Raw genomic sequence first — 56,531 nt, forward strand, 5'->3', positions numbered from 1 at the left:
GGCGGGCGGCGGCGGCAGCTCGGGCGCGGGCGGCGGCGGGGGCACGGGCGCGGCCAGCGGATCGAAGGCCGGCGGCACCTGGCCGTTGAGATCGGGGTTGTCGAGCGCCTGGGGAGCTTCCTCGGCGGGCACGTTGCGCGGCGTCGCGGACGACAGGCCCCGGCCGCACACCGGCCAGGCACCCTTGCCCTGCGTGGCGAGGACGCGCTCGGCGACGGCGATCTGCTCGTCCTTGGTGGCGAGGTGTGCAGCGGGGGCGTACTCACCGCCGCCGTGGCCCGACCAGGTACCCGGCGAGAACTGCAGGCCGCCCTGATAGCCGTTGCCGGTATTGATGGCCCAGTTGCCACCGGATTCGCACGAGGCGACCCGGTCCCATTCGCCATCGGTCGCGGCGCCGGCGTGGCCTGCCAGTGCGAGGCTGCCACCGCCGATGACAGCGCCCGTGAAGGCGACCTTGGCCACGGTTACTGCTGACGTCGACGTAGTCGCCTTGCGGTGCCGTCCACTCATGCGTGCAGAAAATCCTCTCGTCTGCGCCTGCGAGGTCAGCTGTCGGGTTCGGGCGGGAGAGGTTGCCCGGCCGGCACGGATGCCGGCTTCACCCCAAGGAACCGGTGTTCTCGGCTCCTGGTCCTTCGTGCGGTGGACCGGTGGGTCCCCCACTTCCATCCTGTTGGTCGTTCGTCGCCATCCCCGACGGATGGAACTCGGCGCTGCCGGGAATGACCGGTCACTCGATAGGGGCCGAGCGACTCGAGATCCGACCGTAACGGGTGGCGGCGATCCCGTCACCTTTGGCTGATCTCGGCGTTTTCACAGCCAGCAAATATTGAGAGGACTTTAAAGGTCCAGGAATTTGCGCCGTTTTCGCAGGAGTGGTCCCGCCGTTCAACCCCCTGGGGCCAGTTCGTGACCGTTTCGTTATGTGATGCAAATCACGATTACCCGCCGGCGAAAGGCGGTAAGACATCGACCGTCTGCAGCGTTCTCAGGCCGCTCGACCGGTCCCGCACCGCCACGCCGTCCTGCAGGTAGGAACACCGCGCCAGCACGCGCGCCAACTCCGCGTCCCGCGTCTCCAGGAGTGCCACCAGGTCGGCGATCGTGGCGCCGGGCGGCAGTTCCACCATCTCGTCGTCGACGCCCGCCGCGGCGCGCGCGGCGGCGAAGTAGCGGACGGTGACGCGCACGCCCTCAGCCACCGATGGCGCTCATCGGTCGCGATGGCTGGACGAAGCCGGGCTCGTTGATGCCGTGCCCCGCCGCCTTGCCCCACATGGCCGCCCGCCACGCCGCCTCGACCGCGTCGTCGCCGGCGCCGCCCCGGAGCAGGCCCCGCAGGTCCGTCTCCGTCTGCGCGAACAGGCAGTTCCGTACCTGGCCGTCGGCGGTCAGGCGCGTACGGTCGCACGCCGCGCAGAACGCGTCGGACACCGAGGCGATGATGCCGACCGTGGCCGTGCCGCCGTCGACGCGCCACAGGGCGGCCGGCGCCGAGCCGCGGGGCTCGGGGTCGGGCTCCAGGTCGAAGTCGCGGCGTAGTGCGGCGAGGATCGCGTCCGCCGTCAGGCTGCGGTCACGTTGCCACTGATGGTCGGCGTCGAGTGGCATCTGCTCGATGATGCGCAGCTGATAGCCGTTGGCGAGGCAGAACCTCAGCAGCGCGGGTGCGTCGTCGAGTCCGGTGGTGGGGTCCAGCACGGCGTTGACCTTGATCGGTCCGAGCCCGGCGGCGGCGGCGGCCGCCAGCCCGTCGACGACGTCGGTGAGCCGGTCGCGACGCGTGATGCGCGCGAACCGCTCCGGGTCGACGGTGTCCAGTGAGACGTTCACGCGGTCGAGGCCCGCGGCACGCAGCCGCTGCGCTCGGCGGGCGAGCCCGATGCCGTTGGTGGTCAACGCGATCCGTGGCCGCGGGTGTAGCGCAGCCGCGGCGGCCACCGCAGCCTCGAGCGTGCGCGCCACCAACGGTTCGCCCCCGGTGAACCGCACGTTGGTGACGCCGAGGCGGGTGACGGCGATCCGCAGCAGCCGCGCCAGCTCGTCGGCCGTCAGCAGCTCGTCGCCGGGCATCCACTCGAGCCCCTCGGCAGGCATGCAGTAGGTGCACCGCAGGTTGCACCGATCGGTGAGCGAGACGCGCAGATCCTTGGCGACGCGACCGAACGTGTCGACCAGCGGCCCGCTGGCCGGCGCCGCCGATCCGGCTCCCGGAGACGTCGCGGGACGGGGCATCGGTACGCCGAGGTCGACGACGCTCAACGTGGGATCCCGTAGCGGTTCTGGGCCGCGTCACCGGTGCCGATGGGCACGATCTCCTTGCCCAGCGGCAGCAGCGACACCGGGATGAGCTTGAGGTTGGCGATGGCGAGCGGGATGCCGAAGATGGTGATCGCCATGGCGATGGCGGACAGTACGTGGCCGATCGCGAGCCAGATGCCCGCCACCAGCAGCCAGATGACGTTGCCGACGAGGGCCCCGGGCCGCGCGCCCGGCTTGTCCACGACGGTGTTGCCGAACGGCCACAGCGCGTAGACGCCGATGCGGAACGCGGCGAACCCGAACGGGATCGTGATGATCAGGACGAAGCACACGATGCCGGCCAGGAAGTAGCCCAGCGCCAGCCACAGGCCGCCGAAGACCAACCAAATGACGTTCAGTATCAGGCGCATCTTCCCTCCAGCGGTGTCTCCAGGCTACCGACCGAAGGGGTCGCTGGTGGCGCGGCCACCCGAGTACCATTGGCTCGTTCGCGTCCTGCCCAGGCGGGACGCTTTAATCATGTGTCCATTACTTCAGCGAGCAGACGAGCGGGTGAACGACAGTGCCGACCGGCAGGGTTAAGTGGTACAGCGCCGAGAAGGGTTACGGCTTCCTGTCGCAGGAGGACGGCGAAGACGTCTACGTCGGCTCGTCCGCGCTCCCCAGCGGCGTCGAGGACTTGAAGGCGGGCCAGAAGGTCGAGTTCGGCATCGCCGCCGGTCGCCGCGGCCCGCAGGCGCTGCAGGTCCGGCTGATCGATCCGCCGCCGAGCCTGGCCAAGGCCCGCCGTGAGGCCGAGCGCCCCGAGCACAAGCACACCCCCGACGAGCTGCACGGCATGGTCGAGGACATGATCACGCTGCTGGAGGGCGCCGTTCAACCCGAGCTGCGCAAGGGCCGCTACCCCGACCGCAAGACCGCCCGCCGGGTGTCCGAGGTGGTCAAGGCGGTCGCGCGCGAACTCGACGCGTAGCGCGTCGATCGGGTCGCGACGGGGAACACTGACGGCGTGGCTTACGTGAACCCCAAGGGCGACTTCGACCGCGACACCACCTACATCACCACCCGCATCACGGCCGACGGCCGCGACGGCTTCCCCGTCGAGCCCGGCCGCTACCGGTTGGTGGTGGCCAGGGCCTGCCCGTGGGCCAATCGCGCGATCATCGTGCGTCGCCTGCTGGGACTGGAGGACGTGCTCTCGATCGGCTTCTGTGGGCCGACCCACGACGAGCGCAGTTGGACCTTCGACCTGGATCCCGGCGGGGTGGACCCGGTGTTGCAGATCCCGCGCCTGCGCGACGCGTACCTGCGTCGGGATCCGGAGTACCCGAAGGGCATCACGGTGCCCGCGATCGTCGACGTGCCGTCGGGTGCCGTGGTCACCAACGACTTCCCGCAGATGACCCTCGATCTGTCGACGGAGTGGTCCGCCTACCACCGGGAGGGCGCACCGCAGCTCTACCCCGAGCCGCTGCGGGACGAGATCGACGAGGTGGCCCAGCGCGTCTACACCGAGGTCAACAACGGCGTCTATCGCTGCGGGTTCGCCGGCTCACAGGAGGCCTACGACAAGGCTTACGACCGACTGTTCGCCGCGCTGGACTGGCTCACCGATCGACTGGGCGGGCAGCGTTACCTGGTGGGTGACACGATCACCGAGGCCGACGTGCGCCTGTTCACGACGCTGGCCCGCTTCGACGCCGTCTATCACGGTCACTTCAAGTGCAACCGGACCAAGCTGTCGGAGATGCCGGTGCTCTGGGCCTACGCGCGGGACCTGTTCCAGACCCCGGGCTTCGGCGACACCGTCGACTTCGTGCAGATCAAGCGGCACTACTACGTGGTGCACACCGACATCAACCCGACGCAGGTGGTGCCCAAGGGGCCAGACCTGTCCAACTGGCTGAGCGCGCACGGTCGAGAAGCCTTGGGCGGCAGACCGTTCGGCGACGGCACGCCGCCGGGCCCGCCGCGTGATGCGGAACGGGTGCCGGCAGGTCACGGCGCGGGATAGCGCAGACCTCGGCTAGGACCACACCGTGCTGATCGACCACTCGGCGTGCGGGAACGGGAACTCGTTGCCCTGCTCGTCGCGGACCAGCGTCGGGAGCATGACCACGAAACCGGTGAGCTTGCCGCGCTTGGCGTCGACCGGCGGAATGGTGACGGCCAGGCGGGTATTGGGTGCGAACTCCTCGACGGACGCCGGGCCCTGATCCTCGTAGGTGCGCAGCAGCAGCCACGGGGCGCGGGCGATCGCGGGTGGCACCGACAGCTGGATCTGGTCACGTGCCGTCAGCCGTAGTTCGCCACCGGCGGCCGACACCTCGCAGGCGTTCAGGTCGTAGACGTCGCAGTAGCGGTACGGGCCGACGCGTACCAGCTGGCCGCGGGTGTACGCGCTGATCTCGGGGCGGTCCGGGCCGGTGTGCCCGGCGCTGAGCCGCCACACCATCACACCGGTCAGTGCCACGGCCACCACGGTGACGGCGGCCAGCATTGCCACGACCTTCTTCACGAGCCTCTTTCTACTTCCGTGTCATCGCCGCGGGGTCGGCAAAACCGCCCTCCTGGCGCGCCAGTACCGGACGGTTGCCACCGAAGCCGGGTATCAACGAGTCGCCGCGATGGCTCACCACCGTCTGCGCGAGGGCGGGGATGAGCACGGCGCTGATGGCGGTGAAGCCCACCCACAGTTCGGTGTACACCAGCACGCCGATGGCGCCGCCGGCCACCCACCCCAACTGCAGCAGCGACTCCGACCGGCCGAACGCCGACGCGCGTGACTCCTCGGGCAGATCGTCTTGCAGCGACGCGTCCAGCGATGCCTTGGCCACCGCGCTGGCCGCCGACGTGATGAGCGTGGCCACCGCCGCGACGTACAGGTTGCCGGTGACCGCCGTCACCACCGCGGCCGCGGTGACCGCGATCGTGGCGCGCACGACGAGGCGGGCCGGGTGCCCGAGCTTGAGCCGGGCCGCGGTGAAGTTGCCGAAGAAGTTCCCGATGCCTGCGGCCGCACCGATCAGACCGAGGATGCGCAGCTGTTCCCATCCGCTGGCGTCGTGCGACTTCGCGACGAACGCGGGGTAGAGGAAGAGGAATCCCACCATCATCTTGATGGTGACGTTGCCCCACAGCGACGTGATGATGTTGCGGCCCAGCGGCTGGCGCACCGACCTCGGGGGTTTGGCCGGCTGGTCGGCCGGCCGGGTCGGTCCGTGATAGCTCAGCGTGGTGGGGACCTCGCCCTCGGTGACCTCGACCCACTTGGGGATGCGCATGGCGGCCACGGCGCCGCAGGCCGTGACGGCGACCATGACGTACAGGGCGCCGGGCAGGTGCACCATCATGAACAGGTATTCGGCTCCCGCGGCGACGGCCCCGCCGGCCATGGTCCCGCCGAGCAGCCCGAACATGGTGAGCCGGGAGTTGACCCGCACCAGGTCGATGGTGGGTGGCAGCACGCGGGGTGTCATGGCGCTGCGGAGCACGCTGAACGACTTGGACAGCACCATGGCCCCCAGCGCGCAGGGATAGAGCACCCACGACGGGAAGCTGCCGTTGCCGTCGTAGTTGGCGATCAAGACCACCGCGAGCGCGGTGCGCAGACCGAACGACAGCGCCAGCGCGACGCGCCTGCCGGTCTGGATCCGGTCCAGTGCCGGGCCGATGAGCGGTGCGATGACCGCGAACGGGGCGATGGTGATGAGCAGGTAGAGCGCGACCTTACCCTTGCTCTCGCCGGAGGCCGCCGCGAAGAACAGCGTGTTCGCCAGGGCCACGGCCATCGCGGAGTCCGCCGCGAAGTTGGCCATCACGGGGTAGGTGAGTGCGGTCAGCCCGGACTTGTCGGCCCCGTCGGCGGTGGCGGCGCGGTGGAACAGCCCGTACATCCGCGACCCCATCTCGCGGCTGCGCTGTGCGGCCGCGCGGGTGACGGTGACGCGCTCGCCGGTGCGGGCACCGTCGTCCCCGCGGGGTGTCGATGCGTAGTGGCGGGACGAGGCCGCGTCGTCGTCGAGCGGCGGCAGCCAGCGGTTGGCGCTGGGAGTGGCCGAGGCGCGGCGGGGCCGCCTGCGCAACCCCTCGTCGCTGGGGTAGTTGGCCATGCCGGGGTGCTCGTCGCCGGCGGGCGGGCGGGGCGGGTGGTAGCGCTCGTCGCGCGGGTCCCCACCGGGGCCGGGGTCGCGACGTGGTCGGCTCACGGACTCGATTGTTCCCCATCGGTCCGACGGGGGCCGGTAGGGCGGTCGGTGTGGCCCTGCCCTCCTCGGATCAGGCAGAATCGACGACGATGGACAGCATGACGGAACCTGCCGATGACCAGGCCGCCGCGGCGTCGCCGGAACCCAGCGCGCCGGACGCCGCGAGCGCCCCGGACGAGCCGGTGACCGCGCCCGAGCAGGACGAGGTGGTCGAGACTGCCGATCCCGTCGGGATTCGCGAGGGATCCGAGACCGTCGAGGTGCCCGGGACCCCCGAGGTGTCCGAGACCGCCGAGGTGTCCGAGACCGTCGAGGTGCCCGAGACCCCGGAGGTGCCCGAGACCGCCGAGGTGTCCGAGACTCCCGAGGTGTCCGAGACCGTCGAGGTGCCCGAGACCCCGGACACGCCCGAGGCCCCCGAGGTGCGTGAGCCGGATGCAGCGGAGCTGGCTCAGCTGGCGGCCGTGCTCGCCGACGCCGTCGACCTGGCCCGTGCCGCGATCGTCGAGGGCGGCGACGAGCGGGACGTGCAGGTGGGTGAGTACCTGGGCGCCACCTTCGACGATCCGACGGCAGCCACCCACCGCTTCCTGGCCGTCATGCCCGGTTACCAGGGCTGGCAGTGGGCCGTCGTGGTGGCCGCCTATCCGGGTGCGTCGCACGCCACCGTGAGCGAGGTCGTGCTGGTGCCGGGCCCGACGGCCTTGTTGGCCCCGGCGTGGGTGCCATGGCAGGAGCGCGTGCAGCCGGGCGACCTGAGCCCGGGCGACCTGCTGGCTCCCGCCGTCGACGATCCGCGGCTGGTGCCGGGCTTCATGTCCTCCGGCGACGACGAACTCGACGAGCTGGCGGCCGAGGTCGGTCTGGGCCGCAAGCAGGTGCTCAGTCAGACCGGCCGCATGGAGGCCGCGCAGCGCTGGTACGACGGCGACTTCGGGCCCGCGTCGGCCATGGCCCGCTCGACCCGGCGGGTGTGTCGCGACTGCGGCTTCTACGTCCCGTTGACGGGCAGCCTCGGCACGGTGTTCGGCGTCTGCACCAACGAGATGTCGGCCGACGCGCACGTCGTGGCCATGGACTACGGCTGCGGCGCCCACTCCGAGACGCCCCAGCCGGCCCGCATCGGCTCGCCGATGTTCGACCCGTTCGACGACGGCGTCCTGGACCTCACCGAATCCTGACACGGCATCCTGACACCGAATCCCGACGCGGCATCCCGACGCCGGCGCGCCGACGCCGGCGCGCCGACGCCGCGACGCCGCCGTGTCAGGCCTCGGCGGCCATCTTGATGCGCGACAGCGAGTCGTTCATGCCGGCCAGCAGTTCCTGCTCGAAGCTCGGCACACCGCCCATCAGGGTGTTGACCAGGAGGTTCGACACCGGCTTGACGCCGTTCTCGGCGTGCCTGGACTCCACCACTCGCGTGCCGTTCTCGGTGGGATGCAGCTCGTAGCTCCACACGGTGTTGTTCTCCGAGACCCGGAACGCGACCTTGCGTTCGGGCACGTACTCGGTGACCCGGCTGGTGGTGGGCCAGAACAGCGGGCCGCGGCGGTTCAGGTTCACCGTGCGCGCGCCCTGGCGGACGGGCCCCAGCACCTTCATCTTGCGGCACTGCGGGCTCCAGCGCGGCATCTGGCTCAGGTCACCGACCAGCGCCCAGACCTTGGCCGGCGGCGCGGCGATGTCGATCTCGGCTTGCAACAACGGAGCGGCCACTGTTCCTCCATGGATGGTTCTGTCGGGTGTCTCGGCGTCGCGGGTGGTCAGTCCAACCCGACCTGTGCGCCGCGCGCACCGCGCCTCGCCGAGGCACGTTGCCACAGAAAGATCGACGTGCCAAGCACTCCCACCGCCAGACCGGCGATGGTCGTCGGTCGCCAGCCGTGCAGGGCGGGCACGGCGAACGCCGCCACCAGGGCCACCAGCCAGCCCGCGGCGATCGTGATGATCACGGGCCACTGGGCCACCAGCGCACGGGGCAGCGGCGGCGGTTGCGGCTCACCGGCGGTGGTGGCGTCGGACGGGGGAGTGGTCATCGCGACCCAACCTAGCCGATCCGCCGGGCGTCGCTTCCCGGGCTGTGAAACCGCTGTCGGTAGTCTGGTTCGTCGTGAAGGAAGGTGACGCCAGGTTGGCCAGCGATCTGTCCCTGGCCACCCTGCGGCTCGCCCGCCAGCTCCGGTTCCGACGGCCCGATTCGCCGGTGTCGCTGTCGCAGCTCTCGGCGCTGGCCACGCTCACCAAGGAGGGCCCCATGACGCCCGGTGCCCTCGCGGTGCGAGAACGGGTGCGGCCGCCGTCGATGACCCGCGTCATCGCCACCCTCGTCGACGCCGGCCTGGTGGATCGGATGGCGCACCCCGACGACGGGCGCCAAGTGCTGGTGTCGGCGTCGCGCGCGGGCCTCGACCTCGTCGACGCCGAGCGCCAGGCCAGCAAGGAGTGGCTGCAGCAACGGCTGGCCGAGCTGTCGCCCGGACAGCGCGCCGTCCTCGCGGAGGCGGCCACGCTGATGGTCGCCATCGTCGACGAAGGCGCGTGAGCGCCCCGCACGTCGTGGACGTCGACGATCCGGCCGATCCCCGGCTGGACGACTTCCGCGACCTCAACAGCATCGACCGCCGACCGGATCTGCCCAGCGGCAAGGGTCTGGTGATCGCCGAGGGCGTGTTGGTGGTGCAGCGCATGCTGGCGTCGCGGTTCACGCCGCGCGCCTTCTTGGGCACCGACCGCCGGCTCGCCGAGCTGGCCCCCGACCTGACCGCGACGGATGCGCCCTACTACCGGGCCAGTGCCGAGGTGATGGCGGAGGTCGTCGGGTTCCACCTCAACCGTGGCGTGCTGGGGGCGGCGCCGCGACCGCGCGAGCTGACGGTGGCCGAGGTGCTCTCGGGGGCGCGCACGGTGGCCGTGCTCGAGGGCGTCAACGATCACGAGAACCTGGGGTCGATCTTCCGCAACGTCGCGGGCCTCGCCGTCGACGCGGTGCTGTTCGGCACCGGGTGCGCCGATCCGCTGTACCGACGTGCGGTGCGGGTGTCGATGGGACATGCACTGCTGGTGCCCTACGCCTGGGCGCCGTCGTGGCCCGATGAGTTGGACACGATGCGCGACAACGGGTTCCGGCTGCTGGCCATGACGCCGTCTGCCACGGCCACGTTGGCCGAGGCCATGGTGGAGTTGGCCGACGATCGCGTCGGCGTGCTGGTGGGTGCGGAGGGTCCGGGCCTGAGCGAGCGGGCGATGCGCGCCAGCGACGTGCGGGTGCGCATCCCCATGTCGCGCGGCACCGACTCGCTCAACGTCGCGACGGCCGCGGCCCTGGCCTTCTACGAGCGGGCTAGGGTGAACGCGTGAACCACGACGCGACGCCCTGGGGTACCGGTCTCACGGTGGCCGCGTTCGTCGCGGCGCTGACCGCGGCGGCGATCGTCGTGCTCAGCCTCGGGCTGATCCGGGTGCATCCGCTGTTGGCGGTCGGCCTCAACGTGGTGGCAGTGGGCGGGTTGGCTCCCACGGTGTGGGGGTGGCGTACGCGGCCGGTGTGGCGGTGGTTCGTCCTCGGCGGCGGTGTCGGCGTGGCCGCGGGATGGCTTGCGCTGCTGGCGATCACGCTGGGCAGCTGACGCCAGCTCTGACGGTTCGCTCAGGGCTGGGTGCCGGAGCGCACGCCCAGCAGCACGTCCTCCCACGCGGGCACCTCGGGCTTGCGGCGGCGCGCCTTGGTGGTCTTCGCGGGCTGCGGCTCGGGCTCGTGGGTCTCCAGCGGCAGCGTCGGCTCGTCGGAGAGGTCCTCGGCGGGCGCCTGGACGGTCGCCGGAGCGGGTGTCTGCACGGGCGCGGCCGGCGCTGCCGGTGCCACCGGCCGCACCGAGCGCAGGGCCGGACGCTCGAATTCGGGGTCGACGAGTTCGCGGGCCGCGTCGTCGAACGGGGTCACGGTGCCGCCGTGCGACCCGGGGCTGAACCGGAAGTGCGCGACGTTCTCGGAGCGGCCGGCCTTCCACGCCAGCTGCACGGTCCAGCGTCCGTCCTCGTTGCGCCAGGCGTCCCAGGCGGTGGCGTCGGGGTCGAGGCCCCGGCCGACGAGCGTGGTGGTGACGGTCTCCAGCAGCGTCATGACCGTGGGGCCGTCGGCCAGCACCGGGTGTGCGGCGGTGGCCAACTCGGCCGCGCGGGAGCGTTCCAGCAGGACCGGGTGGGCGAACCGCTCCACCCGGGCGAGGTCGACGCCGGCCGCCTCGGCGACCTGCTCCACGGAGGCGCCGGCGCGGATGCGGGCTTGGATGTCCTTGGGACGCAACACGGTTGGCACCTCGGCCTTGGGCTTGCTGGAACCGACCCGATCGCCGCGGAGGGCGGCGTGCAGGCGGTCGTCGGGACAGAGGACGAACTTCTCGCCCGTCTGGGATTCGCAGATGATGCTCTGCCCGTCGACGTCGAGTCCCACGACCGACAGTTCGGGGAGTGCTCGCATCTTCGACCTCCTAGGGGCTAAGGCGTCACCTTACGGCGTTACCCGGGCGTGATCTCGCAGACACACCGAGGGGCGTGGATTGTTGATCGAGTGACGCACGAGGTCTAGAGTCGCTCGACGACCCAGTCGACGCACGCGGTCAGCGCGCTCACGTCCGCGGGGTCCACGGCGGGGAACATCGCGATGCGCAGCTGGTTGCGGCCCAGCTTGCGGTAGGGCTCGGTGTCGACGATCCCGTTGGCGCGCAACACCTTGGCCACGGCGGCGGCATCCACGGCGTCGTCGAAGTCGATGGTGCCCACGACCTGGGAGCGCAGCGCCGGGTCGGCCACGAACGGGGTGGCGAAGGCGGCCTTCTCGGCCCAGGAGTACAGCCGCTGCGACGAGTCCGCCGTGCGCTCGACGGCCCAGTTCAGCCCGCCGTTGCCGTTGAGCCAGTCGAGCTGCTCGGCCATGAGCACCAGCGTGCCGATGGCCGGGGTGTTGTAGGTCTGGTTCTTGACGCTGTTCTCGATCGCGATGGGCAGCGACAGGAACTCGGGTACCCAGCGGCCGCCTGCCGCGATCTTCTCGACGCGCGCCAGTGCCGCGGGGCTGAGGATGGCCAGCCAGAGGCCGCCGTCGGAGGCGAAGTTCTTCTGGGGTGCGAAGTAGTAGGCGTCGGCGTCGGTGATGTCGACGGGCAGCCCGCCTGCGGCCGACGTGGCGTCGATGACCACCAGCGCGTCACCGTCGGGCCGGGTCACCGGCACCGCGACACCCGTCGAGGTCTCGTTGTGCGCCCAGGCCACCACGTCGACCGAGGGATCCGACTGGGGTGCGGGCGCGCTGCCGGGGTCGGCCTTCACCACGATCGGGTCGCCGACGAAGGGGTTGGCGGCGACGGCCTTGGCGAACTTCGCGCTGAACTCGCCGTAGGTGAGGTGCAGAGACCGCTCGTCGACCAGACCGAAGGCCGCGGCGTCCCAGAACGCCGTCGATCCACCGTTGCCGAGCACCACCTCGTAGTCGTCGGGCACCGAGAACAGCTGGCGCACCCCGTCGCGCACACGGCCCACCAGGTTCTTCACCGGGGCCTGGCGGTGCGACGTGCCGAACAGGTCACCCGCGGCGGCGAGCGCGGCGAGCTGCTCGGGGCGCACCTTCGACGGGCCGCAGCCGAAGCGGCCGTCGGCGGGCTTGAGGTCGGCGGGAATCACGAGCGTTTCGGCCATGTGGCCAGCCTAGTTCTCGGGCGTCGGCGCTTGGGAATCCGGTCGCGTGGGTACTCCGGCAGCGCCGCGTAAGTGACCCGTGTCACATGTGACGTGGATTACCCGGCTGGCGCACATCTGCGCGAAGTCCCTGGTGAAAACCCGGGACCGTGGGTACTGTTGTTGGACAGAGCGCACCTGAATGTAAAACCCGCATCCTCGGCATTGGAGGCAACGCATGGCTGTCGACACCGCGCCCAAGAAGGCCCGTACCCGCCTCATCCGGCGCTGGCGCAAGAACATGGACGTGTTCGACGACACCGAATACGTGCAGACCTTGCGCACCCTGTCCGAGGGGTCGGTGCGGCGCAACTTCAACCCGTTCACCGACATCGACTGGGACTCGCCCGAGTTCGCCGTGTTCCCGAACGACGAGCGCTGGATCCTGCCCGCCACCGATCCCATCGGCCAGCACCCCTGGTACCGGTCGCAGTCCAAGGAACGCCAGATCGAGATCGGCATGTGGCGGCAGGCCAACGTGGCCAAGGTCGGGCTGCACTTCGAGTCGATCCTCATCCGCGGCCTGATGAACTACGCCTTCTGGGTGCCCAACGGCTCGCCCGAATACCGGTACTGCCTCCACGAGTCGGTCGAGGAGTGCAACCACACCCTGATGTTCCAGGAGATGGTGAACCGCATCGGCGCCGACGTCCCCGGTATGCCGCGCGTGCTGAAGTGGCTGTCGCAGTTCATCCCGCTGGCCGCCGGACCGCTGCCGATCGTGTTCTTCTTCGGCGTGCTCGCCGGCGAGGAGCCCATCGACCACACGCAGAAGAACGTGCTGCGCGAGGGCAAGGCATTGCATCCGATCATGGAGCGGGTCATGGCGATCCACGTCGCCGAGGAGGCCCGCCACATCTCGTTCGCCCACGAGTACCTGCACAAGCGCGTACCCCACATGCGACCGATGCAGCGCTTCTGGCTGTCGCTGCACGTGCCGATCATCATGCGCGTGCTGTGTCAGGCGATCGTGGTGCCGCCGAAGGCGTTCTGGGACGAGTTCGACATCCCGCGGTCGGTGAAGAAGGAGATCTTCTTCGGCACGCCCGAGGCGCGTCGGTTCCTGCGCGACATGTTCGGCGACGTGCGCATGCTGTGCCACGACACCGGGCTGATGAACCCGGTGGCGAAGCTGATCTGGCGCATCTGCAAGATCAACGGCGCGCCCAGCCGCTACCGCAGCGAGCCGCAGCGCGAACACGTCGTCTCGGCCGCCTAGGGGTTCGGCATGCCCCACGTGATCACCCAGTCGTGCTGCAGCGACGGGTCCTGCGTCTACGCGTGCCCGGTGAACTGCATCCACCCGTCGCCCGACGAACCCGGTTTCGCGACGGCGGAGATGCTGCACATCGACCCGCAGGCGTGCGTCGACTGCGGCGCGTGCGTCAGCGCGTGCCCGGTCGGCGCCATCGCGCCCGACACCAGGCTGGAGCCCGAGCAGCTGCCGTTCGTGGAGTTGAACGCCGCGTTCTACCCGAAACGCGAGGGCAAGCTGCCGCCGACGTCGAAGCTGGCGCCGGTGCTCGAGGCGCCGCACGTGAACCGGCGCGCGGGCGGGCCGCTACGGGTGGCCATCGTGGGCTCCGGGCCCGCGGCGATGTACGCGGCCGACGAGCTGCTGACCCAGCCGGGTGTCGAGGTCAACGTCTTCGAGAAGCTGCCGACGCCCTACGGCCTGGTACGCGCCGGCGTCGCGCCGGACCACCAGACCACCAAGCGCGTCACCGGGTTGTTCGACGAGATCACGGCCAAGCGCGGCTTCGGGTTCTACCTAAACGTCGAGGTCGGCACCCACGTCAGCCACGCCGAACTCCTCGAGCACCACCACGCGGTGCTCTATGCCGTCGGCGCCCCCAACGACCGCCGACTCGACATCGACGGCATGGGACTGCCCGGTACCGGGACCGCCACCGAGATGGTGGCGTGGATCAACGGCCACCCCGACTTCGCGGGCCTGGACGTCGATCTCGGCCACGAGCGCGCCGTGGTCGTTGGCAACGGAAACGTGGCACTCGACGTCGCCCGCGTCCTCACCACCGATCCCGACGCGCTCGCGCGCACGGACATCTCCGAGCACGCGCTGGACACGCTGCGCAACTCGAAGGTGCGCGAGGTGGTGATCGTCGCGCGGCGTGGGCCCGCCGACTCCGCGTTCACCCTGCCCGAACTCATCGGGCTGGTCGCCACGCACGACGTGGTGCTCGACGCCGCCGATCACGAACTGGTGCAACGCGACCTGGCCTCGGCGACCGATCCGCTGGTCCGCAACAAGCTGGAGATCCTCGCCAAGCTGGGGACCGCGGAAGCGCCGACCTCACGGCCCCGGATCCGGTTCGCCTACCAACTGACGCCGCGCCGCGTGCTCGGGGACGAGCGCGCCGCGGGCGTCGAGTTCACGGTGACGGGCACGCAGGAGACCCGCCGCCTCGACGCCGGGCTGGTGCTCACGTCGATCGGCTACCGCGGCAAGCCGATTCGCGATCTGCCGTTCGACGACGCCGCGGGCGTGGTACCCAACGAGGCAGGCCGCGTCGTCGGCGCCCCGGCCACCTACGTGGCCGGCTGGATCAAGCGCGGCCCCACCGGCTTCATCGGCACCAACAAGTCGTGCGCGGCGCAGACCGTGCACGAACTGGTCGCCGACTACAACGCGGGCAGGCTGGCCACCCCGGCGGCGCGGCCGGCGGCGCTGGGTCGGCTGATCCGTTCCCGGCAGCCGCAACTGGTCGACGTGGCCGGGTGGCGGGCCATCGACGCCGCGGAGATCGCCCGCGGCGGCGACGACCGGCCCCGCGACAAGTTCGTCGCGGTCTCCGACATGCTGGCGGCCGCGGCCACCGCGCCCAAGCCGTCCCTGCGGGACCGGGTGTTGGCGGGTATCGGCTTCTGAGGCGGTGATCGGGCCGGTCGCCCGGATCAGCCCTGGGCCATGTCCTTCTCCATGGCGTCTTCGAGGTCGGCCATGTCCACCTGGCGGACGTGCTGGGCCATCGACCACTGGTGGCCGAACGGGTCGCGGACCACGCCGTAGCGGTCGCCCCAGAATTGCTCCGCCACGGGCATGACGACGGTCGCCCCGGCGTCGATCGCCCGCTGGAACCTGGCGTCGACGTCGTCGGTGAACTGCAGGTGGACCGTCACCGGGGTGCCGCCGAGCGCGGTCGGTGTCGTCGAGGCGCCGTCGCACATCTCGGGGAAGTCGTCGTTGAGCATGATCATGGCGCCGTTGACGTCGATCGCGGCGTGGACGAGTTTGCCGCCGGGCCCGGCCAGGCGCATGTACTCCGTGGCGCCGAAGGCCTGGACGTAGAAGTCGATGGCGGCGGCCGCACCGTCGACCACGAGGTGTGGTGCCACGAAGGCGCCGCTGGGCGGGGTGGGCTGGGTGGCATCTGCGGTCATGTCTGGCTCCTGTCGAGAAGGGGTCGTTCCCCAGCTCTGACTCGGTTGGCCGGCGAAAGTCATCGCGCGCCGCGGCCGGCGGGCACGCCCTCACACCACGGAGAAGCGCGGCGCCAGCGGCTCCCGGCCGGTGAGCGCCAGCAGAACGGCTGCACCACTGCCGGTGGCGACGGCGATCTCGACGGCCAGCGCGTTGGCCGCGAGCAGCACGTCGCCGGGAAGCTCGTGGGACAGTCTGGTGGCCCGGGCGACGTCGAGGCCGTGTACCGCCAGCTCGAACGTGCGGGTGGGTAGGTAGTTGCCCAGCCTGATGCCGATGCCGCCGATCACCTGGATCAAAGGGTCCCCGGCGGCGGCGACGTCGGCGAGGGCCGTGTCCACCAGCGTGCCGAAGGTCGTCACGGGGTCGTCGCCGAGGTCGCGGCCTGCCTGGCGGCCGCGCTCGACGATCGCGGCGGGGCCCGCGGCTGCGGCGAACGACGCCACCTGGGCGTAGTAGTCCGCGGCGCTGCGCGCATCCTCGTCGGCGGCGGGCGACCTCAGGTAGGTGCTCACCGTGACCAGGGAGCGTGACGCGTGGCCGACGAGTGCGCGCAGGTCCCACGCGCCGAGCCCGGGCCCCTCCCACGCGGTGTCGGGGACGCGGCCCAGCAGTTCGCCGAACCAGCGGGCCGCAGCGGCGAAGACCGCTGTCCGCGAGGCGAACTCGGATCCCGCCGTCGAGGTCACGACCGTGTGAGCGTATCGAACCCGGCGACCGACTCGACGCTGCGCGGACCCTCGCCGACGTAGATCGCGGCGGGCCGGACCAGCTTGCCCAGGCGCTTCTGCTCCAGGACGTGCGCGCACCAACCGGCGGTGCGGCCGCACGTGAACATGGCGGGCATCATCGAGGCGGGCACGCCGGCGAAGTCCAGGATGACGGCGGCCCAGAACTCGACGTTGGTTTCGATGGGACGGTCGGGACGGCGCTCGCGCAGTTCGGCCAACGCGGCCTGTTCGAGCGCGGCGGCCACCTCGTAGCGGGGCGCCCCGAGCCGTTGCGCCGTGGCCCGCAGCACGCGGGCCCGGGGATCCTCGGCACGGTAGACCCGGTGCCCGAACCCCATCAGCTTGTCCTTGCGATCCAGGACCGCCCGGACCACCGCCCGCGCATCGCCGGTGCGCTCGGCCTCTTCGATCATCGGGAGCACGCGGGCGGGAGCGCCCCCGTGCAGCGGTCCGCTCATCGCGCCCACGGCGCCGGACAGGGCGGCCGCGACGTCGGCGCCCGTCGAGGCGATGACCCGCGCGGTGAAGGTCGACGCGTTCATGCCGTGCTCGGCGGCCGTCACCCAGTAGGCGTCGATGGCCTCGACGTGCTTGGGGTCGGGATCGCCCTTCCACCGCGTCATGAAACGTGCCGTGACGGTGGGGCATTCGTCGATGTTGCGTTGCGGGACGGCGGGATGGTGGATGCCGCGCGCGGACTGTGCGACGTAGGACAGCGCCATCACCGAGGCGCGGGCGAGCTGCTCGCGCGCCGTGGCGTCGTCGATGTCCAGCAGCGGCCGGTAGCCCCAGATGGGGGCGAGCATCGCCAGGCCCGCCTGCACGTCGACGCGGACGTCGCCGCTGTGGATGGGCAGGGGGAAGGGCTCGGCGGGGGTCAGGCCGTTGCCGAACTCGCCGTCCACCAGCAGTGCCCACACGTCGCCGAACGTGACGTGCCGGTCGACCAGATCGGTGATGTCCACGCCGCGGTAGCGCAGCGCACCGCCGTCCTTATCGGGTTCGGCGATCTCGGTGGTGAAGGCGACGGTGCCTTCCAGCCCGGCCACGAAGTCGGCGGGCACAGCTGCCATGCCAGTCATGACGTCAGTGTGACACCCGGCTGCGCGACGTCGGCTACCGGCGGGTAAGTGTGGGGCGAATCACGGGCGTAGCCTGCTCGACATGCCCGAATCTCGGCCCGGTTCCCCCGACGACGACCTCCGCGAACACCTCGTCGGCATGCGGGTGGAGTACGGCTCGCGGGAGAAGGACGGCAGCGCCGACCTGGACGTCGACTGGCTGGGGCCGACCGGGGCAGCGGGGTGGATCACGTTGTTGCGCAAGTGGTTGGTGGAGGCGGAGGCCGCCGGTGTGGCCGAACCCAACGCCATGGTGGTGGGCACCGTCGACGCCGGGGGAAGGCCCATGACGCGCACGGTGTTGTGCAAGTCCGTGGATCCCGAAGGCGTCACGTTCTACACGAACTACGACTCGGCCAAGGGCGCGGACCTGGCCGCGCACCCGTATGCGTCGGTCACGTTTCCCTGGTATGCGATGGGCCGGCAGGTGCACGTCCGCGGCCCGGTGACGAAGGTGTCGCCCGAGGCGACCGCACGCTACTGGGCGCACCGTCCGCGCGGCTCGCAGCTGGGGGCGTGGGCGTCGGCGCAGTCGAGCCCGATCGCCTCGCGCGAGGCGCTGATGGGCAAACTCGCCGAGGTCACCGAGAGGTTCGCCGACGTGGACACCGTCCCGGTGCCACCGCACTGGGGCGGGTACCTGGTCGCGCCCGCAGAGGTCGAGTTCTGGCAGGGCCGAGAGAACCGCGTGCACAACCGGATTCGCGTCGTGCTCGACGGCGGCCGCGTCGAGCGGCTGCAGCCGTGACCGCCCGACACGGCGGCGTTGGCTAGCCTCCTCGCCGACACCACGCCGCTTCGCACCAAGGACTTCGCGCGGCTGTGGTGGGCAGGCATCCCCACCGTCATCGGGGCGGGTCTGACGTTGTTCGCGGTCCCGGTGCAGCTCTACGCCATCACCCAGAACTCGGCGTACGTCGGGTTGGCCGGGGTGTTCGCGCTGGTGCCCCTGGTGGTGTTCGGGCTGTGGGGTGGCGCGCTCGCCGACGCCATGGACCGGCGCCGGCTGTTGCTGTTCGCCTCGGTGGGGCTCGCGGTGGCGTCGGTGCTGCTGTGGGTGCAGGCGGCCCTGCACCTGAACAACGTGTGGCTGGTGTTGGCGCTGCTGTCGTTCCAGCAGGCGTTCTTCGCCGTGAACTCGCCGACCCGGGCGGCGGCGATCCCGAGGCTGCTGCCCGCCGATCAGCTGCCGGCGGCCAATGCCCTCAACATGACGGTGACGCAGTTCGGCTCCATCGTCGGCCCACTGCTGGCGGGCATCATGCTGCGGTGGGTCGACCTGTCGACGCTGTACCTCGTCGACGCCGTGACGTGCGTGCTTCCCATCTGGGCGACGTTTCGGCTGCGTCCCATTCCTCCGACGTCCACGGAGGTCGGCTCGTCGCGCTGGGGTGTCGGGGCGGTGCTCGACGGCTTCCGGTACCTGGCCGGAAACACCGTCGTGCTGATGTCGTTCGTCGTCGACCTCATCGCGATGGTCTTCGGCATGCCGCGGGCACTGTTCCCGCAGTTGGCCCACGAGAGCTTCGGCGGCCCCATCGAGGGCGGGACGACGATGGCGCTGCTGGCCGCGGCGATCTCGGCGGGCGCGGTCGTGGGCGGGGTGTTCTCGGGCTGGCTGCCGCGGATTCGCAGGCAGGGTCTCGCAGTGGTGGTCGCCATCGTGGTGTGGGGGTTGGCGATGGTGGGTTTCGGGGTGGCGTGCGGCCTGGCGGCGGGCCGGGCGGGTGCCCTGCTGTGGGCGGCGCTGGCGTTCCTGGTCGTCGGCGGCGCCGCGGACATGGTGTCGTCGGCGTTCCGCAACACGATCCTGCAGCAGGCCGCGTCCGACGAATTGCGGGGCCGACTGCAGGGGGTGTTCATCGTCGTGGTGGCCGGCGGGCCTCGGGTGGCGGACGCCGTGCACGGCGCGGCGGCGGCCGCGGTGGGTACCACCGTGGCGGCCGCCGGCGGTGGCGCGCTCGTGGTGGCGGGTGTGCTCGTCGCCGCGCTCGCGGTGCCTGCTTTCGTCCGCTATCGCGTAACTGGGCCCACGTCTTAGCGAATTCGCCACCGCGACGGTTAATATGGCGCCCGTGGCCATTCACCCCGAGCGCTCCGTCCCGGGGTTGCGCGAGCGAAAGAAGCAACGCACGCGCACCACGCTGATCGACGCCGCGTTGGACCTGTGCCTGCGCCAGGGCTACGAGAGCACCACGGTGGAACAGATCGCGAACGCCGCCGACGTGTCGCCGCGTACCTTCAGCCGTTACTTCACCACCAAGGACGCGGTGTTCCTCACCCTCGTTGAGGACTACTCCGACGAGGTTGCGGTGGCGCTGGATGCCGTGCCCGCCGAGGTGGGTCCGCTCGAGGCGTTGAGGCAGGCGCACGTGGCCGTGCTCTCGAGTGTCTCGAACCGGGAGGCCGCGCGCGTCTCGGCCGACCGCATCAGCCTCATGCTGCGCGTGATCAACGCCTCCGACGCACTCAAGCAGTCCGCGTTCGACTACCGGCACGACAGGACCGAGGTGGCGCTGGCCAAGCGCATGGGGGTGCGCGTCGACGATCGTCGCCGGCGGTTGGTGAGTTCGGTGTTCGCGTCGGTGGTCGCCACCGCGTGCGGCGACCTGATCGCCGACACCGCCGCGTTCCGGCTCGGTCCGGAGATCATGATGGAACGTATCAATGACGCATTCGCGCTGCTCGCGGACGTCGCCTCGGACGTGTCCGCACCCGCGGACCTGCTTCATGGCTGAGCCGGTCGAGGGCGGTCTGCGTTCGGCCGGCGGCCGGTCGTCGCGTGTCCTGCTCGACGCCGGTGCCCCGGCAGAACTCGGTGGTGCGGAATCCGTCGGTGCTGAATCCGCGCGTTCCGGACGACGACGGCTCGTCGGCGACCCCACACGCGCGCGCTCAACCGATACCGACTACCTTTCATTGGTGACGGACAGCCGAAAGCCGGTCGTAGCTCGCAGAAGGGGTTGAAGTGCCCGAAAAGTCCAGTTCAGACGAGGTCGCCACGCTCCACTACCCCGGGGGCGAGATCGACCTGGACATCGTCAAGGCGACCGAGGGGTCCGACGGGATCGCGTTGGGTTCGCTGCTCTCGAAGACCGGTTACACGACGTTCGACGGCGGTTTCATGAACACCGCGCCGACGAAGTCCGCGATCACCTACATCGACGGTGACGCCGGCATCTTGCGCTACCGCGGCTATCCCATCGAGCAGCTGGCCGAGAAGTCGACGTTCATCGAGGTCAGCTACCTGCTGATCTACGGCGAGCTGCCGACCGCCGAGCAGCTCGAGAAGTTCACGACGCAGATCCAGCGGCACACGTTGCTGCACGAGGATCTCAAGCGCTTCTTCGACGGCTTCCCACGGAATGCGCACCCCATGCCGGTGCTCTCGAGTGCGGTCAACGCGCTCAGTGCCTACTACCAGGATTCGCTGGATCCGGCGGACCAGGATCAGGTGGAGCTGTCGACCATCCGCCTGCTGGCGAAGATGCCGACCATCGCGGCGTATGCCTACAAGAAGTCGGTGGGGCAGCCGTTCCTGTACCCGGACAACTCGCTGACGCTGGTCGAGAACTTCCTGCGGATGACCTTCGGCTTCCCGGCGGAGCCCTACGAGGTGGATCCCGAGATCGTCCGCGCCCTGGACATGCTGCTGATCCTGCACGCCGACCACGAGCAGAACTGCTCGACGTCGACGGTGCGGCTGGTCGGCAGCTCGCAGGCCAACCTGTTCACCTCGATCTCCGGTGGCATCAACGCGCTGTGGGGCCCGCTGCACGGCGGCGCCAACCAGGCGGTGCTGGAGATGCTGGAGAAGATCCGCAGCGGCGACGACGACGTGGCGACCTTCGTCAAGAAGGTGAAGAACCGCGAGGACGGCGTGAAGCTCATGGGCTTCGGGCACCGCGTGTACAAGAACTACGACCCGCGGGCGCGCATCGTCAAGGAGCAGGCGGACAAGATCCTGGGCAAGCTCGGCGGCGACGACGAGCTGCTGGACATCGCGAAGGAACTCGAGGAGATCGCGCTCACCGACGACTTCTTCATCGAGCGCAAGCTGTACCCGAACGTCGACTACTACACCGGCGTCATCTACCGTGCCATGGGCTTCCCGACGCGCATGTTCACGGTGCTGTTCGCCATGGGCCGGCTTCCCGGGTGGATCGCGCACTGGCGGGAGATGAACGGCGAGCCCAGCAAGATCGGCCGGCCGCGCCAGATCTACACCGGCTACACCGAACGGGACTACGGCGCCCTCGAAGGACGCTGAGGGCGGCTGAGACCCCCCGCGAGCAGACGCGTAACGTGCCCCGTCTCCCCAGGAGGCGGGGCACGTTCGTGTCTGCGCCGTGTCGGGTGGGCCACGAGGACTTGCCCTGACGACGGTTGTGGTTTCACAATGGTTGTGTGATCACAACCGTGCGCTGGCGTCCCGGCTCCATCGACGCGCTGACGCCGCGCCGCAAGGTCGTGGTCTTGGTGTCCTGTTGCCTGAGCCTGCTGATCGTGTCGATGGACGCCACCATCGTCAACGTCGCGATCCCGTCCATCCGCACGGACCTGAACGCCTCGTCGGCGCAACTGCAGTGGGTCATCGACGTCTACACACTGGTGTTGGCGTCGCTGCTCATGCTGTCGGGGGCCACGGGTGACCGGTTCGGCAGGCGGCGCGTGTTCCAGATCGGGCTGACGGTGTTCGCGGTCGGCTCGCTGCTGTGCAGCCTGGCGCCCAACGTGGAGGCCCTCATCGGCGCCCGGTTCGTGCAGGGCGTCGGCGGCTCGATGCTCAATCCCGTTGCCCTGTCCATCATCACGCAGGTGTTCACCGGCCGCGTGGAACGTGCGAGGGCCATCGGCGTCTGGGGCGGCGTGGTGGGCATCGCCATGGCGCTGGGGCCGACCGTCGGCGGCCTGCTCATCGAGCTGATCGGCTGGCGCGCGGTGTTCTGGATCAACCTGCCGATCTGCGTGCTCGCCGTCGTGCTCACCGCCGCGTTCGTCCCGGAGACCAAGTCGGCGACCATGCGCAACGTCGACCCCATCGGTCAGGCACTGGCGGTGGTCTTCCTGTTCGGCGTGGTGTTCTCGCTCATCGAGGGGCCCGGCCTCGGCTGGACGCACCCGGTGCTGCTGGTGGCCTCCGGAGCGGCGCTGGTGGCGCTGGTGGCGTTCCTGCGTTTCGAGTCACGCCGCCACGATCCCTTCATCGATCTGCGGTTCTTCCGCAGCATCCCGTTCGCCTCGGCCACGGTCACGGCCATCAGCGCGTTCGCCGCCTGGGGCGCCTTCCTGTTCATGATGTCGATCTACCTGCAGTCCGAGCGGGGCTACAGCGCCATGCACACGGGGTTGATCTACCTGCCCATCGCGATCGGCGCGCTGGTGTTCTCCCCGCTGTCAGGTCGCCTGGTGGGTCGCTACGGGGCGCGGCCGTCGCTGCTGACGGCAGGGATCCTGATCACCGCGGCGTCGGTGATGCTGACGTACCTCACCGCCACCACGCCGGTGTGGCAGCTGGTGATCGTGTTCGCGGTGTTCGGCGTCGGCTTCTCGATGGTCAACGCGCCGGTGACCAACGCGGCGGTCAGCGGGATGCCACTGGATCGGGCGGGCGCGGCGTCGGCGGTGACGTCGACCAGCAGGCAGGTGGGCGTGAGCATCGGTGTGGCACTGTGCGGTTCGCTCGCCGGCGGGGCCCTGACGCACGGGGGCGTGGACTTCGCGAGCGCCGCGCGGCCACTGTGGTCCGTCACCGTCGCCTTGGGCGTGGTCATCGTGGTGTTGGCCATGGTGTCCACGTCGGCCAGGGCGCATCGGTCGGCGGAGCGGCTGGCCCCCCTGATCTCGGGCGCTCCTGCACGGAGCGTGGGGGAGGGCGTCGGTGTCCGGTGACCCGGTGGCAGACCAGGCCTGGCACGCCATGTCCGCGGTCGTGTTCGACAACCGCGACGCGTGGCGGCGTGACGTCGTCGACCACACCGGCCTACCGTTCAGCCGCTTCCGCATCCTGCGGCGGGTGGCACGAAAGCCGATGTCCTGCAAGGCGATCGCCGAGGCCGTCACCATGGACGCGCCGGCCACCACGGTGGCGGTCAACGACCTCGAAGACCGCGGGCTGGTGACGCGCACGCTCGATCCGACCAACCGTCGCTCCAAGCTCGTCACCATCACCGACGCCGGCCGGGAGGTGCTCGCGGTGGTCGCCGGCATCGACGACCCGGCGCCCGCGGCGTTCGCCGCGTTGACGCCGGACGAGATGGCGACCCTGCGCGACCTCCTCGGCAAGCTCGCCGCGCACTAGCGGCCCAGCACCGCCATCGCGGCGTTGTGTCCACCGATGCCCGAGACCGCACCGCCGCGTCGAGAACCCGAGCCGCACAGCAGGATCCGGTCGTGCTCGGTGGCCACGCCCCAGCGTCGAGCCGGGGTGTCCAGCGGGGTGTCGTCGCCCACGAACGGCCACGACAGTGCCCCGTGGAAGATGTTGCCCGCCGTCATGCCCAGGGCGTCCTGCAGGTCGGCGGTGGTCTTGGCCTCGATGCAGGGTGCTCCGGTGCCGTCGGTCAGCACGACGTCGGTGATCGGTTCGGCCAGCACCGAGTTCAACGAGGCGAGCACCGCCTCGGTCAGCGTGTGGCGGTCGGCCCCCAGGTGATGCGGGGTGTGCAGGCCGAACACCGTCAGCGTCTGCGCCCCGGCGCGGCGCAGGTCGTCGGACAGGATGGACGGGTCGGCCAGCGAGTGACAGTAGATCTCGCACGGCAGCGGCCGGGGGACGCTGCCGGCGGCCGCCGCGTCGTACGCCGAATCCAGTTGCGACAGCGTCTCGTTGACGTGGAACGTGCCGCCGAACGCCTGCTCGGCGGTGACCGTGTCGTCGCGCAACCGGGGCAGGCGAGACAGCATCAGGTTCACCTTGATCTGCGAGCCCGGCGCCGACTCCGGGGCCTGCCCGCCCAGCAGCTCCGCGAGCACCGTGGGCGTGACGCCCGCGAGCACCGCGTCACCGTGCACCGTCACCTCGTCGTCGCCCCGGCGGTAGCGCACCTCCCCGTCGGGGGTCACCGCGAACACCTCCGCACCCGTGACGATCTCGGCGCCGTTGCGCCGCGCGGCGTCGGCCAGCGCGCCGCTCACCGCGCCCATCCCGCCGATCGGCACGTCCCAGTCGCCGGTGCCGCCACCGACGAGGTGGTAGAGGAAGCACACGTTCTGCGCCAGGGACGGGTCGTCGGTACGGGCGAACGTGCCGATCAGGGCGTCGGTGGCCAGCACGCCGCGCACCAGGTCGTCGGCGACCGCGGCGGTGATGGCCTCGCCGATGGGCCGCTCGATCATCGCCTCCCACGCCGCGGCGTCGTCGACCAGCGACCTGGCCTGCGAGCGGGTGCGCAACGGCTCGACGAGCGTCGGCCACAACCGCGTCGTGACGGCGCTGCAGCGACGGTAGAAGTCGTCGAACGCCGCCGCGTCGGCGCCCGCTCCGATCGCGTCGAACGTGCTCTGCGCGCCCACCAGCAGGCCGGTACGCCCACCGTCGGCCGGGTTGGGGGTGTACGACGAGAACCGGCGCCGCGCCAGCCGTACCGAGGCCCCCAGATCGTCGAGGATGCGCTGCGGCAGCAGGCTCACCAGGTAGGAGTAGCGGGACAGCCGCGCGTCGACCCCGGGGAAGGCGTGCTCGGACACCGCGGCGCCGCCGACGTGGTCGAGGCGCTCCAGCACCCTGACCCGCTTGCCGGCGCCGGCCAGATAGGCCGCGGCGACCAGCCCGTTGTGCCCCCCGCCGACGACGACGGCGTCGAACCGGTCGTCGGTCATGTCAGCTCAGATAACCCTCGACCTGATCACCGGGACGCACGTTGGCCTCGTCGGGATCCTGGCCGTTGTCGCGCAGGGCCCGCCGCTGACGCAGCAGGTCCCAGCACTGGTCGAGCTGTACCTCGACGGCGCGCAATCGGTCGTGCTCCTCGCTCGCGCTGATGTCGTGGTGCTGCAGCTTGGCGCGCAGTTCACGCTCCTCGGCCACCAGCTCGTCGACCTGGCTGAGAATGTCACGGTCCTTGTCCACGCCCCCAGTCTGCCCGACTACGGTGGTCGACGTGGCAAGCGACCAGAAACCCGAGATCGAGTTCCCCGACGGCCCCGCGCCCACCGAGCTGGTGATCGAGGACCTCGTGGTGGGCGAGGGCACCGAAGCGGTCCCCGGCGGCAACGTGACGGTGCACTACGTCGGCGTCGAGTACGACACGGGCGAGGAGTTCGACAGCTCCTGGAACCGTGGCCAGTCCATCGAGTTTCCGCTGCGCGGCCTCATCCAGGGCTGGCAGGACGGCATTCCTGGGATGCGCGTCGGCGGCCGCCGCAAGCTCACCATTCCGCCGGAGCAGGCCTACGGCCCCGCCGGCGGTGGGCACCGACTGTCGGGCAAGACGCTGATCTTCGTGATCGACCTGCTCGACGCCCGCTAGGGAGTGGTGACGGGTTCTGGGCAGCCGCGGCGCGAGGCGCGGTACTACCGGCTCCGGCCGGGGGCCGGCTGGCTGGCTGCGGCGGTCCTGGTGCCGTTGCTGCTCGCCGTGATCGGCTGGGCCGACGCGTACCGCGATACCGGCGTCGTCGAGGTGACCGCACCGGTGGTGAGTCCCTCGGCGTCGTTGACGCCGCAGCCCGCCCCCAACGCCACGTCCGCGCCGTCGCCCACACCGCCGCGGCCGTTGGGGACGTTCTCGATCGTGCGTTCCGGTGCCGGCTTCACCATCGGTGGCCAGATGCCCAGCGCGAGCGAGAAGGACGGGCTCGTCCAGGCGCTGTCCATGGCCATGCCGGGTGGCGCCATCGTGGACCAGCTGACCGTGGATCCGGCCGTGCGCGCGCCCGACATCGCGGCCCTCGGCGGGGTGTTCGGCGTGATCCCCGAGATCGAGGGCTTCACGCTGCGCTGCGACGGCACCACCGTGACGCTGTCCGGGACCGCACCGCGGTCCCAGGTGCGTGCCGCTGCGGAGTCCGCCGCGGCGGCGGCGTGGCCGAAGCTGAAGATCGTCAACGACATTCGCGGCGGCTGAGGAGACACGGGATGGGATTGCTGCTCGGCTGGCTGGTGTACCTGGCGGCCTTCCTGGCCGGTTCGCTGCTCGCGTGGCTGGTGATCGCGGTCGCGGTGGTGCGCGTCAGCGAAGACGAGGCACGCGAGTGATCGCCGTGAACTGGTGGCTGGTCGGCATCGCGTTCGTGCTGGGCGCGCTGCTCACCACGGCGTGGACGCTGCGGCGGGTCGCGGTGGACCTGCCCGAGGACGACGGCGACGCGCAGCCGCGACGGATGAGCGCGGGCACCAAGATCCTGCTCGGCATCCCCGAGGATGCCGAAGACACCGACGATTCCGACGGGGCCGCACCGCCGAAGGGTTAGTGGGGTGCGGGCAGCCGCAGCAGCAGCCGCGCCCCGCCGAGGGGACTGGACTGCAAGGCCGCCGTGCCACCGTGCAATTCGGCCTGCTGGCCCACCAGGGCCAACCCCAAGCCGGATCCCGACTGCGATGCCGTCGAGCCGCGGGCGAACCGGTCGAACACCACCGTGCGTTCGGCCTCCGGCACGCCGACGCCGTCGTCGTCCACCGCGATCTCGACCCCGTCGCGCGAGCTGACCGCCGACAGTTGCACGCGGGTGGCGCCACCGTGCTTGACGGCGTTGGCGATCGCGTTGTCCACGGCCAGGCGCAGCCCCGCGGGCAGGCCGACGATGATCACGGTGGGCGCGGGCACCAGCGACACCTCGAGATCCGGGTACACGCGCATGGCGTCGTGGGCGGCGCGATCGAGCAGTTCGGTGATGTCGACCGGCACGTGGTCGTCGGAGGTCGACAGCTCGCCCTGGGCCAGTCGCTCCAGCGCCGACAGCGTCGCCTCGATGCGCGACTGCGTGCGGATGACGTCGCCGAGCACCTCACGCCGCTGCTCGTCGGACATGTCCAGGGTGGCGAGCACCTCGAGGTTGGTCCGCATGGCCGTCAGCGGCGTGCGCAGTTCGTGCGACGACACCGCGGCGAAGTCGCGCGCCGACGCCAGCGCGGAGTTGGACCGCTCCTGCTCGTCCCAGATCCGTTGCACCAGACCGTTGACGGCGTCGCCGATCTCGACGGCCTCGGTGGCGCCGCGCACCTCGACGTTGGGTTCGTCACCGCCGACGTCGATGGCGCGGGTCTGGTGGGCGAGCCGCTTGAGCGGCCGTACCGCGAAGGCGGCCAGCAGCCAGCCGGCGACGGCGGCAGCGCCGATCGCGAACGAGCAGATCACGATGACGCGGCGGTGCAGGTTGTTGGTGTCGGAGATGGTCGCGTCGTAGGTGGCGCCGACGGCGACCGACATCGTCTCGGGACCGCGGATGTCGACGGTTCGCACGCGGTAGCGCACCCCGTCGACGACGGTGTCCTCGTAGCCCGGGGGCAGTTGCGGCAGCGTCACGTTGGAGTTCGACGTGACGTCGCCGTCGTGGCGCACCGTGATCACGGCGTCCTGGTCGTTGGGTGAACGCGGGATCTCGTCGAGCCCACGCGGCAGGAACGGGATCGCGAACCCGGCGGCCTCGTCGAGCCTGCGATCCAGGCGTTCCTTGCGATCGTTGGTGACGCCGATCCAGACGATGGTGCCCACGATGCCGACGACGATTGCGGCGGCGATGGCCGTGGCGAACGCGACGCGGGTCCGAAGTGACGGCGTGCGACGGAAGACCCGGGTCGGCGAGGACACGTGCGCGCTACTTCCGTCTGCTCGTCGCGCAGGCGCTCATCACTGCTGCCGCAGTACGAAGCCCACGCCGCGCACCGTGTGCAGGAGACGTGGTGCGCCGCCTGCCTCGAGCTTGCGGCGCAGGTATCCGATGAACACGTCGACGACGTTGGTGTCCGCGGCGAAGTCGTAACCCCAGACGAGTTCGAGCAGCTGGGCCCGCGACAGCACCGCGGTCTTGTGCTCGGCCAGCACGGCCAGCAGGTCGAATTCCCGCTTGGTGAGGTCGACGTCGGCGCCGTTGACGCGGGCGCGACGGCCGGGGATGTCCACCTCGAGCGGGCCGACCGCGATGGTCTCCGAGGAGAAGGTGGCGGTGGCACCGCGTCGGCGCAGCAGGGCCTTGACGCGCGCCACCAACTCTGCGAGCACGAACGGCTTGACCAGGTAGTCGTCGGCTCCGGCCTCGAGACCGGCGACGCGGTCGTCGACCGAGCTGCGCGCCGACAGCACGCAGACGGGCACGTCGTTGTCCATGGCGCGCAGCGCGGTCACCACGCTCACGCCGTCGAGTACCGGCATGTTGATGTCGAGCACGATGGCGTCGGGCCGCGTCTCGGTGGCGCTGCGCAGCGCTTCGGCGCCGTCGACGGCCGTGAACACCTCGAACCCGGACAGTCGCAACCCGCGCTCCAGCGAGGCGAGGACGTCGGGATCGTCGTCCACCACCAGCACGCGGGGAGATGAGCCGCTTCCTGAGTCCATGGGCACAATCTTGCCCGATGGCCCCCGGCGTCCGTGGGAGGCACGGGACCGGGCGGTGACGCGAACCTGGGAACGGCGCGTTTCGCGTTCACCCAGGACTCGCTCGTCGGCGCTGCTGGGCGGGCCGGCCATCGTCGCGTCGCCGGCGCAGCGCGCACGGTGGTGTTCGTGCGCACGAAATTCAACCCGCGGTTCGTCGTCGCCGCCGCGGGGGTACTCGGCTACCTCGGCGTGGTCGAGCGATTTCGGCGCGCTTTCGTTCGCTCAGCGAACGTGAGCGCGCCGAAATCGCACCACGGGATGGCTTTGACCTGAATCATTGTTGAGGTCCTACGGTGATGACATGAGCTTGGAAACGGTGGCGCGACAGACGCTGTACCGGCAGAGCCATGCTCGGGGCGGCGACCTGCGGGCATTGGCCAACGGCGGGCTGCTGCGTCGTATCTGGACGTTCTCGGCGCGGCACCACCGTCGGCTGGGCGGGTTCGTCGCGCTCAGCGTGGTGGGTGCCCTGCTGGCGGTGGCGACGCCGTTGCTGGCGGGCAGGGTGGTCGACGCCATCGTGGGCGCGGGCCCGGCGTCGACGGTGGTGGCGCTCGCGGCGCTGATCGCTGCGGTGGCGGTGGCGGAGACCGCGGTGACGATGCTGACGCGGTGGTTGTCGGCGACCATCGGCGAGGGGTTGATCCTCGATCTGCGGACCGCGGTGTTCGACCACGTGCAGCGGATGCCCGTCGCGTTCTTCACGCGGACGCGCACCGGCGCCCTGGTGAGCCGGCTGGGCAGCGACGTGCTGGGCGCGCAGCGCGCGTTCTCCGACACGTTGTCGGGCGTGGTGTCCAACGCCGTGACGCTGACACTGACGCTGGTGGTCATGCTCGGCATCTCCTGGCAGATCACGCTGGCGGCGCTGGTGCTGACGCCGCTGTTCCTGCTGCCCGCGCGTCGGATGGGCCGCACCATGGCCGAGCTGAGCCGCGCGGCGGCGACGCACAACGCGGCGATGAACACCCAGATGACGGAGCGGTTCTCCGCCCCGGGCGCGACGCTGGTCAAGCTGTTCGGCAGCCCGGCGCGGGAGTCGGCGGACTTCGCGTCGCGCGCGGATCGCGTGCGCGCCATCGGCGTGCGGACCTCGATGCTTCAGGCCACGTTCCTGAACTCGCTGACGTTGATGTCGGCGTTGGCGTTGGCGCTGGTGTACGGGCTGGGCGGGGTGCTGGCGATCGGCGGGCACCTGCAGGCGGGCGCCATCGTGTCGCTGGCGCTGCTGCTGACCCGGCTGTACGCGCCGCTGACGGCCCTGGCCAATGCGCGGGTCGAGATCGCCAGCGCGCTGGTCAGCTTCGAGCGGGTCTTCGAGGTGCTGGACCTGGTGCCGTTGATCCGGGACCGGCCCACCGCCACCGCGTTGCCCGACGGGCCGCTGGGCGTCGAGTTCGACGACGTGCGCTTCGCGTACCCGGCGGCCGCCGAGGTGTCGCTGGCGTCGCTGGAGGACGTCGCGGTGCTCGACGAGCGCGGTGGTGAGGAGGTGCTGCACGGCGTCTCGTTCACGGCCGAGCCCGGGCAGATGGTGGCGCTGGTCGGATCCTCCGGCGCAGGCAAGTCGACCATCGCGTCGTTGATCGCCCGGCTGTACGACGTCTCGTCGGGGGCGGTGCGGCTGGCCGGTACCGACGTGCGCGACGCGACGGCGGCGTCGCTGCGGGAAGCCGTCGGCGTGGTCACGCAGGACGGTCACCTGTTCCACGAGTCCATTCGCGCCAACCTGACGTTGGGGGACCGGCAGGTCACCGACGACGAGATCTGGACGGCGCTGCGCCGGGCACGCTTGGACGAGGTGGTCGCCGACATGCCCGACGGGCTGGACACCATCGTGGGCGAGCGCGGCTACCGGCTCTCGGGTGGACAGCGGCAGCGGCTCACCATCGCGCGCCTGCTGCTGGGCCGCTCCCGCGTGGTGGTGCTGGACGAGGCGACGGCGGCGCTGGACTCCGAGTCGGAGGCCTTCGTGGCACAGGCCCTGGCCGAGGCACTGGCCGGCCGCACGTCGATCGTGATCGCCCACCGGCTGTCGACCATCAGGGCGGCCGACGTCATCCTGGTGGTCGAAGGTGGGCGCATCGTCGAACGGGGTACCCACGCCGAGCTGTTGGCCCGCCGCGGGCGGTATGCCCGGCTGTACGTGACGCAGTTCCGCGAGGGTGCCGGCGCCGCCTGAGAGCGGCATGTTCGGTTGTCCGGAACGGCGGCCCCGCGCGAGCATCGGGACTATCGGAGTGAGTTGTCGGAGTGGGTTGGTAGACACGGATCGGAAGGGGTGGGGACATGCGCAGCGCACGCGGGGCCATCGCACGGCCGTCGGCGCGTCGGCGTGCCTCCACCTCGCTGGTCCGGTTGCTGCCGTACCTGTTGCCGTACAAGTGGCGGTGGATCGTCATGGTGGTGGTCGCCGTCGCCAGCCTCGGCGCCACGGTCGGCATCCCGCTGATGACCAAGGCCGTGATCGACGGGCCCGTGCGCCATCAGGACCAGCGGGGGCTGTGGGTGCTGGGCGCTGCGGCCATGGGCGTCGGCATCGCCGAGGCGGTGACGTGGTTCATCCGGCGGTGGCTGGTCGCGCGCGCCACCAACGGTGTCGAGGCGGACATCCGCAAGGATCTCTATGCCCGGCTGCAGATCCTCCCGATGTCGTTCCACGGCCGCTGGCAGTCGGGGCAGCTGTTGTCGCGCGTGATGAACGACCTGAGCACCATCCGTCAGTTCATGTCGTTCGGGCTGCTCTTCTTGGTGCTCAACGGCATTCAGATCGTCGTCGTCACGGCCATCCTGCTGTCGATGTACTGGCCGCTGGGCGTCGTGGTGGTGGTCTCGGTGGTCCCGATCACGGTGACGGTGCTGCACTTCCAGCGACGCTTCACGGCCCTGTCGCGGTTGTCGCAGGACCAGGCGGGGCACGTCGCCACCGACGTCGAGGAGTCGGCGCTGGGCGTGCGGGTGGTCAAGTCGTTCGGACGGGAGGAGTACGCGTTCGACCGGTTCGACGCCAAGGTCGACGCGCTGTACCGGACGGAGATCGACAAGGTCGCGGTGTCGGCGAAGTTCTGGACGTTGCTGGAGGTCATCCCCAACGTCACGCTGATCCTGGTGCTCGGTTTCGGCGCCTACGCCGCGGGCCACGGCGAGGTCACGCTCGGCACGCTGGTCGCGTTCATCACGATGATGCTGTCGCTGGTGTGGCCCATCGCCTCCCTGGGCTTCCTGCTGTCGATGACGCAGGAGGCCTTCACGGCGGCCGACCGGGTGGCCGAGATCTTCGACGCACCCCGGGAGATCACCGACGGTCCGGTGACGCGGGTGCCCCGCGGCGGCCGGCTCGAACTCGTCGACGTCGGGTTCCGGTTCCCCGACGCCGAGGCGTGGGCGCTGCGGCACGTGAACCTGACCGTCGAACCGGGGGAGACCGTGGCGCTCGTCGGCGCCACGGGATCGGGCAAGTCGGTGCTGGCGGCCCTGCTGTCGCGGTTGTACGACGTCACCGAGGGCGCCATTTGGATCGACGGTGAGGACGTCCGCGAGCTGTCGCTGACCGCGCTGCGCAGCACGGTCGCCACCGCATTCGAGGATCCGACGCTGTTCTCGATGTCGGTGGCCGAGAACCTGCGGCTGGGCAATCCGACGGCGTCGCAGGCCGACCTCGACCGGGCCATCGACGTGGCCGCGGCCGGGTTCGTCTACGACCTGCCGTTCGGGTTGGACACCCGCATCGGCGAGCAGGGCATGAGCCTGTCCGGTGGTCAGCGGCAGCGCCTGTCGCTGGCCCGCGCGATCCTCGCCGCGCCGTCGATCCTGGTGCTCGACGACACGCTGTCGGCGCTCGACGTGCACACCGAGGCCAAGGTCACCGAGGCCCTGGGCCGCATCCTCGCCGACGTCACCGGCATCGTCGTGGCCCACCGGGCGTCGACGGTGCTGCTGGCCGACCGCGTGGCCCTCATCGACCGCGGCACCGTCACCCACGTCGGCACGCACGCCGAGCTGCTGGCCGACGTGCCGCAGTACCGCCACCTGCTGGCCGCCGACGACGAGCTGGACGACGGTGCCGAGCGTGCCTGCGACTGGGAGGACGACGACGACCGGGCCCGGCTGGCCGATCTGTTCCGCGAGGGTCGGGCGCTCGAGGAGGTCACCGAGCGCGACGAGTTCACGCCCGAGGCGAGGACCCGATGAGCGACTGGCGCGGGCAGACCCTCGAGGATCGCACCGACGACCTGCCCATCGACGAGACGGTGTCCCGCAGGCGGGAGGCACGGACGCTGCTCGGGTCGCTGCTGCGGCCGTATGCGGTGGCCGTCGCGCTGCTCGCCGTCGTGGTGGTGGTGGAGAACGCCGCGCGGCTGTCGGTTCCGCTGCTGGTGCAGCGCGGTATCGACCACGGCATCCCCCCCATCGTCGACGGCGGGCCGGCGCGGGAGCTTTTGACGATCGTGGGCACGCTCTGTGGCGTGGTGCTGCTGCAGGCCGTCAGCCGGATGTACTTCCTGCGCCGCTCGGGTCGCATCGGCCAGGACGTCCTGCTGGAGCTGCGCCGGCGGCTGTATCGGCATTTCCAACGGCTTGACGTGGCGTTCCACGACCGGTACACGTCTGGGCGGGTGGTGGCCCGATCGACCAACGACGTCGAGGCCATCCAGGACATGCTGCAGACCGGGTTCGACGGGCTCATCACGGCGGTGCTGACGCTGGGCGGTACGGCGGTGCTGCTGGTGGTTCTCGACGTACACCTGGGCTTGCTGTGTCTGGTGGCGTTCCCGGTGCTGATCGCGTTGGTGTGGTGGTTCCGGACGCAGTCGTCGCGGGTGTATCGGCGGGTCCGCGAGAGCGCCGCGTTGGTGATCGTGCAGTTCGTCGAGACCATGACGGGCATCAAGGCCGTGCAGGCCTACCGTCGCGAACCCCGCAACCAGGAGATCTTCGACGACGTCGCCGATCAGTACCGTGACGTCAACGAGCGCGCGTTCAAGCTGCTGGCGGTGTTCATGCCGGGCGTCAAGCTCGTCGGCAACGTCACCACCGGCGTCGTGCTGCTCTACGGCGGCTACCGGGTGCTGCACGGGGACATGACCATCGGCACGCTGACGGCGTTCCTGCTGTACCTGCGCATGTTCTTCGAGCCCATGCAGGAGATCTCGCAGTTCTTCAACACGTTCCAGTCGGCCGCGGCGGCCCTGGAGAAGATCGCGGGCGTGCTGGCGCAGCGGCCGGGGATCGCCGATCCGCGAGTGCCGGTGGCTCTGCCGAAGGTCGAGGGCGACATCGCCTTTCGGGACGTCGAGTTCGGCTACGTGGCCGACCGGCCGGTGCTGCCGGGGTTGACGCTCGAGGTGCCTGCGGGTCAGACCGTCGCGCTGGTGGGTACGACGGGGGCGGGCAAGACCACCATCGCGAAGTTGATCGCCCGGTTCTACGACCCCACGGCCGGGGCGGTGCTGCTCGACGGCGTCGACCTGCGCGATCTCGAACAGTCGGAGTTGCGCCGGCACGTCGTGATGGTGACGCAGGAGAACTTCGTGTTCGAGGGCACCGTCGCCGACAACATCCGCTTCGGCAGGCCCGAGGCCTCGGACGCGGAGGTCCTGGCCGCCGCGTCGGCGGTGGGCGCGGACCGGTTCATCGCCGAGCTGCCCGACGGGTACGACACCGACGTGGCCAAGCGTGGCGGCCGGCTGTCCGCCGGGCAGCGGCAGTTGATCGCGTTCGCGCGGGCGTTCCTGGCGGATCCGGCGGTGTTGATCTTGGACGAGGCCACCTCGTCGCTGGACATTCCGAGTGAGCGATTGGTGCAGCGGGCGCTGGCGACGGTGTTGGCCGATCGCACGGCGTTGGTGATCGCGCACCGGTTGTCGACGGTTCAGATCGCCGACCGCGTGCTGGTGTTGGAGCAGGGGCGTGTCGTGGAGGACGGCCCACCCGCGGACCTCGTGACCGGCGACGGCCGGTATGCGGCGCTGCACCGGGCGTGGGTGGATTCGTTGGCCTGAGGTCGGCCCGATGGGGGTCTGTCGCGGTCCGCCCGAAGCGTCATGCCGATGGCGCGGTGCGGTGCAGGTCGATCAGTTCCTCGAGGTGGCGGTGGACGTGGTCGAGGGGCTCGGTGGTGCGTTGCGCAAGGGCCATGACCACCGCGCCTTCGATGGCCGCGATGGCCGTGGTGGCCAGTCCGGCGCGCACGGATTCGGGAATTCCGTTGTCGCGCAGGGTTTCTGACAGCAGGTCCCGCCAGTCGGCGAAGACGCCTGCGGCCACGTCGGCCGCCTCCGGGGAGTCGCTGCGGCCGAGGGCCGCGGCGACGATGGGGCAGCCTGCCGCGAAGTCCCCGGCCTCGAGCATCGCCTTCCACTGCGTCACGAACGTCGCGAGGGGGTCGGCGGTGCCGTCGAGTGCGGCGATGACGGCGCCTATCGCGGCCCCGGCGCGGGCGGTCGCCACCGCCACCATCTCGGCCTTGCCTTTGGGGAAGGCGAGGTAGATCGAACGGCGGGACACCCCGCTGCGTTCCAGGATGGCGGCGACGCCCGTCCCGGCCACGCCGCACCGGCGCATCAGGTGGATGGTGCTCTCGATGAGCTTGTCGCTCGCCGCCATCGGCCGTCCTCGACTGTCGTGTCCGTCACACCCCCGGTGCCATTGTCACTATACCAATCGGTGTACTAGCGTCCGGGTAAACCGATCGATCTACCGATGGAGGCGCGGGCATGCTGGGTGGCCAACGATGGCTGGTGATGGTCGTGGTCGGGGTCGTGGCGGCGTCGGGCGCCGTGATCGGCTCGCTGCGACTGCGTGACATCCCCGATCGCGCCATCGGACACTCGCCGGCGCGGCATGCGGTGGCCGAGCCCCGCGAGCGGCTCGTCGAGTATCGACTCGACGGCGAACCGGGGCGACGCGCCACCGCGTCCTTCCTGGCCCCCGACGGTCGCGTCGTCGACGTCGACGTGGCCCTCCCGTGGCGCGCGCAGGCGCGGTTGACCACGCTGACGGCCGCGGTCGGCCTCACCGCGCAGACCGGCGGCGACCGCTTGCGATGCGAGATCGCGGTCGACGGGGCGTCGCGGATCCTGCGGGAGGCGACCGCGCGGGCCGCCGTCGTCGACTGCGCGGTTCCGGCGGTATGAGCCCGATGCGCAACGTGCGCCGCCACGTCCGCCAGACCGTGCACGGTCTCGCCGGTGAACTGCGACGACCCGTGCGCCTCTCCGACGTGCGCGCGTCACAGCGTCCCTGGTTCGGCCGCCTGCTCTACGGGCTGTCGCTGCCCATCGTCCTGGTGTGGCTGGTGCTGGTCGGTGTGCTCAACGTTGCCGTGCCGCAACTGGAAACGGTGATCGACCAGCACGCGAAGTCGTTCCTGCCCGACGAGGCGTCGGCGGTGCGGGCGCTGGTGAAGATGGGCGAACACTTCGGCGGCGGGGGCAGCAACAACTTCGTGTACCTGCTCGTCGAGGGGCGGGAACCGCTCGACGGCACGGCGCGTGACTACTACGACGAGGTGGTGCGTCGGCTCACCGCGGATACGGCGCACGTGAGTTCGGTGATGAACCTGTGGGCGGATCGCGATCTCGCGCCTGCCGCGCAGAGCAGCGACGGCAAGGCCGCCTACGCGCTGGTGAACCTGACCGGGAACATGGGGACTGCGGCGGCCATGGAGTCGACGCGGGTCGCCCGCGACGTCGTTGCCACGGTGCCTGCACCGCAGGGGATCTCGGCATACGTCACGGGACCGTCGGCCGTCGTCAACGACGAGTTGGTGGCCATCTCGAACTCCATCTTCCGGCTGATCACGCTGTGCTCGGTGTTGGTCACGGCGGTGTTGTTGGTGGTCTATCGTTCGCTGGCAACGGCTTTGGTGCCGCTGCTGGTCGTCGCGACCAGTCTGGGTTGTGCCAGGGCGTTGATCGCGCTGTTCGGTGGGCTGGAGTGGATCGGCGTGTCGATGTTCGCCGCGGCCCTCTCGGCGGTGGTGGTGCTCGGGGCGGGTACCAACTACGGCATCTTCCTGGTGGGGCGCTACCAGGAGGGTCGCCGTCACGGACTCACCCCGCAGGACGCGTATTACGGCGCGCTGAAGGGGGTCTCGCACATCATCGTCGCGTCGGCACTCACGGTGGCCGGGGCCATGGCGTGCCTGGTGCTGACGCGGCTGTCGATCTTCAGTACGTCCGGACTGCCCTGCACCATCGCCATCGTGGTGACGTTGGCCGCGGCGCTCACCCTGGGTCCTGCGCTGCTCGCCGTGCTCATCCGCATGGGTTACGTGGAGCCCAGGGGCGACGGCTCGACGCGTCGGTGGCGACGTGTCGCGACGGCGGTGGTGCGGTGGCCCGGCCCGGTGCTGACGGGTGCGGTGGCGCTGCTGCTGGCGGCCATCGCCCTGGTGCCGACGTATCGGCCGAGCTACGACGAGCGGCACGCGCAACCGGCGGACTCGCCGGCCAACACGGGGTTCGCGGTGGCCGACCGGCACTTGCCGCCGAACGTGATGGCCCCGAGCGTCGTGATCCTGGAGGCCGACCACGACATGCGCAATCCGGCCGACGTGGTCGCGCTGGACCGCATGACCGCGGCCATCGCGGGCATCGGCGGCATCGACGCCGTCCAGGGCATCACCCGGCCGTTGAAGACGCCGATCACGCAGGGCACGTTGACCAGTCAGGCCGGTTACATCGGCAACCGGATCCAGCAGACGGCGGCGCTGCTCACCGCGCGGTTGCGGGACGTACGGGCCGTGGAGGACGCCCTCGACGGGCTCGACGGATCCGCCAGGGCACTGTCGGGTGCGCTGGCGCAGGGTCAGGGCGGCGCGACCGAGCTCGAGGAGGCCGTGACGACGCTGCGGTCCGATGCGGTGACCCTGGCGGCGAAACTCGAGGTGGTGCGCGATGCCAGCGCACCCGCCGTCGATCTCCTCCGGGGTCTGCCGCAGTGTGCGTCGATCGACGTCTGCCAGGGGGCGCTGACGGGGTTCTCGTTGATCGACGACGTACGCGGGCTCGACGAGCTGTCGGCGCAGGTACGGCAGGGGACGGCGACGGCGGCGGCGGCACTGCCCCGTGCGGCCGCCGAGATTCCCGGCATCACGGCCGCCATTGCCCAGGTGCGCCAGGTGATCCAGCCGTTGCAGAGCAGCCTCGCGGCCCTGATCCCGCAGACCACCGAGATCACCGACTTCCTCGCCGACGTGAGCCAGGCATACGCGAAGGGCGCGCCCGCCACTGGGTTCTTCCTGCCGTCGCAGGCCATCGAGAGCCCCCTGTTCCGCAGTGCGATCCCGTACTTCTTCTCCTCCGACGGCACCGTCACCCGCATGGTGGTGACGCCGACGATCGAGGGATTCAGCAGGCAGGCAATGGATGTCAGTCAGCAGGTGATTCCCGCGGCGCTCGGAGCCATCAAGGGCACGTCGCTACAGGGGGCGACCGTGAGCATCGGCGGCCCCGGTGGAACCCTGCTGAACATCGAATCCTTCGCTCACGAGGACTTCGTCGCGATCGTGATCGCCGCGTTCGCGTTCGTGTTCTGCGTGGTGCTGGTGCTGTTGCGCAGTCTGGTCGCCGCCGTCGTGGTGATCGGCACGGTCGGCGTCTCGTATCTGGCCGCACTGGGGCTCGGAGTCTTCGTCTGGCAGGACGTCGTGGGCAACCCGCTGCACTGGTCGGTGGCCCCGGTGGCGTTCACGTTCCTGGTGGCGGTCGGGGCGGACTACAACATGCTGCTGGTCAGCCGGATGAAGGAGGAGATGGCCGCAGGGGTCGGTACCGGTCTGATCCGCGCGATGGTGGGCACCGGCAGCGTCGTGACCACCGCGGGCCTGACGTTCGGCGTGACGATGTTCGCGATGCTGGGCAGTGCGGCGACCAACATCGCGCAGATCGGCACCACGGTGGGCATCGGCCTGATGATCGACACGCTCGTCGTGCGGTCGCTGGTGGTTCCCGCCATCGCCCGGTCGTGCGGCAGGTGGTTCTGGTGGCCGACGGCCTTCGTGCGCATGCCCGCGCGTTCGGCGGTCGGGTCGGCGCCGTCGCGCTAGGGTCGCCGAGCATGACGCTCAACCAACTGCGGGCCTTCGTGGTGGCGGAGCGGCTGGGGTCCTTCACCGCGGCGGCCGAGGCCCTGCAGATGGCGCAGGCGTCGGTGTCGGAGTTGGTGCGCCGGCTGGAGGAGGAGCTCGACGCGCAGTTGTTCGTGCGCGGCAGCAGGCGGTTGGCGCTGACGGCGGCGGGCCGGGAGCTGCTGCCGTACGCGCAGCAGTCGGTACACGCGGCCGACGGCGGCGTGCAGGCAGTGCGCGCGGCGGGGTCGTTGGGCGGGGGGACGGCGACGTTCGGCGTGCCGCGCAACGCGGACTACTACCTGCTCTCGCACCTGGTGCAGACCTTCCACATGCGTTATCCGGCGGTGCGGGTGCGGCTGGTCGGGCAGAACTCGGCCGAGACCGCCGCGGCGATCCAGGCGGGCGAGATCGAGGCGGGCATGCTGATCCTGCCGATCGACGACGAGGACCTGACGGTGCGTCCGCTGCTGCGCGACGAGGTGTTCTACGTCAGCGCCGCACCGCTGGACGCACCGGTCACCATCGGTCACGTCGCGCGTGCCCGGCTGGTGCTGTACGACGCGCACTACGGCTGGAAGGACCCGACGCGACGCCAGCTCGCCGAGCGCGCCCAGCTGGCCGGGTTTCGGCTCGAACCGGTGATCGAGGTCGAGCACGTCGAGTCGGCGCTCAAGCTGGTGGCCGCCGGCGTCGGTGACACCCTCGTCAGCGGTGCTGTCATCGCCAGCGGCGCGTTCCCGCGCGGGTTGCACACCGTGGCGTTCGCCGAGCCGCTCTACGACACCATCGCGCTCGCCCAGCATCGCGGCAGGCCGCTGTCGAACGCCACCCGGGAGTTCGCGCGCCTGGCCGAGGACACCGTGCGCGATCTGCCCGTGGTGCCGCCGGCACACGACGATTCGGGCGCGCGGGCGGTACCGCTGATCGACCATCGCCGCGTCTGAACTGCAGCGTTTCCCTGATACAGGATTATCCTGTGGTTCGTGCAGGAATCACCCTTCTAGTCCTTCGGCTGGTTTGGGCCTAGCGTCGCCGCCATGCAGATCACCGCCGCCGAAGCCCGCGCCCTCGGACCGTTCACCTGGCTCAAGCGACCCGCCGTCGACGGCCCGCCCGCGCAGCGCGACCCCAAGGTCGTCGAACGCGTCTCGGAGATGTTGACCGACATCGAGCGCAACGGCATGGACGCCGTGCGCGCCTACTCCCGCGAACTCGACGGCTGGAGCGGCGACGTCGAGGTGAGCGACGCCGAGCTGCGTCGCAGCGGAGACGCGCTGCCCGCCGACGTGCGCGCCTCCATGGACCTCGGTTACGAGCGCACCCACCGCTTCGCGACTGCCACCCGCACGCATCTGAGCGACTTCGAAGTCGATCTCGCGCCCGGCGTCGTCGGCGGCGTCCAGTACGTGCCGGTGACCCGCGTCGGCGCCTACCTGCCCGCGGGCCGGTTCCCGCTGCTCGCCAGCGCCTTCATGACCGTCGGCGTGGCCAAGGCGGCAGGGGTTCCCACGGTGCTGGCCTGCACCCCGCCATCGGGTGAGCACGGTGCGCACCCCGCGGTGCTCTACGGCGCGTACCTCTCGCGCGCCGATCGCGTGTTCGCGCTCGGCGGTGTCCAGGCGTTGGGCGCCATGGCCTTCGGCCTGCTGGGTGACGCCCCCGTCGACATGCTGGTGGGTGCGGGCAACGCCTTCGTCACCGAAGCCAAGCGTCAGCTCTTCGGCCTGGTCGGCATCGACCTGCTGGCCGGCCCGTCCGAGGTCGCCGTCCTGGCCGACGGCACCGCCAACCCGGAATGGGTGGCCGCCGATCTGCTGGGTCAGGCCGAGCACGGCCCCAACTCGCCGGCCGCGCTCATCACCACGTCGGAATCGTTGGGGCGCAGGGTGATCGAGGCCATCGATCGGCAATTGGCCACCCTGAGCACGCGGGAGATCGCCGGCGCCGCCTGGCGTGACTTCGGTTCGGTGATCGTGGCCACCGACCGGGCCCAGGCCGCGGCCATCAGCGACGTGTTGGGCCCCGAGCACCTCGAGGTGCAGACCGACGACGACGACTACTTCCTCAAGGAGCTGCGCAACTACGGCTCGCTGTTCATCGGGCCGTGGAGCACGGTCGCCTACTCGGACAAGGGCATCGCGGGCACCAACCACGTGCTGCCCACCGGGAAGACGGCGCGCTACAACGCCGGGCTGTCGGTGTCGCGGTTCCTCAAGCCGCTGACCTACCAGCGGGCCCAGCGCGAGGCCACCGCGGCGCTCGCGCCCGCCGTCGAACGCATCTCCGCCTTCGAGGGACTGGCCGCACACGAGGCCACGGCCACCATCCGCATCGACGAGATCGGCAGGCACTCCGGGGCGTTCGACGGCACCCCGGCCGTCGACCGGGAGCGCTGATGGCCGGGGTCGGGCTCGTGGCCGTCGCGGCGACGGTGGTCTTCGGGGACGTCGACGGCAACCTGGCCCGCGTGCGCGACGTCCTCGCCGGCGTCCCCGATGGTCCCGCCCTCGTCGTCTTCCCCGAGTTGTGCACCAGTGGTTACGTGTTCGCCGACGCCGCCGAGGCCCGACAGCTGGCCACGACGGTCGACGACGCGCGCTGGGACGCGGTCGCGGCAGCCGTGCCCGAAGGCGCGGTGGCCGTCGTGGGGTTCTGCGAGAGCGCGGGCGGACGCCTGTTCAACTCGGCGCTGGTGCTGACGCGCGACGGAGTTCTGGGGTGCTACCGCAAGTCGCATCTGTGGGCCGTCGAGCGCGAGGTGTTCACCCCCGGCGACGAGGCCGGTGCGGTCATGGACACCCCGATCGGCACACTCGGCGTGGCGATCTGCTACGACAACGAGTTCCCGGAGGTACCACGGCAACTCGCGCTGCGCGGCGCCCAGGTGCTGGCGCTGCCGGTGAACTGGCCACTGGTGGACCGCCCGGCGGGGTCCCTGCCACCGGAGACCATCCAGGCGATGGCCGCGGCGCGCTCGTCGCGCTTGCCGACGGTCATCGCCGATCGTCATGGCAGCGAGCGGGGCGTGGTGTGGACCGGTGGCACCGCCGTCGTCTCACAAGACGGCTGGGTGTGCGCCACCCCCGACGAGCACGGCATCGCCGCCGCGACCGTCGCACTGCACCACGACAAGTCGCTGGGCGCGTACAACGATCTGTTCGGCGACCGTCGGCCCGACCTCTATGACCGCGAGAACCACCTGAGCAGCGAGCGAGGAATCCATGCCTGAGTCATCCGCGATCGAATCGAAGTCCATCGACTGGGTTCCGCTGGCGGAGCGGCGGGGCAAACCGTCGACGCTGTTTCCACTGTGGTTCATGTCGAACGCCAACCTGACGACGCTGGCCACCGGCATGGTCGGCGCTGCCCTCGGGGCGTCGTTCCTGACCTCGCTGGTGGCCATCGTCCTGGGTGCCGCCGTCGGCACGGTGTTCACCGCGTTCCACTCCGCGCAGGGCCCGCAGCTCGGGCTGCCGCAGATGATCCAGTCGCGCGCACAGTTCGGCTACCGGGGCGTGGTGGTCATCTGCGCGGTGGTGGTGTTCAGCATCGTCGGGTTCAACGTGTTCAACCAGATCCTGGCGGCCGACGTCATCACGCTGGCCACCGGCACGGACCTGCGCGACCTCTGGTTCGTGATCATCACGGCGCTGGCGTTGACGCTGGCGATCTACGGCTACCACTGGATCCACCGCTTCCAGACGTGGCTCACGTGGCTGTTCCTGGCCACGTTCGGCGTGTTCACGGTGGCCGCGCTGGTGTGGCTGGACGTTCCGATGGCGCAGTTCGGGTTCGGTGGGTTCACCTGGGCGGCGTTCCTGGTGCAGTTCGGTGCCGCCGCGGCGTACGCCCTGGGGTGGGCGCCCTACGTGTCGGACTACTCGCGCTACCTCCCGCCGCAGACCAGCCCCCGAAAGGCGTTGTGGTACACCTATTCCGGCGTGTTCGTCGGGGCGTCGTGGCTGATGGCCCTGGGCGCTCTGGTGGCCGGCGTGTTCGCCGATCTGTCGCCGCTGGAGGCGGTCCGCAACGCCGCCGACGCCCTGCTGCCCGGGTCGGGGACGTGGCTGCTGGTGGCGGCGCTGCCGGGCCTGGTCACCGTGATCACCGTCAACGTCTACGCGGCGTCGCTGGAGCTGATCACCATGGTGGACTCCTTCCGGCCCGTCCAGCCCACCCGCAGGCTGCGGATCGTCGCATGCAGCGTCATCGCCGGGGCGGGACTCCTGGGCGCCGTCCTGTCGTCGGGCGAGTTCCTCGCGAACTTCTCCAGCTTCCTGGTGGTGCTGCTGTACCTGCTGGTGCCGTGGACGTCGGTGAACCTGGTGGACTACTACGTGGTGCGGCGCGGCCACTACGCCATCCGCGAGATCTTCGTCGCCGACGGGGGCGTTTACGGGTCGTGGGGGTGGCGCGGCCTGGCCGCCTACGCCATCGGCATCGTCGCGATGATCCCGTTCGTGGTCACGGTCTGGTACACCGGCCCCGTCGCCGCGGCGCTCGGCGGCGTCGACGTGGCGCTGTTCGTGGGCCTGCTGGTGTCGGCCATCGCCTACGTCCTGATGGCACGGTCGCTGGACCTGGCCGCGGAAACGGCCAAGGCCGAGGCGGATTCGCGCGAGCACGGCATGGCCGCTGTGACGTTCGCGGGCCGGTCGGCGCCGGTCGAGACGTAGCCGGCTACGGCAGCAGCCCGTGGCCGCGGGCTCGGTTGACGGCCTCGAGGCGCGTGCGGGTGCCGAGTTTGGCCGATGCGCTGCGCAGATAGCTCTTGACGGTCTCGGGTTTGAGCGAGAGCCGGCGTGCCGCCTCGGCATTGGTGTGGCCGAGCGCCACTTGGGTCAGCACGTCGAGTTCGCGGGCGCTCAGGCCCACCTCGGCGGGCGCGTCGGCACCGGCAAGCCGGTCTGCCAGGGTGCGCACGGCATCGCTCGGCACCGGGGCGCCGGCCGCGGCCAGCCGCCGCAGTTCGGCGTGGACCTCGCGGACGTGCTCGGGGGTCTGAGCCACCAGGCGCAGCGCGAGCCGACGGTCCACTTCGTCGCGGATGCGCATCTCGTCGGCGATGCGGCGGGCCGAGCCCACCACCAGGTCGGCCGCGCGTCCGCCGACGGGCGCGCCGGTCCGGTAGGCGCCGTAGAGCACCGCGCGGGGCACCCCGTCGACGACCACGGGAACGGCCAGCACCGATCGGATGCCCTCGCTGAGCACCGGATGGTCGTAGTCGTGGGTGATGCTGCCGCAGTTGCGGTAGTCGGCCACCGACATCGGCCTGCCGGCCACCATGCTGGCGCCGCCCAGCCCGGAACTGGACCGCACCACCAGCCCGCGCAGCAGCCCGGTCCTGGTGCCGATGAACTCGCTGAGCAGCAGTCCGTCACCGTGCACCTCGCCGCCGAACAGCACCGGTACCCGGCTCTCGGTGGACACCCGGCGCAGTTCGGCGCGCAGCACGTCGGAGTCCCGGGTCGCCAGCACGGGCACCCTCCTTCGGGGGTAGCGCAGCCTCGAGTGTGACCTGGATCCTAGTCGGCGTGACCACCAACACCGACCGCTACCGCAGCGCACGCGACCACCTGGTGGCCGTCATCGGCGACTACGCCACGGCCCGTGACACGTTCGCCTGGCCCGAGCTGACGGGCAGGTTCAACTGGGCGACCGACTGGTTCGACGTGGTGGCGCGCGAGAACGAGCGTCCGGCGCTGTGGATCGTCGAGGAGGACGGCTCGGAGCAGAAGGTGACGTTCGCCGAGATGGCGCGGCGTTCCGACCAGGTCGCGACGTGGCTCGAGGATCTCGGCGTCGGCACGGGCGATCGCGTGATCCTCATGCTGGGCAACCAGGTGGAGCTGTGGGAGGCCATGCTCGCCGTCGCCAAGCTGGGCGCGGTCATCATGCCGACCACCGGGGCGCTGGGCCCCATCGACCTCGCCGACCGCATCGGCAGGGGCGGTGCCCGCTACGTCATCGCCAACGCCGCCGACGCGGGCAAGTTCGACGAGGTCCCCGGCGACTACGTGCGGATCGCGGTGGGGGACCGGCGCGCCGGGTGGCACGCCTACGCCGACGCCGCCGCGGTGGCGTCGAGGGGGCCGTTCGCCGCGCGTACCGACGTCGACGATCCCCTGCTGGTGTACTTCACGTCGGGCACCACCAGCCGGCCGAAACTGGTCGAGCACTCGCAGGTGTCCTATCCGGTGGGGCACCTGTCGACCATGGCGTGGATCGGCGTGCGTCCCGGCGACGTGCACCTGGCGATCAGCTCGCCGGGGTGGGCCAAGCACGCCTGGAGCTGCTTCTTCGCCCCGTGGATCGCCGAGGCGACGATCTTCGTGTACGACTACGCGCGGTTCGACGCCGCCGCATTGCTCGCCCAGCTCCGTCGAGCCGGGGTGAACACGTTCTGCGCGCCACCCACGGTGTGGCGCATGCTCATTCAGGCCGACCTGGGCGAGCGGCCAGCGGGGCTGCGCGAGATCCTGGGCGCGGGGGAGCCGCTGAACCCCGACGTCATCGCCCGCGTCGAGCGGGCGTGGGGACTCACCATCCGCGACGGCTTCGGGCAGACCGAGACCACGCTGTCGGTGGGCAACACACCGGGGCAGCCGGTGAAGCCGGGCTCGATGGGCAGGCCCATGCCGGGCGTACCGGTGGTGCTGGTGGACCCGGTGACCGGCCGGGAGGCCGACGAGGGTGAGATCTGCCTGGACCTGAGCGCCGCGCCGCGCAACCTGATGACGGGTTACGTCGGCGACCCGGAGCGCAATGCGCACGTCATGGCAGGCGGGTACTACCACACCGGTGACGTGGCGGGCCGTGACGCCGACGGCTACCTCACCTACGTCGGGCGCACCGACGACGTGTTCAAGTCCTCGGACTACAAGGTGTCGCCGTTCGAGTTGGAGAGCGTGCTCATCGAGCATCCGGCGGTGGTGGAGGCGGCGGTGGTGCCGCAGCCCCACGACACTCGGCTCGCGGTACCGAAGGCCTACGTGTCGCTGGCCTCCGGGTGGCCTGCCGACGCCGACACGGCACGGGCCATCATGGAGTACGCCCGCGACCACGTCGCGCCGTACCTGAAGGTGCGGCGGGTGGAGTTCTTCGAATTGCCGAAGACCATCTCGGGCAAGATCCGTCGCGTCGAATTGCGCAGGCGCGAGGAGGCCGCCCACCACGCGGGTACGCCCATCCCCACCGAACACCGGTACGAGGATCTGCTGTGACGCTCGCCCACGACGCCGGTCCCACCGACGTGCCGATCCTCACCGAGACCATCGGCGCGAACCTGGCGCGCATCGCCGCGGCGTACCCGGACGTCGAGGCGCTCGTCGACGTCGCGCAGGACGTGCGCTACACCTACGCGGGGTTCGACGCCGAAGTCGACGTCGTGGCAAGGGGTTTGATGGCCAGGGGCCTCACCGCGGGTGACCGCGTGGGCCTGTGGGCACCCAACTGTGCGCAGTGGGTCGTCGCCCAGTACGCGCTGGCGAAGATCGGCGCGATCCTGGTGAACGTCAATCCCGCCTACCGCAGCCACGAACTGGCGTACGTCCTGAACCAGTCGGGCGCGCGGCTGCTGATCGCGGCGACGGCGTTCAAGTCGTCGGACTACCGGGCGATGATCGCCGAGGTGCGCGGGGACGCGCCGCAGCTCACCGACGTGGTGTACCTCGGCACCGCCGACTGGGAGGCGTTGCGCGCGGCCGCTTCCGAGGTGTCGGCCGCGGAGCTGGCCGAGCGCATGGCGGGGCTCGCCGACACCGACCCGATCAACGTCCAGTACACGTCGGGCACCACGGGGTTTCCCAAGGGGGCGACGCTGTCGCACCGCAACATCCTCAACAACGGCTACTTCGTCACCGAGCTGATCGGACTGAAACCCGGTGACCGCCTGTGCATCCCGGTGCCGTTCTACCACTGCTTCGGCATGGTGATGGGAAACCTCGGCTGCACCACCCACGCCGCCACCGTGGTGATCCCGGCGCCCGGATTCGATGCGGGGGTCACCCTGCGGGCCGTGGAAGACGAACGGTGCACGGGACTGTACGGCGTCCCGACGATGTTCATCGCGATGCAGCATCACGCCGAGTTCTCCGAACGCGACCTGTCGTCGCTACGGACGGGGATCATGGCGGGCTCGGTGTGTCCGATCGAGGTGATGAAGCGGTGCGTGACGGACATGCACATGGCCGAGGTGGCGATCGCCTACGGCATGACCGAGACGTCACCCGTGTCGTGCCAGACGCTCATCGACGACGACCTCGAACGCCGCACGTCGACCGTCGGGCGCGCGCATCCGCACGTGGAGGTGAAGGTCATCGACCCCGACACCGGCGAGATCCGTGGCCGGGGCGAGCCGGGGGAACTGTGCACGCGCGGGTACTCGGTGATGCTCGGCTACTGGGACGAGCCCGAGAAGACCGCGGAGGCCGTCGATGCCGACGGGTGGATGCATACCGGCGACCTCGCGGTGATGCGCGAGGACGGCTACTGCGCCGTGGTGGGCAGGCTCAAGGACATGGTGATCCGCGGCGGCGAGAACGTCTATCCACGTGAGGTCGAGGAGTTCCTGTACACCCATCCCGACGTCGAGGACGCGCAGGTGGTCGGCGTGCCCGACGAGCGGTATGGCGAGGAGATCTGCGCCTGGTTGCGGATGCGTCCCGGAAGCGACCCGCTGGACGCGGCCGCCGTCCGCGAATTCGCGCGGGACAGACTGGCGCACTACAAGATTCCACGGTACGTCGTGGTGGCCGACGAGTTCCCCATGACGGTCACCGGCAAGGTCCGCAAGGTGGAGATGCGCGAGCGCAGCGTCGAGATCCTGGGGTTAGGACAGTAGTTCGGTCAGCTTGGCGTTCGCGGCGTGTAGTCGGGGCGCGATCATGGCGGCACCCTGGAGGGCCTCTTCGTCGGTGGTCTGCATGTGGCTCACGGCGTTGAGCCGGCACCGGTTGAGCCAGCTCATCATCGCCGGGTCGTCGAACCAGCGCAGCTGATTGTGGTTGAACGCCAACGTCATCGTCAGCCAGTCCAGCGGTACCTCCGGGTGCGGGACGGGCCTGCAGTAGTCGTTCTTGGTGGCGTCGTCCATGTCTTGGGCCTCGACGTGGGCGATCACCGAGGCGCTGAACGCGGGCTGGCAGGTGCGCACCGACTGCAGCGTGATGGCGCCGGAACCGAACACCGGCGTCGGCGGCTTCTGGCCGATGCCGTCGCCGGTGCAGTCCAGGTAGAGGGTGTCGGCGGGGGTGTCGACGGCGCCGCCGTCGAGCGTGATGCGGCCGGGTTCGATCGACTGGACGTAGCCCATCCGCACGACGTCGGTGACGGTGCGCAGCTGCTCGAGTTCGCGCTGCGACAGGATGGCGCAGCGGTACATCGTGGGCTCGACCGTCTGGTCGATGCGCAGCAGACAACCCAGCTTCTCCAGCTGCAGGTACAGGTCGTCGACGGAGGTGGCCTTCTTGATGGCGCGGGACTGCGCGGAGAAGTCCGACAGCACGCGGCGGGCGAACTCGGTACCGGGCTGCACGGCGGCGCGGTCGAGGATCCAGGATTCGCGCGGCTTGATCCAGGTGACGTCGGCGGCGGCGATGCCGTGGCGCAGTAGCCAGGTGCAGGTGTCCATCGACGTCTTGCCCGCGCCGACCACGACGTAGCGCTCGAAGCGCCGCTGCCGGGGCAGCGCGTTGGGTGGGATGCACGTGACCCCGTCGGCGACGGCGTAGCTCGGGGGCCGCATCGAGGGGACGGTGACGGTGAGGTAGGTGGCGTCGACGGTGCGCGTGCCGACCTCGACGCGGTACTCGTCGCCGCCGAGCGTGCGGAAGGTGCCTGCGCCGGTGTCGTCGCTGCCCAGGTAGTCGCTCATGGGGAAGTACTGGACGCGGCCCGAGGGCAGCAGGTGCTGACGCATGACGGTGTCGTAGTAGGCGACGACCTCGCTGCCGCCTGCGAGTTCCCAGAACCCGGCGTTCCAGCCGCTGGCGTCGATGGAGTTGGTGCCGAGGGTGCGGGAGTTCACGCCGTAGTACGCCGACGGTTGGTGCAGGCGGACGAAGGGGTACGCCGACAGCCAGTGGCCGCCGGGTTGGTCGTTGCGGTCGACGAGCACGACGGTCGCGTCGGTCTCGGTGATCAGCGTGTCGACGAACGCCATGCCCATCGCGCCTGCTCCCACCACCAGGTAGTCGGCCTTCAGCGTCTGCATCCCGACAGCTTGCCCCATGCCGCGGGGTACCCGCCGCAGGCCCTCGGGCCTCTCAGGCCTCCAGTTCCCCGGCGATGGCACGCTCGATGGCCCCGCGCGTCACCGCGGGGAGCACGACGAGGCCGTCGAGTTCCCTGGTGGCCTTCGCGTACGCGCTCTGCCTCTCGGCCGCCGGCGCGGCCGCGTCGGCGGCGACCCGCAGTAGGGCCTGCGCCCGCGCGATGCGCTCCTGGTCCGTGCTCGAGAAGTCGCTGCGGCGTCGCCGCATCGCCTCGGCCTCGGCGACGTCGAAGGCCGCCGCGTAGGCGTGCACGGCGTCGCGGTACGCGAGCTGGGCATCGCGGTCGCCGACCGCGTCGTCGACGCTCGCCGGCCGCAGCAGGTCGGCGCGGCTGCGCGCCTCGTGGAACCGCAGGGTCAGTGGTTCCCGCATGTCGGTGATCAGCGGGAAGTCCAGCAGTTTGGCGACGTCGACCTCGTAGTCCAACCACCGCGCATCGGTCTGTTCGTGGCGCGCGATCAGTCGCAGCAGCTCGCGCCGGGCCGCGTCCTGGTCCATCCCTGCGCGCTGCGCCGCCTCGGCCACCGCCACCTTGGTCTGCTGTTTGATCCGGTAGCGCTCCAGCCGGCGTTCGGCGCGGCGCTCGTTGGCCGCGGCGATGGCCCGCACCCCGCCGCCGATCACACCGCCGAGGGGGAAGATCAACCACCAGAAGTTTCCGGCGAAGTGCAGCAGGGAGTCCACGGGTCCACCATGCCACCGCTCGTCAGCGTGGCAGCCCGATGCGGCGGTATCGGCGGAGTCGGGCGGTCAGCCGCTCGTCGGCGGGTTGCCCGCGCAGCGCGTACAGCTCGGCGGCGATGGTGGCCGACAGCCGGTCGGTGAAGTCGTGCGGCGTGTCCGCGGCGTCGACGTGTTCGCCGACGACGACGTCGACGATGCCGTTGCGCAGCAGGTCTGCCGATCGAACACCCTGTGCGGCAGCCAGATCCGGGGCATGCTCGACGTCGCGGTAGACGATGGCGCTGGCGCCTTCGGGGGGCAGCGGCGCCAGCCACCCGTGCAGGGCGGCCAGTACCCGGTCGGCGGGAACCATGGCCAGTGCGGGGCCGCCGCTGCCCTGGCCCAGCAGCACCGACACCGTCGGCGTGTCGAGGGTGACCAGTTCGGCCAGACAGCGCGCGATCTCGCCGGCCAGGCCCTCCTCCTCGGCCTCGGCGGACAGTGCGGGCCCGACGGTGTCGATGACGAGCACCAGGGGCAATCCCACGCTGACGGCCAGCGCCATGCCGCGCCGGGCTTCCCGCAGCGCCCGGGGCCCCACCAGGCCGCCGCCGCGGCCGCGTTGTTGGCCCACCACGACGGCGGGTTGGCCGCCGAACCGGGCCAGCGCCAGCAGCGTCGTCGCCGCCTCGCCCTGGCCGCCGGTGCCCGAGAGCAGCACCCGCTCGGTGGTGCCGTTCTCCAGCAGGTAGCGCACCCCGGGGCGGTCCGGGCGCCGGGAGGCGGTCACCGAATCCCACGCGGGTACGTCGTCGACGGTCTCGGGGGCGGGAATGGCGGGCAGGGGTCCCGGCGGGTCGGACAGCACAGTCAGCGCGCGGTCGAGCGTCGACCGCAGCAGGGCCAGCGGCACCACGCCGTCGATGACGCCGTGCCGGTGCAGGTTCTCCGCGGTCTGTACGCCCGGCGGGAACGGTTCGCCGTAGAGGTGCTCGTACACCCTGGGCCCCAGGAATCCGATGAGCGCGCCGGGCTCGGCGGCCGTCACGTGCCCCAGCGAACCCCAGGAGGCGAACACGCCGCCGGTGGTCGGGTGCCGCAGGTACACCAGGTAGGGCAGGTGGGCGCGCTTGTGCAGTTCGACGGCGGCGGCGATCTTGACCATCTGGAGGAAGGCGACGGTGCCCTCCTGCATGCGGGTGCCGCCGGAGGACGGCGACGCGACCAGCGGCAGCCCCAGCGCCGTCGCGCGTTCGACCGCGGCCGTGATGCGCTCGGCCGCCGCGACCCCGATGGACCCGGCCAGGAACGCGAACTCGCAGGCCACGACGGCTACGCGGCGGCCGAAGACGGTGCCCTCGCCGGTCAGGACGGACTCGTCGAGACCGGTCTTGGCCCGTGCGGCCGCGAGGTCGGCGGCGTAGTCCGCGCTGGGGTGCACGTCGAGCGGGGGGCCGTCCCAGCTCACGAACGACCCCTCGTCCAGCACGGCGTCGCGTAGCTCCTCGGCGCGGCTCACGTCCAGAGGCTAGCTCGCCCCTGGTTAATGTGGGTCGCATGATTGGTGTCACCCGGGACGGCAACGTCCTGACGATCGAGATGCAGCGGCCCGAACGTCGCAACGCCCTCAACGGCGAACTGGTCGACGGTCTGCGCGAGACCATCGAGGGCGCGGCGGCCCAGGACGTGCGCGCCATCGTCCTGACCGGACAGGGGCACGTGTTCAGCTCCGGCGCCGACCTGTCCGGGGGCCAGGGCGTGGCCGACGAGCTGCCGGACAAGGCCAGGGCACTCAACCTCGCGATCGACTCCGCGCCGGTGCCGGTCATCGGCGCCATCAACGGTCCCGCGATCGGGGCGGGCGTCATCCTGTCGATGATCTGCGACCTGCGCGTCGTGGCGCCCGAGGCGTACTTCCAGTTCCCCGTCGCCAAGTACGGCATCGCGCTGGACAACTGGAGCATCCGCCGGCTGGTCTCGCTGGTGGGCCACGGCCGTGCCAGGGCCATGCTGCTGGGTGCGGAGAAGCTGCCCGCCGAGGCCGCCCTGCAGACCGGGCTCGCGAACCGCATCGGCACGCTCGCCGACGCCCAGGAGTGGGCCGCCGAGATCGCGGGTTTCGCACCGCTGGCGCTGCAGCACGCCAAGCGCGTGCTCAACGACGACGGCGCGTACGAGGATCCGTGGCCCGCACACCAGGAGCTGTTCGACCGGGCGTGGTCCAGCCAGGACATCATCGAGGCCCAGGTGGCGCGCATCGAGAAGCGACCCGCGAACTTCAAGGGCGCGTAGCCGTGTGGCGCGAGGCGGTGCGGCTGGTCGGCGGGACGGCCGCGCTCGTCGGCGGGGGCTGGGCGTTGCGTGCCCTGCAGGGGACGCCGTCGGCGCTGGGCGCGTCGCCCGCGCAGATCGCCGGCGTGGCGCGGCGCTCACCGAACTACCGCGACGGGGTGTTCCACAACGCCGAGCCGGCGTCGATGTTCGAGCTGGACCGCCGGGAGCAGTGGCTGTTGGTCTGCGACGTCCTGACCAACGGCGGCAGGCAGCGGCCGGCGAACCCGGTGCCGCTCGTCACGCCGGAGGTGGGACTGCCCGCGGGCGAGTTGGCCTTCACCTGGTTCGGGCACTCGTCGGTGATGATCGAACTCGACGGCTACCGCATCCTGGCCGACCCGGTGTGGAGCGAGCGGTGTTCGCCGTCGCGGGCGGTCGGTCCGCAGCGGCTGCACCCGGTGCCCGCGCCGTTGGAGGCGCTGCCGGCCATCGACGCCGTCGTGATCAGCCACGACCACTACGACCATCTGGACGTCGACACCATCATGGCGCTGGCGCGGACGCAGCGCGCGAAGTTCTTCGTGCCGCTGGGCATCGGCGAGCATCTGCGCACCTGGCGAATCCCGGCGGATCGCATCGTCGAGCTGGACTGGAACGCCGGCGCCACGTTGGGCGACCTGAGGCTGGTGTGCACCCCGGCCCGACACTTCTCGGGCCGCTTCGTCAATCGCAACGTGACGCTGTGGTCGTCGTGGGCGCTGCTGGGTCCCCGGCACCGGGTGTTCTTCGGCGGCGATACCGGCTACGGCAAGATCTTCGGCGACATCGGCTCCGAGTACGGCCCCTTCGACGCCACGCTGATGCCCATCGGGGCGTATCACCCGGGCTGGCCGGACGTGCACATGAACCCGGAGGAAGCGGTGCGCGCGCACCGCGACGTCAGCGACGACGGCGTGCTGGTACCGATCCACTGGGCGACGTTTCGGTTGGCGCCGCACCCGTGGTCCGAGCCCGTCGAGCGGTTGCTCGCCGCCGCGGCGGACGAGCGTGTCACCGTGGCGGCACCGCGACCGGGACAGCGCGTGGCGGGCCGGGTGTCGGCGTTGGACGCGTGGTGGAGCAGCTGAACCGATAGCGTACGTTCGTGCGACCTGTGATCGTGATGAGGCGGCTCCTGGTGTCGGCGAGCGTCCTCGCCCTGCTGGTGGGCTGCGGCTCACCGTCGGACGGCGGCGCCGGTCCGACGGCGACGTCGTCGCTGTCGGACGTGCCCCCTCCGCTGGCGCCGGCAATGCCGTTGCCGGACAACGCCGTTGACAAGGCGGTCGATCGGATCGACGGCCTGGTGGCGGACCTGATGCAGAAGTCGGGCATCCCCGGCATGTCGGTGGCCGTGGTGCATGGCGGGAAGACGGTGTACGCCAAGGGTTTCGGCGTCAAGGACAATCGCAACGGCGGGGGTCAGGCCAACCAGGTGGATGCCGACACGGTGTTCCAGCTGGCATCGCTGTCGAAGCCCGTCGGCGCCACGGTGGTGGCCCACGAGGTGGGCCGGGGGGCCATCGGCTGGGACACGCCGATCGTCGACGCGCTGCCGTGGTTCGCGCTGTCCGACCCTGCCGTCACGAAGATGGTCACGGTGGGCGACATGCTCTCGCACCGCTCCGGTCTGCCCGACCACGCCGGCGACCTGCTCGAGGACATGGGCTACGACCGCCGCCAGGTGCTGGAACGGCTGCGGCAGCTGCCGCTGGATCCGTTCCGGGTGTCGTACGCCTACACGAACTTCGGGTTCACGGCCGGCGCCGAGGCCGTCGCCGCCCGGGCAGGCAAGTCGTGGGAGGACCTGTGCCGGGACGTCATGTACGGCCCGCTGGGCATGGCGTCGACGAGTTCGAACTTCGCCGACTACCAGGCCAGGCCCAACCGCGCGGCGGGCCACATCGCGATCGACGGCGGGTACTCGCCGCAGTACGTCCGGGACCCCCAGGCGCAGTCGCCCGCCGGTGGTGTCAGTAGTTCGGCCGACGACATGGCGAAGTGGATGGCGATGGTGCTCGGCGACGGGACGGTCGACGGCAAGCAGGTCGTGGCGCCCGCCGCGCTGCTGCCCGCACTCACCCCGCAGATCGTGTCCAACCCGCCCACCGAGCCCGCGATGCGCACGGGGTCCTACGGTTTCGGCTTCAACGTGGGGACCACCTCGGCCGCCCGCGTACAGCTCAGCCATTCCGGGGCGTTCGAACTCGGCGCGGGCACGAACGTGCTGTTCCTGCCGTCCGCCGACGTCGGCATCGTGGCGTTGACCAACGCCACGCCCAAGGGCGTGCCGGAGGCGCTGACGGCGCAGTTCGCCGATCTGGTGCAGTTCGGCGAGATCCGCGAGGACTGGTATCCGCTGTACGAGGCGCCGTTCGCCGCCATGGAGAAGCCGCTGGGTGCGCTCGTCGGGCAGCCGCGACCGGCCAGTCCGGCGCCGCCGGCACCGTTGTCGACCTACGTCGGCACGTACGCCAACCCCTATTACGGTCCCGCCCGCGTCACTGCGACCGACGGCGGGCTGAGCCTGGCCATCGGGCCCAAACTGGTGGTGCCGCTGCGGCATTGGGACGGCAACGTGTTCACGTTCTCGTTCGTCAGCGAGAACTCGGTGCCCGGGTCCATCTCGAAGGCGACGTTCGACGGGAACCGGTTGACGCTGGAGTACTACGACTCCGACGGCATGGGGACGTTCACCCGATGAGCAGCGCAGGCCTGACCGACGCCGAGGTCGCCGAGCGCGTCGCCGGCGGCAAGACCAACGACGTCCCGGCCCGGGCCGCGCGCAGCGTCTCGGAGATCGTGCGCGCCAACGTCTTCACGCGCATCAACGCCATCCTCGGCGTGCTGTTGGCCATCGTGGTGTCCACCGGTTCGCTCATCAACGGCTTGTTCGGCCTGTTGATCGTCGCCAACAGCGGCATCGGCATCATCCAGGAGCTGCGTGCCAAGCGCACCCTGGACAAGCTGGCGATCGTGGGGCAGGCCCGGCCCACCGTGCGCCGCCGGTCGGGCACCAGCGCCCGCCCGCCCAGCGAGGTGGTGCTCGACGACGTCATCGAGCTGGGACCCGGCGACCAGATCGTGGTCGACGGCGACGTGCTCGAACAGGTCAACCTGGAGGTCGACGAGTCGCTGCTGACCGGCGAGGCCGATCCCATCGTCAAGCACGTCGGGGACCGCGTCATGTCGGGCAGCTTCGTGGTGGCGGGCAGCGGCGCCTACCGCGCGACCAAGGTGGGGCGGGAGGCGTACGCCGCCAAGCTCGCCGAGGAGGCCAGCAAGTTCACCCTGGTGAAGTCCGAGCTGCGCAGCGGCATCGACAAGATCCTGAAGTTCATCACCTACCTGCTGATCCCGGCGGGGATCCTGATCATCTACACGCAGCTGTTCACCACCGACGCCGGATGGCGAGAGTCGGTGCTGCGCATGGTGGGCGCGCTGGTCCCGATGGTGCCCGAGGGGCTGGTGCTGATGACGTCGATCGCGTTCGCGGTGGGGGTCGTCCGGCTGGGCCAGCGCCAGTGCCTGGTGCAGGAGCTACCCGCCATCGAGGGGTTGGCGCGCGTGGACGTGGTGTGCGCCGACAAGACGGGCACGCTCACCGAGAACGGCATGCGCGTCAGCGATCTCGAGGCGCTGGGGACCACCGACCCGGTGGCCGACGTGCTGGCACAGCTGGCCGCCGACGATGCCCGGCCCAACGCCAGCATGGCCGCCATCGCCGAGGCGTATCCCGACGCGCCGGGCTGGGCACCGACCGCGAGCGCGCCGTTCAAGTCCGCGACCAAGTGGAGTGGCGCGTCCTACGGTGAGCGCGGCAACTGGGTCGTCGGCGCGCCCGACGTACTGCTGGATCCGGCGTCGGAGCGGGCGCGGGAGGCCGAGCGGATCGGGGCCCGGGGCTTGCGGGTGCTGCTGCTGGGATCGTCGGACCGCCCGGTCGATGCGCCCGACGCGCCCGGCGTGGTGACGCCGGTGGCCCTGGTGGTGCTGGAGCAGCGTGTGCGCCCCGATGCCAGGGACACGTTGGACTACTTCGCGTCGCAGAAGGTCACGGTCAAGGTGATCAGTGGGGACAACGCGGTGTCGGTGGGGGCGGTGGCGGGCACGCTGGGCCTGCACGGCGAGACGATGGACGCCCGCAAACTGCCCAGCGAGCCCGAACG

General features: G+C 70.7%; 56 protein-coding genes and 1 riboswitch (1 of these 57 running past the window's edge). Of the genes, 34 read left to right on the forward strand and 22 right to left on the reverse strand.

Features of this window, described 5'->3' with window-relative positions:
- The 4 genes from AC30CM_RS18645 to AC30CM_RS18660 form a co-directional block, all read right to left on the reverse strand.
- Positions 1-513, reverse strand: a 513-nt coding sequence (locus AC30CM_RS18645; RefSeq protein ID WP_490118390.1) for a transglycosylase family protein, incomplete at its 3' end; no start/stop codon positions are given.
- 9 nt (positions 514-522) lie between these two features.
- Positions 523-693, reverse strand: a riboswitch (cyclic di-AMP (ydaO/yuaA leader).
- A 251-nt stretch (positions 694-944) separates the two neighbouring features.
- Positions 945-1,205, reverse strand: a complete 261-nt coding sequence (locus AC30CM_RS18650; protein WP_490118391.1) for a MoaD/ThiS family protein — start codon at positions 1,203-1,205, stop codon at positions 945-947.
- Positions 1,198-2,265 carry a GTP 3',8-cyclase MoaA gene (moaA, locus tag AC30CM_RS18655; protein ID WP_490118392.1) on the reverse strand — a complete coding sequence of 356 codons (1,068 nt, stop codon included), beginning with the start codon at positions 2,263-2,265 and terminating at the stop codon, positions 1,198-1,200. The genes AC30CM_RS18650 and moaA overlap by 8 nt, the downstream gene beginning before the upstream one ends.
- On the reverse strand, positions 2,262-2,675 hold the full coding sequence (locus AC30CM_RS18660; protein WP_490118393.1) for a YccF domain-containing protein: 414 nt from the start codon (positions 2,673-2,675) through the stop codon (positions 2,262-2,264). Before AC30CM_RS18660 ends, moaA begins: the two co-directional genes overlap by 4 nt.
- A 152-nt stretch (positions 2,676-2,827) precedes the next feature.
- Here AC30CM_RS18660 and AC30CM_RS18665 point away from each other — a divergent pair, with 152 nt between their 5' ends.
- Positions 2,828-3,238: a cold-shock protein gene (locus AC30CM_RS18665; protein WP_490118394.1), complete on the forward strand. Its 411-nt coding sequence runs from the start codon at positions 2,828-2,830 to the stop codon at positions 3,236-3,238.
- Positions 3,239-3,274: 36 nt separating this feature from the next.
- Entirely contained in the window at positions 3,275-4,279 is a 1,005-nt protein-coding gene (locus AC30CM_RS18670; protein ID WP_490118395.1) for a glutathione S-transferase family protein, read from the forward strand.
- 12 nt (positions 4,280-4,291) lie between these two features.
- Here AC30CM_RS18670 and AC30CM_RS18675 read toward each other — a convergent pair whose 3' ends face one another.
- Together AC30CM_RS18675 and AC30CM_RS18680 are read right to left on the reverse strand one after the other, a co-directional pair.
- Positions 4,292-4,783: a DUF2771 domain-containing protein gene (locus AC30CM_RS18675; RefSeq protein ID WP_490118396.1), complete on the reverse strand. Its 492-nt coding sequence runs from the start codon at positions 4,781-4,783 to the stop codon at positions 4,292-4,294.
- 10 nt (positions 4,784-4,793) lie between these two features.
- A complete protein-coding gene (locus AC30CM_RS18680) occupies positions 4,794-6,377 on the reverse strand; it encodes an MFS transporter (protein WP_490118443.1) in 1,584 nt (527 codons plus the stop codon).
- Positions 6,378-6,823: 446 nt separating this feature from the next.
- Between AC30CM_RS18680 and AC30CM_RS18685 the strand changes: the two genes are divergently transcribed.
- Complete coding sequence (locus AC30CM_RS18685; protein ID WP_490118444.1) at positions 6,824-7,654, forward strand: DUF3027 domain-containing protein; 831 nt, start codon at positions 6,824-6,826, stop codon at positions 7,652-7,654.
- An 85-nt stretch (positions 7,655-7,739) separates the two neighbouring features.
- Here AC30CM_RS18685 and AC30CM_RS18690 read toward each other — a convergent pair whose 3' ends face one another.
- Together AC30CM_RS18690 and AC30CM_RS18695 are read right to left on the reverse strand one after the other, a co-directional pair.
- Positions 7,740-8,192, reverse strand: a complete 453-nt coding sequence (locus tag AC30CM_RS18690) for an SRPBCC family protein (protein WP_490118397.1) — start codon at positions 8,190-8,192, stop codon at positions 7,740-7,742.
- 47 nt (positions 8,193-8,239) lie between these two features.
- Entirely contained in the window at positions 8,240-8,512 is a 273-nt protein-coding gene (locus AC30CM_RS18695) for a DUF2530 domain-containing protein (RefSeq protein WP_490118398.1), read from the reverse strand.
- A gap of 74 nt (positions 8,513-8,586) precedes the next feature.
- Between AC30CM_RS18695 and AC30CM_RS18700 the strand changes: the two genes are divergently transcribed.
- From AC30CM_RS18700 to AC30CM_RS18710, 3 genes are read left to right on the forward strand one after another with little or no spacing between them, the layout of a single operon-like run.
- The gene (locus AC30CM_RS18700) at positions 8,587-9,018 is read left to right on the forward strand and encodes an Rv0880 family HTH-type transcriptional regulator (protein WP_490118399.1); all 432 of its coding nucleotides are present in this window, start codon (positions 8,587-8,589) and stop codon (positions 9,016-9,018) included.
- The gene (locus AC30CM_RS18705) at positions 9,015-9,833 is read left to right on the forward strand and encodes a TrmH family RNA methyltransferase (protein ID WP_490118400.1); all 819 of its coding nucleotides are present in this window, start codon (positions 9,015-9,017) and stop codon (positions 9,831-9,833) included. Before AC30CM_RS18700 ends, AC30CM_RS18705 begins: the two co-directional genes overlap by 4 nt.
- The gene (locus AC30CM_RS18710; protein WP_490118401.1) at positions 9,830-10,102 is read left to right on the forward strand and encodes a DUF2537 domain-containing protein; all 273 of its coding nucleotides are present in this window, start codon (positions 9,830-9,832) and stop codon (positions 10,100-10,102) included. The genes AC30CM_RS18705 and AC30CM_RS18710 overlap by 4 nt, the downstream gene beginning before the upstream one ends.
- 20 nt (positions 10,103-10,122) lie before the next feature.
- Here AC30CM_RS18710 and sepH read toward each other — a convergent pair whose 3' ends face one another.
- Positions 10,123-10,953 carry a septation protein SepH gene (gene sepH / locus AC30CM_RS18715; protein ID WP_490118402.1) on the reverse strand — a complete coding sequence of 277 codons (831 nt, stop codon included), beginning with the start codon at positions 10,951-10,953 and terminating at the stop codon, positions 10,123-10,125.
- A 104-nt stretch (positions 10,954-11,057) separates the two neighbouring features.
- Entirely contained in the window at positions 11,058-12,167 is a 1,110-nt protein-coding gene (gene serC, locus AC30CM_RS18720) for a phosphoserine transaminase (protein ID WP_490118403.1), read from the reverse strand.
- Between the two features lie 217 nt (positions 12,168-12,384).
- Between serC and AC30CM_RS18725 the strand changes: the two genes are divergently transcribed.
- Both AC30CM_RS18725 and AC30CM_RS18730 read left to right on the forward strand, forming a co-directional pair.
- Positions 12,385-13,425, forward strand: coding sequence for an AurF N-oxygenase family protein (locus tag AC30CM_RS18725; protein ID WP_490118404.1), 1,041 nt, complete (start codon positions 12,385-12,387; stop codon positions 13,423-13,425).
- 9 nt (positions 13,426-13,434) lie between these two features.
- Positions 13,435-15,096 carry an FAD-dependent oxidoreductase gene (locus AC30CM_RS18730; RefSeq protein ID WP_490118405.1) on the forward strand — a complete coding sequence of 554 codons (1,662 nt, stop codon included), beginning with the start codon at positions 13,435-13,437 and terminating at the stop codon, positions 15,094-15,096.
- A gap of 26 nt (positions 15,097-15,122) precedes the next feature.
- On the opposite strand, the gene AC30CM_RS18735 is transcribed toward AC30CM_RS18730, so the two are convergent.
- The 3 genes from AC30CM_RS18735 to AC30CM_RS18745 form a co-directional block, all read right to left on the reverse strand.
- Positions 15,123-15,608, reverse strand: coding sequence for a VOC family protein (locus AC30CM_RS18735; protein ID WP_490118406.1), 486 nt, complete (start codon positions 15,606-15,608; stop codon positions 15,123-15,125).
- Positions 15,609-15,698: 90 nt separating this feature from the next.
- Positions 15,699-16,337 carry a maleylpyruvate isomerase N-terminal domain-containing protein gene (locus AC30CM_RS18740; protein ID WP_490118407.1) on the reverse strand — a complete coding sequence of 213 codons (639 nt, stop codon included), beginning with the start codon at positions 16,335-16,337 and terminating at the stop codon, positions 15,699-15,701.
- Positions 16,334-17,452: a citrate synthase 2 gene (locus AC30CM_RS18745; protein WP_490118445.1), complete on the reverse strand. Its 1,119-nt coding sequence runs from the start codon at positions 17,450-17,452 to the stop codon at positions 16,334-16,336. Before AC30CM_RS18745 ends, AC30CM_RS18740 begins: the two co-directional genes overlap by 4 nt.
- 91 nt (positions 17,453-17,543) lie before the next feature.
- Here AC30CM_RS18745 and pdxH point away from each other — a divergent pair, with 91 nt between their 5' ends.
- From pdxH to AC30CM_RS18775, 6 genes are all read left to right on the forward strand, one after another.
- Positions 17,544-18,248, forward strand: coding sequence for a pyridoxamine 5'-phosphate oxidase (gene pdxH / locus AC30CM_RS18750; protein WP_490118408.1), 705 nt, complete (start codon positions 17,544-17,546; stop codon positions 18,246-18,248).
- 18 nt (positions 18,249-18,266) lie between these two features.
- Entirely contained in the window at positions 18,267-19,541 is a 1,275-nt protein-coding gene (locus tag AC30CM_RS18755) for an MFS transporter (protein WP_490118409.1), read from the forward strand.
- 34 nt (positions 19,542-19,575) lie between these two features.
- Entirely contained in the window at positions 19,576-20,238 is a 663-nt protein-coding gene (locus AC30CM_RS18760) for a TetR/AcrR family transcriptional regulator (RefSeq protein ID WP_490118410.1), read from the forward strand.
- A gap of 230 nt (positions 20,239-20,468) precedes the next feature.
- Entirely contained in the window at positions 20,469-21,770 is a 1,302-nt protein-coding gene (locus tag AC30CM_RS18765) for a citrate synthase (RefSeq protein ID WP_490118411.1), read from the forward strand.
- A 179-nt stretch (positions 21,771-21,949) separates the two neighbouring features.
- Positions 21,950-23,392 carry a DHA2 family efflux MFS transporter permease subunit gene (locus AC30CM_RS18770; RefSeq protein ID WP_490118446.1) on the forward strand — a complete coding sequence of 481 codons (1,443 nt, stop codon included), beginning with the start codon at positions 21,950-21,952 and terminating at the stop codon, positions 23,390-23,392.
- Positions 23,382-23,801 (forward strand): MarR family winged helix-turn-helix transcriptional regulator, encoded by a 420-nt coding sequence (locus tag AC30CM_RS18775; protein WP_490118412.1) that lies wholly within the window; start codon positions 23,382-23,384, stop codon positions 23,799-23,801. Before AC30CM_RS18770 ends, AC30CM_RS18775 begins: the two co-directional genes overlap by 11 nt.
- Here AC30CM_RS18775 and AC30CM_RS18780 read toward each other — a convergent pair.
- Together AC30CM_RS18780 and AC30CM_RS18785 are read right to left on the reverse strand one after the other, a co-directional pair.
- Positions 23,798-25,321 carry a phytoene desaturase family protein gene (locus tag AC30CM_RS18780; RefSeq protein ID WP_490118413.1) on the reverse strand — a complete coding sequence of 508 codons (1,524 nt, stop codon included), beginning with the start codon at positions 25,319-25,321 and terminating at the stop codon, positions 23,798-23,800. The genes AC30CM_RS18775 and AC30CM_RS18780 overlap by 4 nt on opposite strands.
- A gap of 1 nt (position 25,322) precedes the next feature.
- Positions 25,323-25,571, reverse strand: coding sequence for a DUF2630 family protein (locus tag AC30CM_RS18785; RefSeq protein ID WP_490118414.1), 249 nt, complete (start codon positions 25,569-25,571; stop codon positions 25,323-25,325).
- Positions 25,572-25,602: 31 nt separating this feature from the next.
- Between AC30CM_RS18785 and AC30CM_RS18790 the strand changes: the two genes are divergently transcribed.
- From AC30CM_RS18790 to arfC, 4 genes are read left to right on the forward strand one after another with little or no spacing between them, the layout of a single operon-like run.
- Positions 25,603-25,971 carry an FKBP-type peptidyl-prolyl cis-trans isomerase gene (locus tag AC30CM_RS18790; RefSeq protein WP_490118415.1) on the forward strand — a complete coding sequence of 123 codons (369 nt, stop codon included), beginning with the start codon at positions 25,603-25,605 and terminating at the stop codon, positions 25,969-25,971.
- A gap of 6 nt (positions 25,972-25,977) precedes the next feature.
- A complete protein-coding gene (arfA, locus tag AC30CM_RS18795) occupies positions 25,978-26,568 on the forward strand; it encodes a channel-forming protein ArfA/OmpATb (protein WP_490118416.1) in 591 nt (196 codons plus the stop codon).
- A gap of 11 nt (positions 26,569-26,579) precedes the next feature.
- A complete protein-coding gene (gene arfB, locus AC30CM_RS18800) occupies positions 26,580-26,699 on the forward strand; it encodes a channel accessory protein ArfB (RefSeq protein ID WP_490118417.1) in 120 nt (39 codons plus the stop codon).
- Positions 26,696-26,914 (forward strand): channel accessory protein ArfC, encoded by a 219-nt coding sequence (arfC, locus tag AC30CM_RS18805; protein WP_490118418.1) that lies wholly within the window; start codon positions 26,696-26,698, stop codon positions 26,912-26,914. The genes arfB and arfC overlap by 4 nt, the downstream gene beginning before the upstream one ends.
- Here the strand turns inward: arfC and AC30CM_RS18810 are convergent.
- Together AC30CM_RS18810 and prrA are read right to left on the reverse strand one after the other, a co-directional pair.
- Positions 26,911-28,251 (reverse strand): HAMP domain-containing sensor histidine kinase, encoded by a 1,341-nt coding sequence (locus tag AC30CM_RS18810; protein WP_490118419.1) that lies wholly within the window; start codon positions 28,249-28,251, stop codon positions 26,911-26,913. The two genes, arfC and AC30CM_RS18810, sit on opposite strands and share 4 nt — an antisense overlap.
- A 39-nt stretch (positions 28,252-28,290) precedes the next feature.
- Complete coding sequence (gene prrA, locus AC30CM_RS18815; protein ID WP_490118420.1) at positions 28,291-28,995, reverse strand: two-component system response regulator PrrA; 705 nt, start codon at positions 28,993-28,995, stop codon at positions 28,291-28,293.
- A 33-nt stretch (positions 28,996-29,028) separates the two neighbouring features.
- Between prrA and AC30CM_RS18820 the strand changes: the two genes are divergently transcribed.
- From AC30CM_RS18820 to AC30CM_RS18835, 4 genes are all read left to right on the forward strand, one after another.
- Positions 29,029-29,310, forward strand: coding sequence for a hypothetical protein (locus AC30CM_RS18820; RefSeq protein ID WP_490118421.1), 282 nt, complete (start codon positions 29,029-29,031; stop codon positions 29,308-29,310).
- Positions 29,311-29,338: 28 nt separating this feature from the next.
- A complete protein-coding gene (locus tag AC30CM_RS18825; RefSeq protein ID WP_490118422.1) occupies positions 29,339-31,219 on the forward strand; it encodes an ABC transporter ATP-binding protein in 1,881 nt (626 codons plus the stop codon).
- A 107-nt stretch (positions 31,220-31,326) separates the two neighbouring features.
- On the forward strand, positions 31,327-33,228 hold the full coding sequence (locus AC30CM_RS18830; RefSeq protein WP_490118423.1) for an ABC transporter ATP-binding protein: 1,902 nt from the start codon (positions 31,327-31,329) through the stop codon (positions 33,226-33,228).
- Positions 33,225-35,039: an ABC transporter ATP-binding protein gene (locus tag AC30CM_RS18835; protein ID WP_490118424.1), complete on the forward strand. Its 1,815-nt coding sequence runs from the start codon at positions 33,225-33,227 to the stop codon at positions 35,037-35,039. Before AC30CM_RS18830 ends, AC30CM_RS18835 begins: the two co-directional genes overlap by 4 nt.
- A gap of 40 nt (positions 35,040-35,079) precedes the next feature.
- On the opposite strand, the gene AC30CM_RS18840 is transcribed toward AC30CM_RS18835, so the two are convergent.
- A complete protein-coding gene (locus AC30CM_RS18840) occupies positions 35,080-35,643 on the reverse strand; it encodes a TetR/AcrR family transcriptional regulator (protein ID WP_490118425.1) in 564 nt (187 codons plus the stop codon).
- Positions 35,644-35,753: 110 nt separating this feature from the next.
- Here AC30CM_RS18840 and AC30CM_RS18845 point away from each other — a divergent pair, with 110 nt between their 5' ends.
- From AC30CM_RS18845 to AC30CM_RS18870, 6 genes are all read left to right on the forward strand, one after another.
- Positions 35,754-36,173 carry an MmpS family transport accessory protein gene (locus AC30CM_RS18845; protein WP_490118426.1) on the forward strand — a complete coding sequence of 140 codons (420 nt, stop codon included), beginning with the start codon at positions 35,754-35,756 and terminating at the stop codon, positions 36,171-36,173.
- Positions 36,170-39,088, forward strand: coding sequence for an MMPL/RND family transporter (locus tag AC30CM_RS18850; protein WP_490118427.1), 2,919 nt, complete (start codon positions 36,170-36,172; stop codon positions 39,086-39,088). Before AC30CM_RS18845 ends, AC30CM_RS18850 begins: the two co-directional genes overlap by 4 nt.
- 11 nt (positions 39,089-39,099) lie before the next feature.
- A complete protein-coding gene (locus AC30CM_RS18855; RefSeq protein ID WP_490118428.1) occupies positions 39,100-40,056 on the forward strand; it encodes a LysR family transcriptional regulator in 957 nt (318 codons plus the stop codon).
- A 93-nt stretch (positions 40,057-40,149) separates the two neighbouring features.
- Positions 40,150-41,508 carry a histidinol dehydrogenase gene (hisD, locus tag AC30CM_RS18860; RefSeq protein WP_490118429.1) on the forward strand — a complete coding sequence of 453 codons (1,359 nt, stop codon included), beginning with the start codon at positions 40,150-40,152 and terminating at the stop codon, positions 41,506-41,508.
- Complete coding sequence (locus AC30CM_RS18865) at positions 41,508-42,341, forward strand: nitrilase-related carbon-nitrogen hydrolase (protein ID WP_490118430.1); 834 nt, start codon at positions 41,508-41,510, stop codon at positions 42,339-42,341. The genes hisD and AC30CM_RS18865 overlap by 1 nt, the downstream gene beginning before the upstream one ends.
- Positions 42,334-43,788: a purine-cytosine permease family protein gene (locus AC30CM_RS18870; protein ID WP_490118431.1), complete on the forward strand. Its 1,455-nt coding sequence runs from the start codon at positions 42,334-42,336 to the stop codon at positions 43,786-43,788. Before AC30CM_RS18865 ends, AC30CM_RS18870 begins: the two co-directional genes overlap by 8 nt.
- A gap of 4 nt (positions 43,789-43,792) precedes the next feature.
- On the opposite strand, the gene AC30CM_RS18875 is transcribed toward AC30CM_RS18870, so the two are convergent.
- Complete coding sequence (locus AC30CM_RS18875; protein ID WP_490118432.1) at positions 43,793-44,596, reverse strand: helix-turn-helix transcriptional regulator; 804 nt, start codon at positions 44,594-44,596, stop codon at positions 43,793-43,795.
- Positions 44,597-44,646: 50 nt separating this feature from the next.
- Here AC30CM_RS18875 and AC30CM_RS18880 point away from each other — a divergent pair, with 50 nt between their 5' ends.
- Positions 44,647-46,335 carry an AMP-binding protein gene (locus AC30CM_RS18880; RefSeq protein WP_490118433.1) on the forward strand — a complete coding sequence of 563 codons (1,689 nt, stop codon included), beginning with the start codon at positions 44,647-44,649 and terminating at the stop codon, positions 46,333-46,335.
- Positions 46,332-47,954, forward strand: coding sequence for an AMP-binding protein (locus AC30CM_RS18885; protein WP_490118434.1), 1,623 nt, complete (start codon positions 46,332-46,334; stop codon positions 47,952-47,954). The genes AC30CM_RS18880 and AC30CM_RS18885 overlap by 4 nt, the downstream gene beginning before the upstream one ends.
- On the opposite strand, the gene AC30CM_RS18890 is transcribed toward AC30CM_RS18885, so the two are convergent.
- From AC30CM_RS18890 to AC30CM_RS18900, 3 genes are read right to left on the reverse strand one after another with little or no spacing between them, the layout of a single operon-like run.
- Positions 47,943-49,325, reverse strand: a complete 1,383-nt coding sequence (locus tag AC30CM_RS18890; RefSeq protein ID WP_490118435.1) for an NAD(P)-binding protein — start codon at positions 49,323-49,325, stop codon at positions 47,943-47,945. The two genes, AC30CM_RS18885 and AC30CM_RS18890, sit on opposite strands and share 12 nt — an antisense overlap.
- 52 nt (positions 49,326-49,377) lie before the next feature.
- Positions 49,378-50,070 carry a hypothetical protein gene (locus tag AC30CM_RS18895; RefSeq protein ID WP_490118436.1) on the reverse strand — a complete coding sequence of 231 codons (693 nt, stop codon included), beginning with the start codon at positions 50,068-50,070 and terminating at the stop codon, positions 49,378-49,380.
- A gap of 22 nt (positions 50,071-50,092) precedes the next feature.
- On the reverse strand, positions 50,093-51,568 hold the full coding sequence (locus tag AC30CM_RS18900) for a carboxyl transferase domain-containing protein (RefSeq protein ID WP_490118437.1): 1,476 nt from the start codon (positions 51,566-51,568) through the stop codon (positions 50,093-50,095).
- Positions 51,569-51,606: 38 nt separating this feature from the next.
- Here AC30CM_RS18900 and AC30CM_RS18905 point away from each other — a divergent pair, with 38 nt between their 5' ends.
- The 4 genes in view from AC30CM_RS18905 to AC30CM_RS18920 are tightly spaced (at most 35 nt apart) and all read left to right on the forward strand, a layout consistent with a single transcriptional unit that may run on beyond the window.
- On the forward strand, positions 51,607-52,341 hold the full coding sequence (locus tag AC30CM_RS18905; RefSeq protein ID WP_490118438.1) for an enoyl-CoA hydratase: 735 nt from the start codon (positions 51,607-51,609) through the stop codon (positions 52,339-52,341).
- 2 nt (positions 52,342-52,343) lie between these two features.
- Entirely contained in the window at positions 52,344-53,450 is a 1,107-nt protein-coding gene (locus AC30CM_RS18910) for an MBL fold metallo-hydrolase (protein WP_490118439.1), read from the forward strand.
- 35 nt (positions 53,451-53,485) lie between these two features.
- Complete coding sequence (locus tag AC30CM_RS18915) at positions 53,486-55,066, forward strand: serine hydrolase (RefSeq protein WP_490118447.1); 1,581 nt, start codon at positions 53,486-53,488, stop codon at positions 55,064-55,066.
- Positions 55,063-56,531: the 5' portion of a cation-translocating P-type ATPase gene (locus tag AC30CM_RS18920; RefSeq protein ID WP_490118440.1), read on the forward strand. It continues 910 nt past the right edge of the window; the window shows 1,469 of its 2,379 coding nt (coding positions 1-1,469); it begins with the start codon at positions 55,063-55,065; its stop codon lies off the right edge, out of view. Before AC30CM_RS18915 ends, AC30CM_RS18920 begins: the two co-directional genes overlap by 4 nt.

The organism is Mycobacterium sp. DHQP2018-32-09, assembly GCF_058148405.1.

Bases quoted from the DNA above. Each gene is read 5' to 3' on its own strand.
- AC30CM_RS18660 (WP_490118393.1), bottom strand. From the start codon at position 2,675: ATGCGCCTGATACTGAACGTCATTTGGTTGGTCTTCGGCGGCCTGTGG.
- AC30CM_RS18680 (WP_490118443.1), bottom strand. From the start codon at position 6,377: ATGGCCAACTACCCCAGCGACGAGGGGTTGCGCAGGCGGCCCCGCCGC.
- AC30CM_RS18695 (WP_490118398.1), bottom strand. From the start codon at position 8,512: ATGACCACTCCCCCGTCCGACGCCACCACCGCCGGTGAGCCGCAACCG.
- sepH (WP_490118402.1), bottom strand. From the start codon at position 10,953: ATGCGAGCACTCCCCGAACTGTCGGTCGTGGGACTCGACGTCGACGGG.
- serC (WP_490118403.1), bottom strand. From the start codon at position 12,167: ATGGCCGAAACGCTCGTGATTCCCGCCGACCTCAAGCCCGCCGACGGC.
- AC30CM_RS18725 (WP_490118404.1), top strand. From the start codon at position 12,385: ATGGCTGTCGACACCGCGCCCAAGAAGGCCCGTACCCGCCTCATCCGG.
- AC30CM_RS18730 (WP_490118405.1), top strand. From the start codon at position 13,435: ATGCCCCACGTGATCACCCAGTCGTGCTGCAGCGACGGGTCCTGCGTC.
- AC30CM_RS18735 (WP_490118406.1), bottom strand. From the start codon at position 15,608: ATGACCGCAGATGCCACCCAGCCCACCCCGCCCAGCGGCGCCTTCGTG.
- AC30CM_RS18745 (WP_490118445.1), bottom strand. From the start codon at position 17,452: ATGGCAGCTGTGCCCGCCGACTTCGTGGCCGGGCTGGAAGGCACCGTC.
- pdxH (WP_490118408.1), top strand. From the start codon at position 17,544: ATGCCCGAATCTCGGCCCGGTTCCCCCGACGACGACCTCCGCGAACAC.
- AC30CM_RS18780 (WP_490118413.1), bottom strand. From the start codon at position 25,321: ATGACCGACGACCGGTTCGACGCCGTCGTCGTCGGCGGGGGGCACAAC.
- arfB (WP_490118417.1), top strand. From the start codon at position 26,580: ATGGGATTGCTGCTCGGCTGGCTGGTGTACCTGGCGGCCTTCCTGGCC.
- prrA (WP_490118420.1), bottom strand. From the start codon at position 28,995: ATGGACTCAGGAAGCGGCTCATCTCCCCGCGTGCTGGTGGTGGACGAC.
- AC30CM_RS18825 (WP_490118422.1), top strand. From the start codon at position 29,339: ATGAGCTTGGAAACGGTGGCGCGACAGACGCTGTACCGGCAGAGCCAT.
- AC30CM_RS18830 (WP_490118423.1), top strand. From the start codon at position 31,327: ATGCGCAGCGCACGCGGGGCCATCGCACGGCCGTCGGCGCGTCGGCGT.
- AC30CM_RS18835 (WP_490118424.1), top strand. From the start codon at position 33,225: ATGAGCGACTGGCGCGGGCAGACCCTCGAGGATCGCACCGACGACCTG.
- AC30CM_RS18840 (WP_490118425.1), bottom strand. From the start codon at position 35,643: ATGGCGGCGAGCGACAAGCTCATCGAGAGCACCATCCACCTGATGCGC.
- AC30CM_RS18845 (WP_490118426.1), top strand. From the start codon at position 35,754: ATGCTGGGTGGCCAACGATGGCTGGTGATGGTCGTGGTCGGGGTCGTG.
- AC30CM_RS18850 (WP_490118427.1), top strand. From the start codon at position 36,170: ATGAGCCCGATGCGCAACGTGCGCCGCCACGTCCGCCAGACCGTGCAC.
- AC30CM_RS18855 (WP_490118428.1), top strand. From the start codon at position 39,100: ATGACGCTCAACCAACTGCGGGCCTTCGTGGTGGCGGAGCGGCTGGGG.
- hisD (WP_490118429.1), top strand. From the start codon at position 40,150: ATGCAGATCACCGCCGCCGAAGCCCGCGCCCTCGGACCGTTCACCTGG.
- AC30CM_RS18865 (WP_490118430.1), top strand. From the start codon at position 41,508: ATGGCCGGGGTCGGGCTCGTGGCCGTCGCGGCGACGGTGGTCTTCGGG.
- AC30CM_RS18870 (WP_490118431.1), top strand. From the start codon at position 42,334: ATGCCTGAGTCATCCGCGATCGAATCGAAGTCCATCGACTGGGTTCCG.
- AC30CM_RS18890 (WP_490118435.1), bottom strand. From the start codon at position 49,325: ATGCAGACGCTGAAGGCCGACTACCTGGTGGTGGGAGCAGGCGCGATG.
- AC30CM_RS18905 (WP_490118438.1), top strand. From the start codon at position 51,607: ATGATTGGTGTCACCCGGGACGGCAACGTCCTGACGATCGAGATGCAG.
- AC30CM_RS18915 (WP_490118447.1), top strand. From the start codon at position 53,486: ATGAGGCGGCTCCTGGTGTCGGCGAGCGTCCTCGCCCTGCTGGTGGGC.